Consider the following 57,671-nt stretch of genomic DNA (forward strand, 5'->3'; position numbering starts at 1 on the left):
GGGGGGCTGGTGGGGTGGGGGGAAGGTTTTTTTTCTTTTGGGGGTGGTGGGGGGGGGGGGGGGGGGGGGGCCCCCCCCCCCCCCCCCACCCCGCGGCGGCTCTCCTCAGTCGACGGACGGGCTCGACGCCGCGGCCCTGGGCGGACCCGGCTCCGCCCGCATGGCCGGCTGCCGGGGCAGCGTGCCCACGGGCCGCCGCTCCTTGAGCGGTACGGGCACGGGCAGCCCGCCCGTCTCGCCCAGGAAGACCCGGCGCACCACCCGCTCGGCGGCGTACCCGTCGTCGTACGGACAGAACCGGGCCCGGAAGGCCGCCCGCAGCTGTGCGGACCGGGAGCCCCGCCAGTGGTCCGAGGTGAAGATGTCGAGCAGGTCGTCCTGGCTGCGGGCGACGGCTCCCGGCGGGAACGTCCGGAGGTCGAAGTACGTCCCCCGGGCCGCCTCGTACGCCTGGCTGTCGTCCAGGTGGATGACGAGCGGGCGGTCCAGATTGGCGTAGTCGAACATCAGCGACGAGTAGTCCGTGATCAGTGCGTCCGAGGCGAGACACAGCGTCTCCAGCGACGGATGGTCGCTGACGTCGATGATCCGGGGATGCGGCCTCCGGCCGGCCGGGGCCATCGGGGCGCTGTACAGGTAGTGGGAGCGGGCCAGGACGACGTAACGCGGTCCGAGGACCTGCACGAGCCGTTCCAGGTCGAGGGTGTGGCGCTGGGAGCGCCGGTAGTCGCGGTGCGTCGGCGCGTACAGGATGGCGGTGCAGTCCTCCGGGATGGAGAGCGTCTCGCGCAGCCTGGCCACCTCCTGCGCGCTCGTCCGGTGGAAGACGTCGTTGCGCGGATAGCCGTACTCCAGCGTCGTGTAGCCGGACGGGTAGGTCCGCTCCCACACGAGCGTGGAGTGCAGATTGGCGGAGAGGGAGAAGTCCCACTTGTCGATGTTGCGCAGCAGCTGTTCGAAGTCCGTGGACCCGGCCGCCGCCGGGCGGTCCACCAGGTCCGTCCCCATCGTCTTCAACGGCGTCCCGTGGTGGGTCTGCACCAGCACCTGGCCACGCCTCTTCACCAGCCGGCGGTCGAAGTTGACGTTGTTCACCAGGTACTTGGACCGGGCCAGCGCGGTCCAGTAGCGGAACGTCCCCGGGTGCAGCCTGCGGGTACCGGTAGGCACGGTGTGCGCGTCCTCGGGGCGGCAGATCCAGGAGGTCCGCAGGCCCGGGACCAACTCGCGGGCCTTCGCCTCGATCGCCGCCGGATTGCAGGCGTAGCCCCGGTTCCAGTAGGCGGCGAACACCGCGTCGTGCGGACGGACCGGCAGCCGCAGCTGGACGCGGTAGTGCAGCTGGAGGAGGGCCCCGCGCACCAGATGGCGCAGGGCCGCGACGCGGAGCCGCAGCACGCCGCGCAGCTGCTGTGCCGCCCACAGCAGACGGTACGTGCGGTGGGCGCCCAGCCGGAACAGCCCGTGGCGCAGCCGGGCGCGGCGCGGGACGCGGGCGCCGGGCGTGCGGTAGCGGACGCAGTGGGCGCGGGCACGGCGGAAGAACTCGGCGCGGGTGCCGTGCGGCAGCCGTCCGTGCGAGGTGAACAGCGTCGAGAAGTGGTCGAGCATCCGCCGGAATATCACCGGCCGCCAGACGGCGAGTCCGGGGCGGGCGTCGATGAACGCGAAGACCCGGTCGTACTGGTCGAAGACGTCGAAGTGCCGGCGGCTGGTGGTGGAGAGGATGTTGCCCCGGCGCCGCTGGCGGTAGCCGACGCACACGGCGTCGAGGACCGCGATCGACCCGGCGGCCATCAGCACCGGGTAGGTCCAGGGCGTGTCCTCGTAATAGCCCGGCGGGAAGGTGAAGCCCTCCGCCTCCACGAACTCGCGGCGGTACGCCTTGTTCCAGACGACCATGAGGATCTTGAGCAGCTCGGGACGGTCGGCGAGCCGGAAGGAGGCGGGGCCGGTCTCGGCGAGGTACGGGGCGAGCTGGTTGCGGACGGTTTCGCCGGACCAGTGGACACGGGTGTAGTCGTAGACGAGGACGTCGGGGCCGCCGGTCGCCGCGATCCGGTCGGCGATGAGCTGGAGCGCGTCCGGCAGGAGGGTGTCGTCCCCGTCGAGGAAGATCAGGTAGTCCCCGCTCGCCCTGGCGATACCGGCGTTGCGCGCGGGGCCGAGGCCGGTGTTCTTCGGCAGGTGGACGACGCTGAACCGGTGGTCGCGGCCGGCGTACTCGTCGGCGATGGCACCGCAGGCGTCCGGTGAGCCGTCGTCGACCACGATGATTTCGAAGTCCTTGAAGGACTGGCCCGACACCGAGTCCAGGCACTCGTGCAGAAACGCCTGGACCCGGTACGCGGGCACGATGACACTGAACCGGGGCACAACACATCCATGGGTCGGTCGCGGGCGGCAGGTGGCCCGCAAACGGCCGAAGGAGTGACATGGTTACGCCAGACGTGGCATTCGGGGGACATACGGGGTGGAGCGGCCCGGTTATGGGTAACGGGGCCGCTCCGTGTTGACGCGTCCGACGGGTGCCGGCGGATGGCTACTTGACGGCGCCCGCCATCACACCGGACACGAACTGCCGCTGGAACGCGAAGAAGACCGCCAGCGGAATCACCATCGAGACGAAGGCGCCGGGCGCCAGCACATCGATGTTGTTGCCGAACTGGCGCACCTGCTGCTGGAGCGCCACGGTGATCGGCGGGGACTCGGAGTCGGCGAAGATCAGCGCCACGAGCATGTCGTTCCACACCCAGAGGAACTGGAAGATGCCGAGCGAGGCGATCGCCGGTCCGCCCAGCGGCATCACCACCCGGGTGAAGAGCCTGATCTCGCCCGCCCCGTCGAGCCGGGCGGCCTCCAGCAGTTCGCGCGGGATCTCCGCGAAGAAGTTCCGCAGCAGGAAGATCGCGAACGGCAGCCCGAAGGCCGTGTGGAACATGATCACGCCGAAGGTCGTCTCGAAGATCCCGATGGCGCCGAAGAGCTCGGAGACCGGGATCAGGGCGACCTGTACGGGCACGACCAGCAGCCCGACGACGATCAGGAACCACCAGTCGCGGCCGGGGAACTCCATCCAGGCGAAGGCGTATCCGGCGAGCGAACCGATGACCACGACCAGGAACGTGGTCGGGACGGTGATCATCACCGTACTGAAGAGCGAGTCGGTGATGACTGAATTGTCCAGCAGGCGCTGGTAGTTGTCGAAGGTCAGCTCGGAGGGAGCGGTGAAGATCTTCCACCAGCCGGTCGCCGCGATGTCGTCGGCGCCCCGCAGCGAGGAGAGCAGCAGCCCGATCGTCGGCATCAGCCAGAACAGGCCCACCAGGATCAGGAAGACCCGCATCACCCCGCCACCGGCCCGGGCGGCGATCCGCCCGGCGAGGGACTGCTTGGCCTTCACTGTCGGCACTGTGGTCACCGGCGCCCCTCCTTCCGTATCCGGCGGATGTTGAACAGCATCACCGGGATCACCAGCAGCAGCAGGAGTACGGCGATGGCGCTGCCGATCCCCAGATCGGCGTCCGTGCCGAACGAGGACCGGTACAGCTGGAGCGCCAGTACGTTCGCGTCGTCCTGGGAGGACCCCGGCGCGATGATGAACACCAGGTCGAAGATCTTCAGGACGTTGATCATCAGCGTGACCAGCACCACCGCGAGGACCGGTGCGAGCAGCGGCACCGTGATCCGGCGGAACACCTGCCACTCGTTGGCCCCGTCCACCCGGGCCGCTTCGAGGAGTTCACGCGGCAGACCGGCCAGGCCCGCCGCGATCAGCACCATCGCGAAGCCCGCCCACATCCAGACGTAACTGCCGATGATCCCGGGCGTCACCAGCGACGGCCCGAGCCAGTCGACACCGTTGTACGGCTCCGAGAAGTTGGACGCGGGCAGCCGGACCTGGGCGCCGTCGGCCGAGGCGGGCAGGGTGAACGTACCGTCCGCGCCCGCCGTGGCCGACGCGATCACCTTGCCGTCCTTGACCGCCTCGACCTTGATGCCCTTGAGGCCGAGCTCCTTGGGGTCGACGACATTGGGTGTGCCGCCGCCGCCCTTGGTGAAGTCCAGCCAGGCGGTACCGGTGATCTTCCCGTCCCCGCCGCCGGCCGCCTTCGCCGGTGCGGCGTCGCCCGGCATCTTCGCCGGGGCCACGCCCACCAGCGGGATCAGGACCGGCTCACCGGCCTTCACCGGCTGCTTCGTGACGAACGAACCGCCACCGCCCGCCTTCAGCGGGTGCGCGGGCAGCGGATGCGCCTTGGGGAAGCCCGCCGACTCGGCGAACGTGTCGTGCACACCCACCCATACGGCGTTGGCGACACCCCGCTCCGGGGCCTGGTCGTACACCAGACGGAAGATGATGCCCGCGGCGAGCATCGAGATCGCCATCGGCATGAAGACGATCAGCTTGAACGCCGTGCCCCAGCGGATGCGTTCGGTCAGCACCGCGAAGATCAGCCCGAGGGCGGTGGAGATCGTCGGCGCGAACACGACCCAGACCGCGTTGTTCTTGACCGCGGTACGGATGGTGGCGTCGGTGAACAGCGCCTTGTAGTTGTCGATCCCGGCGAAACCCGTACCCGCCTGGTCGAAGAAGGAACGGTAGACGGAGTAGACGATGGGATAGACCACGAGCGCGCCGAGAAGCACCAGCGCGGGCAGCAGGAACACCGCCGCGATGAGCTTCCTGGTGCCGGTCACGCTCCTGGCCGGACGCTGACGTGGACTCTGATCGGCGGGGGGCACCGTGGCGGTGCCCCCCTCGGCCGCTTCTCTCATCCCGTCAGCTCTTGAACGCCTTGGCCGCGTCGGACTCCAGCTTGGCTTGAGTCCCCGCGATGTCCTTCGGGTTCTTCAGGAAGTCCTGGAGCGTCTTCCACTCGCCCTTCCCGGGGGTGCCGCCGAACGACTGCGGCGCCTGGTCGGACATGTCGAAGCGGACGTCGTCACCGGCCGCGATCAGTGCCTCGGCCATCGTGCGCTGCACGTCGTTCGGATACGCGGCGGCGTCCAGGCCCTTGTTCGGCGAGATGAACCCGCCCGCCTCGGCCCAGATCTTCGCCGCGTCGGTGGAGGCCAGCCAGGTCAGCAGCGCCTGCGCGCCCTTGCTGTCCTTCAGCGCCACCGCCGCGTCGCCGCCCGTCACCACGGGGGAGTCGGCGCCGACCGCGGGGAACGGGAACACCTTGGCGTCCTTCCCGATCTCGGCCTTCGTCTGTGCGATGTTGATGGAGACGAAGTCGCCCTCGAAGACCATGGCGCCCTTGGGCTGGTCGCCGCCGGTGAACGTCTGGGTGACGGACGCCGGGAACTCCGTCTGGAGCGCGCCGTCGGCGCCGCCCGCGATCAGAGTGGGCTTGCCGAAGAGCTGGGCGAGCGTGGTGAGCGCGTCCTTCACGGACGGGTCCGTCCACTTGATCTCGTGCTGCGCCAGCTGGTCGTACTTCTCCGGGCCCGCCTGGGAGAGGTAGATGTTCTCGAACCAGTCGGTGAGGGTCCAGCCGTCCGCGCCGCCGACCGAGACCGGGGTGACACCCGAGGCGGAGATCGTCTCGGCCGTGGCCAGGAAGTCCTTCCAGGTCTTCGGCTCACTCGCGCCCGCGTTTTCGAACGCCTGGGCGTTGTACCAGATCAGGGACTTGTTCGCGGCCTTGAAGTACACCCCGTACTGGGTGCCGTCCACCGCTCCGAGGTCCTGCCAGACCTTCGCGTAGTTCTTGCTCAGCTGGGCCTTCGCCTCGGCGCCCACCGGCTTGGCCCACTTCTTCGCCACGGCCTGCTGGATCGCTCCGACCTGCGGGATCATCGCGACGTCCGGCGGCTGGCCCCCCGCCACCTTCGTACCGAGGAAGTTGACGATCGGGTCCTGCGCCGGGACGAAGGTGACCGCCGCGCCCGTGCGCTTCTCGAACTCGTCCAGCACCTTGGTGAAGTTGGCCTGCTCGGGCCCGGTCCAGACCGCGGCGACCGAGATCTTCTCGCCGTCCAGTTTCGGCAGTACGACGCTCGACGGGCTCTGGCTGTCCTGGGCGGAGCCCTTGCCCGGCTTGTCCTTGCCGCCGCTGTCGCCACCGCAGCCGGTGAGGGCCAGTGCCCCGACCGCGGTGCATACCAGTGCGGCCCTACCCATGCGAAGGGTTGTGCGCATCCCTGCCCCGTCTCTCCTGCGCGCATGTGCGCGGAGCCGTGCCGCCGGCCGCTGGGGCCGCGCTGCCGCTCCGCGTACATGTCGTGCGTTCATTGCGTACACGTCGTCCGTGCGCACAGTCCTACGCCCGGGGCACGGACGCCGCAATACCGCCATCGGCCCCAACCAGCTGATCGTTGTGGGCTCGTGACGTCACATCAGTGCGACGAGTGGCTGATTCCGATCATGGAGTCAGGAGGGGAAGGGGAGGAGCGGGGGCAGTCGTTCCGCGTTCACCGAACGGGCTGCCCGCTCCAGGGCGCTGGCCAGGAGCGCCAGGTCCGTCGGCCCGTTGCCGAGCTCGCGCACGGGGCGGCGGGTGGGCGGATCGCCCATCCGCTCCCATTCCAGCGGCACGACGGTGGGGCGCAGCGTCGCCGTACGGGGAATGCGGCCGGTGACCCGGCCCCCCTGGAACGGTGTGACCCGCCCGTCGGGATGCCCCAGCCGCCCCCGCCCCGGCGCGGGTTCGTCCGGGGAGGGCGGTACGGCCGGTGCGTCGAGGATGATCCGCAGCCGGGCCCCCCGGGCCAGCTCGGTGTCCTCGGTGCGGTCCGGGCGTGCGGAGGTCGCGACCAGGTGCACGCCGAGCCGTCCGCCGTCCCTGGCCACGGCCTCCAGGGCGCGTACGACGGAACCGGCGGCGGGGCGGCCGGGGCTGCCGAGCGCCGGGGCGACCAGGGCGTCGAAGTCGTCGGCCAGGACGACGAGCCGGGGCAGCGGGGAGGGGCCGGGGTCCGCGGTCCGCGCGGCGGGTCTCAGCCGCAGGGTGCCGGTGGCCGGTGAGTCCAGGTCGCCACGTTGTTCGGTGGCGCTCGGCGGACGCCCGCCCACGACCCGCCCCGCCTCGTGCCGCGCGTGCCACTCGGAGAAGTCCAGCGGCCCGAGCAGCTCGGCCCGGCGCTTGAGCTCACCGCCGAGGGCCTGGGCGAACTCGCGCATCCTCACGGGGTCGGAGGCCACCAGGTGCGTGAAGACGTGCGGCAGTTCCGTGCAGGGCCGCAGTCCCTCGCCGCGCTCGCTCCCGGCCCCGTCGATGAGCAGGATGCCGAGCCGGTCGGGCCGGGCCGCGGCGGCGAGCGAGGCGGCCACGGCCCGCAGCAGCTCCGTACGTCCGCTGCCGGCGGGCCCCTCGATCAGCAGATGCGGCCCTTCGTCGGCCAGATCGACACTGAGGGCCCCCCGGGGCCCGGCCCCGAGCACGACGACGGGCCGCCCGGCGTACACGGCCGACCCACCCGCTCCCCGCCCCCCGGACTCACCGCTCGCCCCTTCGCCGCGCCGCTGCGGCTGCACGGCGGCGCGGGAGCCGGGGTACGGGGTGCGGCCGGAGCCGGTGCTGTCGGTACGGGGGTACGGGGTGCGTCCGGAGCCGGTGTTGCTCGTCCCCGGGTACGGCGTGCGGCCCGAGCCGGTGGTGTCGCTGCCCGGGTACGGCGTACGTCCGGAGCCGTGGGTGGTGCCTGCGGGATACGGGGTGCGACCGGAGCCGGAGTTCTCGGTACGGGGGTACGGGGTGCGGCCCGAGCCGGCGGTGTTCGTCCCCGGGTACGGAGTCCGCCCCGAGCCGGAGGTGTCCATGTCCGGGGGCGTGCGCTGGGGGCCCACGCGGGCGCCCGTGCTGACGGTGCGGCCCGAGCCCGGGGTGTCCAGTTCCGACGCCGAAGGGCCGGGGGAGGCCGCGGGGCGCGGTGTCGCACCCGGCTGCTCCTCCGCCGTGGAGGCCCAGCGCGCCATCAGCGACGCCGGGGTGGCCCTCGCCAGCCCCAGCTCGTCCAGCAGCCGGGCGGACGGCGGCAGCGCCGCGGCCATCGGGCGGCCGGGCAGCGCCACCGAACCCTCCTCGCGCAGCGGGGCCAGCGCACGGCCGAACCGCTCGGCCCAGGCCACCGAGACCGCGTCCACGGCCGCCACCGTGCCGTGGCCCGCCGTCTGGCCGCCCGCCGTACGCAGCAGGCGCAACGCGGTCGCCACGTCGCCGCTCAGCATCGCGACGGCCCCGCACTCGCGGAAGGCGATCGAGGCGCGGCACGCGGCGTCGTACGTCGCCGTGACCGGCGATGTCGGCGACGAGGCCGGAGTCTCGGCGAGGCAGATCAGATGGATACCGGCGGCCGCCCCCGCACCGGCCAGCCGGGCCGTGGTCTCGCGCAGCGCCGAGGAACCGGGGTCACCGTCGACGATCACCACGGTGTACGGCCCCGTGTGGCGCCGGGCGGCCTCGGCGACCGTGGACCGGTCGACGCTCGCCCAGCCGGGACCGAGCGGCCCCTCGTCCAGCCGGCGCACCAGCTCCGCCGTACGGGCCGTGGCCTGCTCCCGGTCGTACGCGAGGAGCAGCCTGCAGTCCTGCCCGTGCATCGGCCGCAGATGCGGCAGCCACCCGAGCCATGCCCACTCGCGCCGGCGCTCGTCCGTGCTGCGCGAGCGGTCGGTGCTGATCAGCACGATCTCCAGGTCGAACGGGGAGTGCAGCGCGGCGAGCTGTGCCACCGTCGACCGGGCCAGTCCGGCCAGCCGGGCCCTCGGCCCCGCGAGGCCGAGCGAACCGGCCTCCCGCAGGCCCACGGTCACAGGAACGGCGGGCAGCTCGGCCCGCTCGGTCGTCCCCAGCCGTACGACCAGCGCCTCGGGGTGCTCGGTGCCGCGCTCCCACAGGCGCGGACCGGGACCGAGAGCGGTCAGCAGCACCGCCGCCGGGTCGGGCCAGGTGCCCGCCGGGGCGGTGGCACGGGGAGGCGGCGAGGACGCCGAGGACGGTGCGAAGGAAGAAGGGGTGGCGCGGGCGTCGTCCGCCTGCCCCGCAGCGTCGTGGGCGGTCTCGCCTCTGCCGCCCGCGAGTCGTCTCGCCCAGGCGCCTATGCCGCCACGGCGGGGCGCCTCGCCCGCGACATGACGGGTGCCGTGGCCATGGGTGACGGAGGAGTGCGCCCCGCCGGGCGCGTACCGGTGGTCGTCGTGCCCGGCCGGCCCCGGGCCGCCCTGGGCGGGGACATCGCCGTACGCGTGCGACGGGCCGTCCCCGTGCCCGTACGCCGTCTCGTACTCCGCTTCCCCGTGCTCCCCCCGGTCCGGGGCATGGGTGACCGACGCCCGGTTCACCCGCAGGTGGCCCTCGCCGTCCGGGGCCGTCGGCAGGACGGGCGTGCGGGTGCCCGAGGTGAGCCGGAGCGTCGATTCGCCGAGCCGCAGCAGCGCGCCCGGGTTGAGCCGGACCGGCCGGTCGTGGACCTCCGTACCGTCCAGGGAGGTGCCGTTGGTGGAGCCCAGGTCGGTCACCGAGACCCGGCCGTCCTCGGAGACGGTCACCGCGCAGTGCAGCCGGGACACGTCCGGGTCGTCGAGCGGGACGTCCGCGTCGGCCGAGCGGCCGATCCGGATCTGCCCGCCGTGCAGCAGATGCACCCCGCCCGCGTCGGGCCCGGCGATCACGTGCAGGTGCGCGGGGACGGCGTCGTCCGCCGTCTCCTCCTCACCGGGCACCTGGAGCGAGAGCACCGCGCCGTCCACCAGCGGGGGCTCGCCCAGGGCGATGCGCTGCGCGTCGAGCCGCTCGCGCCCGGCGAACAGCACCACCGCACCGCCGCCCATGGAGCCGTCGGGCGCGGAGACGGCCGAGGCCAGGCCGGAGGCGACGGCGGCGAGTGCCGTGCCCGCGGGCGCGGTGACGAGCACATCGCAGGCGCGTGCCGGGGTCGGGGTCTGGCCGCTGCGCGGCGCGAGGACGGTCAGCCGGATCTGCATCGCCGTCAGCGGTCCCTTCTGCGCGGGCGCCCGGCAGGGGAGATGACCTGTGATTCCCCCCACCCGGCACGGACGCGTCGTCCGGTACAGGTCGTCACGTACCGCGAGGCTCCCGACCCCACAGTTCCGTGCTGGAGGCATCCTCGCACCTGACACTGACAACACGCCCGGGGGCCAGCACTAAGTGATCTTGAATCGTCGGCTGTGGACGTAAAAGTGCCTGCTTGGGTCGTGCTCGAAGCCCCCCGCCGGGCGCCTGCCGCACGACGGGAATCCGTCCTGCGCACCTGTTCGACAACCAATCGACCGTGTGCTGCGTCTTCACCCCCACACACTCCAGGACACACAGGACACGGCGGAAACACGACCGCAAGACGACCGGCCGACGGCCCGTTCAGCGGCATTAGAGTGGGCCGGAACATCCGGGCAGGCCCGGCGGACGGCAAGCACCACGATCAGCAGGGAGCGCATGACGTGCGGCCTGTAGGCAGCAAGTACCTCCTGGAGGAGCCGCTCGGACGCGGCGCCACCGGCACCGTCTGGCGAGCCCGCCAGCGGGAGACCGCGGGCGCCGAGGCGGCCGTCGCGGGCCAGCCCGGCGAGACCGTTGCGATCAAGGTCCTCAAGGAGGAGCTCGCCAACGACGCGGACGTCGTGATGCGGTTCCTGCGCGAGCGCTCCGTGCTGCTCCGGCTCACCCACGAGAACATCGTGCGCACCCGGGACCTGGTCGTCGAGGGGGATCTCCTCGCCCTCGTCATGGACCTGATCGACGGCCCGGACCTGCACCGCTATCTCCGCGAGAACGGCCCGCTCACCCCGGTCGCCGCCGCGCTCCTCACGGCGCAGATCGCGGACGCGCTCGCCGCCAGCCACGCCGACGGCGTCGTCCACCGCGACCTCAAGCCCGCCAACGTGCTGCTGGACGAGCGCGACGGCCGGATGCACCCGATGCTCACCGACTTCGGCATCGCGCGGCTCGCCGACTCCCCGGGCCTGACCCGGACCCACGAGTTCGTCGGTACGCCCGCCTACGTGGCACCGGAGTCCGCCGAGGGCCGGCCGCAGACCTCGGCCGTCGACATCTACGGCGCGGGCATCCTGCTGTACGAGCTGGTCACCGGCCGTCCGCCGTTCGCCGGCGGCACCGCGCTCGAAGTCCTGCACCGGCACCTCAGCGAGGAGCCGCGCCGCCCCACCACGGTCCCGGAGCCGCTGTGGACGGTCATAGAGCGCTGCCTGCGCAAGGACCCCGACCAGCGTCCCAGCGCCGAGAACCTGGCCCGCGCACTGCGTACGGTCGCCGCGGGCATCGGCGTGCACGCCAACTCCGCCCAGATCGCGGCGGCCGACGGCGTGGGCGCCCTGCTCGCCCCCGACCCGGCACCCGCCGCGGTGCCGGAGACCGCGGGCGCGGCCGACCCCACCCAGGTGCTGCCGAGCAACGCGGGCTCGTACAACCCGAACGCGTACGACCCCGCCGCCGCGACCAGCGTCATGCGGCAGGAACCCGGACCGAACCAGGGGTTCGGCCAGGGCGCGGGCGGGGCCGACCCGACCTCCGTCATGCCGCCCGTACCGCCCCGCCCCGACGGCCCTCCGGAGCCCGACGGCCCGCACCCGTGGCAGTCGCAGCTCCAGGCGGCGCGCGACCGCAACGAGCAGACGCAGGTCCAGTACCTCGACCCGAACCAGGACCCCCTGCGCCGTCGGCCGCAGCGCCAGCAGCCGCCGCAGCACCAGCAGCGTCAGCAGGCGCCCCAGCACCAGCAGCGTCAGCAGTACCCACCGCAGCAGCAGCCCCAGCGCTACCATCAGCCGCAGCAGCAGCATCAGCCGCAGCAGCGTCAGCAGTACGCGCCCCCGCAGCAGCCGCCGCCCCAGCCGCCGGCCCCCCGCCAGCCGAGGCAGCGCAGCTCCAACCCGATGCGCATCCCGGGACTCGGCTGCCTGAAGGGCTGCCTGTTCACCGTGGTGCTGCTGATCGTCGCGAGCTGGCTGATCTGGGAACTCACGCCGCTCCAGGACTGGGTGGCCCAGGGCAAGGGCTACTGGGAGGCGATCGGCGACGCGATCACCACCGTGAAGGACTGGGTCTCCGAGCTGGGCAACGCCGCCGACAGCGCCGAGAACGCGGGCAACTGACGCCGAAGACCGGTGATTCTGTAGCTATGTCGACTTCTACGGGCCAATTTCGCCCGTAGAAGTCGAGGTTGGCGCCATCCAGGGCACGCAGCACCCGAATCGCCGCGTAACTTTGTCGACCGGGGGTCCAACGCCAGCCGCTGAGGGAGCAGTCTTGGCACGGAATATCGGCAGCCGGTACACCGCCCACCAGATCCTGGGGCGCGGCAGCGCCGGCACGGTGTGGCTCGGCGAGGGGCCTGAAGGCCCCGTCGCCATCAAGCTGCTGCGTGAGGACCTCGCGTCCGACCAGGAGCTCGTGGGCCGCTTCGTGCAGGAGCGCACCGCCCTGCTCGGACTCGACCACCCGCACGTCGTCGCGGTCCGCGACCTCGTGGTGGACGGCACCGACCTGGCGCTCGTCATGGACCTCGTACGCGGCACCGACCTGCGCACCCGGCTCGACCGCGAGCGCAGGCTCGCCCCCGAGGCCGCGGCCGCGATCATCGCGGACGTCGCCGACGGCCTGGCCGCCGCGCACGCCGCCGGAGTGGTCCACCGCGACGTCAAGCCGGAGAACATCCTGCTCGACATGGAGGGCCCCCTCGGCCCCGGCGGCTCGCACCCGGCCCTGCTCACCGACTTCGGCGTCGCCAAGCTGATCGACACCCCGCGCCGCACCAAGGCCACCAAGATCATCGGTACGCCGGACTATCTGGCCCCCGAGATCGTCGAGGGCCTCCCGCCGCGCGCCGCCGTCGACATATACGCCCTCGCGACGGTGCTGTACGAGCTCCTCGCGGGGTTCACGCCCTTCGGCGGTGGACACCCCGGTGCCGTCCTGCGCCGCCACGTCACGGAGACGGTCGTCCCGCTCCCCGGCATCCCCGAGGAGCTCTGGCAGCTCCTCGTCCAGTGCCTGGCCAAGGCGCCGGCCTCCCGGCTGCGCGCCTCCGAGCTCGCGGCCAGGCTGCGCGAGCTGCTCCCGCTGCTGGCGGGCATCCCGCCGCTGGACGTGGACGAGCCGGACACCGAACCGGAACCGCAGACCTACGACGAACAGCAGTACACCCCGGCCGAGGAGCCCCGCCGCCGCGGCGCCGTCCCGCTCGTCCCCGGCTCCTCCCCGGACTCCAACCGCGACACCCACACGAGCATGCGCGTCCCGGCCCCCGACGAACTGGCCGGAGGCCCGCTCGGCACGGCACGAGCCCCCCGCGCCCCGGGCCGCCCACGCCCCGGCTCGGCCCGCAACAAGTCCGCCGCGGTCCGTAAGCGACGCCTCACCCTCGGCGTGGCGGCGTTCGTCCTCGCCGCGGCGGTGGGCGTCGGAAGCTGGCTGGCCACCGGCGGCGACAACGCGGGCGCCACCCCCCAGGACACCAGGAACTCGGCGCCTTCGTCGCCCTAGGCCGTGTCCTGGACGGGCACGAACCGGGGCCGGCTTCCGGGTGAGGGACAGCTTCACTCGTCCAGCCGTTACGCTGGACCCGTGGCAGTCGTCGATATTTCCGAAGAGCTGAAGTCCCTCTCCTCCACCATGGGGTCGATCGAGGCCGTCCTGGACCTGGATGCGTTGAGGGCGGACATTGCCGCGCTCGAGGAGCAGGCTGCGGCGCCGTCCCTGTGGGACGACCCGGAGGCGGCACAGAAGATCACGAGCAAGCTTTCGCACCTCCAGGCCGAGGTCCGCAAGACCGAGGCCCTGCGTGGCCGTATCGACGATCTCGGCATCATGTTCGAGCTCGCCGAGGACGAGGGCGACGCGGACGCGCTCGGCGAGGCCGAGGCCGAGCTGGAGTCCGTGCGGAAGGCGCTGGACGAGATGGAGGTCCGTACCCTTCTCTCCGGCGAGTACGACTCGCGTGAGGCGCTGGTCACCATCCGTGCCGAGGCGGGCGGCGTCGACGCCGCCGACTTCGCCGAGAAGCTCCAGCGCATGTACATCCGCTGGGCCGAGCGGCACGGCTACAAGACCGAGGTCTACGAGACGGCGTACGCCGAAGAGGCCGGCATCAAGTCGACCACCTTCGCTGTCGAGGTGCCGTACGCCTACGGCACGCTCTCCGTCGAGCAGGGCACGCACCGGCTCGTCCGCATCTCGCCCTTCGACAACCAGGGCCGCCGCCAGACGTCCTTCGCGGGCGTCGAGGTGCTGCCGGTGGTCGAGCAGACCGACCACATCGAGATCGATGAGTCCGAGCTGCGCGTCGACGTGTACCGCTCCTCGGGCCCCGGCGGCCAGGGCGTCAACACCACGGACTCCGCGGTGCGCCTGACCCACCTGGCCACCGGCATCGTCGTCTCCTGCCAGAACGAGCGCTCGCAGATCCAGAACAAGGCGTCCGCGATGAACGTCCTCCAGGCGAAGCTCCTTGAGCGCCGCCGCCAGGAGGAGCAGGCCAAGATGAACGCGCTCAAGGGCGACGGCGGCAACTCCTGGGGCAACCAGATGCGTTCGTACGTCCTGCACCCGTACCAGATGGTCAAGGACCTGCGTACGGAGTTCGAGATGGGCAACCCCGAAGCGGTCTTCAACGGCGAGATCGACGGCTTCATCGAGGCCGGTATCCGCTGGCGCAAGCAGCGCGAGAAGTAGTCCCACGCGCCTCGCGGTTGAGCCCGGGCCGGCCACCACCGCCCGGGCTCTTCCGCGCTCCGGCGCAAGGGGAGTTGAGGGGGCTGCGTGGTGAATGCGTCACAGTCGTGGTTCCGAATGCCTGTCAAGAACCCCCATACCGGTGCGCATTACACGAAACGGCCTTGACGTAATCCTTAACTCTGGACAGGGTGCTTAAGCAGCATGCGTATGTCCGGGACGGGTGCGAACGGGGGCGGGCGGGATGGCCACGGCACGAAGTGGCCCTGCCGAGAGCGCAACCCCGCAGGGCCGCGGCCCCGCATATGGCTGCTCCATAATCAGAACGGCTACTGGGGGTAGCAGCAGATGACCAAGAAGACGCGAGTCCGCGTCGCGCGGATAGCCGCGGGTGCGGTAATCGCCGCGGGCGCCTCGCTCACCGCTGCCGGTGCGGCACAGGCCGTCGGCATCGGTGTCGACGTCGCCGGTCTCAGTGTGAAGGCGGAGGCCGACGAGAGCGGCCTGAACGTCGGCCTGGGTGTCGACGGCGAAGACGCCGGTGGCACGGACCCGGCAGGCGGTACGGACCCGGCCGGTGGCACCGACCCGGCAGGTGGCACGGACCCGGCCGGCGGTACGGACCCCGTCGGCGGTACCGACCCGGCGGGCGGCACGGACCCGGTCGGTGGCACCGACCCCGTGGGCGGCACCGACCCCGTCGGTGGCACGGACCCGGTCGGCGGTACGGACCCGGTCGGTGGCACCGACCCCGTGGGCGGCACCGACCCGGTGGGCGGCACTGACCCCGTCGGTGGCACCGACCCCGTGGGCGGTACGGACCCGGTCGGTGGCACCGACCCGGTCGGCGGTACGGACCCCGTGGGCGGTACGGACCCGGTCGGCGGTACGGACCCCGTGGGTGGCACCGACCCGGTCGGCGGCTCCGAGGACGGCGGCTCGGAATCCGGCGGTTCCGAGGACGGCGGCAACAACGGCAACGGCGGACAGGGCCAGCAGGCCGGCGGCACCGGGAACTCCGGTTCCGCCACCGACGGCGGCGCGGGCACCTGCACCGTGGACCTCGACGGCGCCGAGTGTGTCGACAACACCGACACCGACAGCGTCGGCAACCAGCCGGTCGAGCAGGGCAAGGGCAAGGACGAGCTCGCCGAGACCGGTGCGGCCGAGACCACGTTCCTGCTGGTCGGCGCCGCGACGATGATCGCCGGCGGCATCGGCTTCCGGATTCTTCCGCGCCTGGTGAACGGCCGCACGGTCGCCTAAGGGCGATCAGCGGCAGGTACGTACAGAGGGACCCGGCCCGCGCGAGCGGACCGGGTCCCTCTGCATGTCACAGGGCCCCTGGGAGGCGCGCCCGGCGGTCTACCGCGTCAGCAGCGCCAGCGCCGCGACCAGCAGCACCATCAGCGCGATCAGCATCGCGGGATTCAGCCCGGCGAAGGGCCCCTGCTCCCGCTCCTGCTCCATCTGCTGTCGCACCGCACGGCAGACGCGGCAGCGTCCCTCGTTCACGGGCGCCGCGCAGTTCGCGCACACCAGTCGGTCATAGGTCATGCGCTTTCCTCCTCCCGCGCGGCGGAGCCGCATACACGTTCTCTCCGCACAACGCTCCGGGAAACGCGACCGTTCCCCCTACCACTGTGCCAGCTCGCGCCGATTTCGGCGCGGGCCGCCCGGCACCGTACCGCCGGACCCCTTCCCGGACCGCCCGCCCGGCGCCGGATTTGCCCGTTCCGGGTGTCACAAATCACCCATTGCCGGAGCCCGCCTGCACGCGTAAGCCCGGTTCGCGTATGGTCACGCTCACCTACTCCCGGCCGACCGTGGTGCATCCGTGATCCGATTCGACAACGTCTCCAAGACCTACCCGAAGCAGAGCCGTCCCGCGCTCCGGGACGTCTCACTCGACATCGAGAAGGGCGAGTTCGTCTTCCTGGTGGGCTCCTCCGGCTCCGGCAAGTCCACCTTCATGCGGCTGATCCTGCGTGAAGAGCGCGCCAGCCAGGGCATGGTCCATGTGCTCGGCAAGGACCTCGCGCGGCTGTCCAACTGGAAGGTGCCGCAGATGCGCCGTCAGCTGGGCACGGTCTTCCAGGACTTCCGGCTTCTGCCCAACAAGACCGTCGCCGAGAACGTCGCCTTCGCGCAGGAGGTCATCGGCAAGCCGCGCGGCGAGATCCGCAAGGCGGTGCCGCAGGTTCTCGACCTCGTCGGTCTGGGCGGCAAGGAGGACCGGATGCCCGGCGAGCTCTCCGGTGGTGAGCAGCAGCGCGTGGCGATCGCGCGGGCGTTCGTGAACCGTCCCATGCTGCTGATCGCCGACGAGCCGACCGGCAACCTCGACCCGCAGACCTCCGTGGGCATCATGAAGCTGCTGGACCGGATCAACCGGACCGGCACCACCGTGATCATGGCGACCCACGACCAGAACATCGTCGACCAGATGCGCAAACGCGTCATCGAGCTCGAGCAGGGCCGTCTCGTACGTGACCAGGCGCGCGGCGTCTACGGCTACCAGCACTGAGCATCGAGTACTGAAAGGACGCCATGCGCGCCCAGTTCGTCCTGTCGGAGATCGGCGTCGGTCTTCGTCGCAACCTCACGATGACCTTCGCCGTGGTGGTCTCTGTCGCCCTCTCGCTCGCCCTGTTCGGCGGCGCGCTGCTGATTCGCGACCAGGTCAGCTCGATGAAGACCTACTGGTACGACAAGGTCAACGTCTCGATCTTCCTCTGCAACAAGAGTGACGCCAAGGACGTACCCAAGTGCGCCAAGGGTGCGGTCACCACGGAGCAGAAGAAGGAGATCAAGGCCGATCTCGAAAAGATGGACGCCGTCGAGAAGGTCAGCTTCGAGACGGTCGACGAGGCGTACAAGCACTACCAGGAGCAGTTCGGCGACTCCCCGATGGCCGGCAACATCACGCCGGACCAGATGCAGGAGTCGTTCCGCGTCAAGCTCGACGACCCGAAGAAGTACAAGGTCGTCGCCACGGCCTTCGCGGGACGTGACGGGGTGCAGTCCGTCCAGGACCAGAGATCCATCCTGGACAACCTCTTCGAGCTGATGAACGGCATGAACACGGTGGCGCTCTTCGTCATGGCGCTGATGCTGGTCATCGCCCTGATGCTGATCGTCAACACCGTCCGCGTCTCGGCCTTCAGCCGCAGACGGGAGACGGGCATCATGCGGCTCGTCGGTGCCTCCGGCTTCTACATCCAGATGCCGTTCATCATGGAGGCCGCCTTCGCCGGACTGATCGGTGGCCTGCTCGCCTGCGCCATGCTGATAGGGGGCCGGTACTTCCTGATCGACGGCGGACTCGCTCTCCAGGACAAGCTGAACCTGATCGAGTTCATCGGCTGGGACGCGGTTCTCACGAAGCTGCCGCTGGTCCTCGCGATCGGTCTGCTGATGCCGGCGTTCGCGGCGCTCTTCGCGCTCCGCAAGTACCTCAAGGTGTGAGATGCGCCCCGGGTGCCGCACGGTCAACCGGCCGTGCGGCACGGGGGCGTTGTCCTAGACTCGACGCCATGTCGGGCCCTTCGTACCGCTTCGTGCCCCGCGGCCTCTGCCGCGGGGCAGCCCTGACATTGGTCTTCGGATGTGTGCTCGCCACCGCCGCGGCCACCGGGTCGCTGCCGCGCGAGGCCGACCCGGGGAAACGCGGCATACAGGCACGCTCCGTGGTCTCCGCCGTCGATCCCCGGGGCCGTGAAGCGGTCGAGGACGCGGCCGCAGAGGCCGAGGCCGACGGGAAGTCCGTGACGGACGCGGCCCAGGAGGCCGTCAGCCGCAGTGGGGACCGCTGGGGCGCGGTCTACGACGAGCAGGAGTACGAGGACTTCGAGCAGGCCCTCGACGGCTCGTACACCGGGGTCGGCCTCTCCGCCCGGCGCTCGGCCGGCGGGAGCGTCACCGTGTCCCGCGTCGAGCCAGGCGGGCCCGCCGCGCGGGCGGGCATCCGCAAGGGCGATCAGCTGCGCACGGTCGACGGCCACCGGGTCGACGGGCGCCCCGTCGCGGAAGTCGTCGCCCTGCTGCGCGGAGACCGTACGGACGCCGCTGCGGGCACCGCCGTCGCCCTGGGACTCCGGCGCGGCGGGCACGGCTGGACCGAGACCCTGCGTCGGGCCAGGCTCTCCACCGAGGCCGTCAGCGTCCGGCGGCTGGGCGGCGCACCCTCCTCCGCCGTCCTGATCAAGGTCACCGCCTTCACCAAGGGGACGGGCACCGAGATCCGGGACGCCGTGCGCGCGGCTCCCGGGGACGCCGGAATCCTCCTGGACCTCCGTGCCAACGCCGGCGGCCTGGTCACCGAGGCCGTCACCGCCGCCTCCGCCTTCCTGGACGGCGGCCTGGTCGCCACGTATGACGTGCACGGCGAGCAGCGCGCCCTGAACGCCGAGCCGGGCGGCGATACGGACCGCCCCCTCGTCGTCCTCGTCGACGGCGGGACGATGAGCGCGGCCGAACTGCTGACGGGCGCGCTCCAGGACCGGGGCCGCGCCGTCACCGTGGGGACCCGCACCTTCGGCAAGGGCTCCGTGCAGATGCCCAGCAAGCTCCCGGGCGGTTCGGTGGCCGAACTGACCGTCGGGCACTACCGCACACCGACGGGCCGCAGCGTGGACGGACAGGGCATCACCCCGGACCTCGTGGCCGGTACGGCGGCCCAGCAGCGGGCCGAAACAGTATTGAGTGGCCTCGGGGGTGGGTCGTAGTGCGAAAATGACCGCACTATGGCCAAGGAAAAAGACACAGGGCGCAAGATGATCGCGCAGAACAAGAAGGCGCGGCACGACTACACCATCCTCGACACCTACGAGTGCGGCCTCGTGCTGATGGGCACCGAGGTCAAGTCGCTGCGGATGGGCCGGGCCTCCCTGGTGGACGGCTTCGTCCAGATCGACGGCAACGAGGCGTGGCTGCACAACGTCCACGTCCCGGAGTACGTGCAGGGAACCTGGACCAACCACACGGCCAAGCGGAAGCGCAAGCTGCTGATGCACCGGGCCGAGATCGACAAGCTGGCGTCGAAGTCGCAGGAGACGGGCCACACCATCGTGCCGCTCGCGCTGTACTTCACGGGCGGCCGGGTCAAGGTCGAGATCGCGCTCGCGAAGGGCAAGAAGGAGTACGACAAGCGTCAGACGCTGCGCGAGAAGCAGGACACGAGGGAGACGAACCGTGCGATCTCGGCGGTCCGGCGACGTCAGCGGAGCGCCTGAGCCGGAATAGGCTGGCACCGTCGCGCGTTGTTCACGTACGATGGCAACTGCACCCCACGGGGTGTGGCACCACCTTGATAAAAACACATGGGGATGATCGGTTTCGACAGCGGATGTCGAAGCAGGGGAAGCGAGTCGAGGAAGCGGCAATGATCTCGTAAACCATATGTCGCAAACAATAATCGCCAATTCCAAGCGCGATTCCTCCGCCTTCGCCCTCGCTGCCTAATTAGCAGCTAAGCGAAGACTCTGCGGAGTGTCAGCCCGGGGGTGATCCCGACCCGGATCCTGGCATCACTAAGGGATCTAAACTTCTAGACCCGGTCACGGGGCCTAGAAGGAAATCAAACAGTGGCTGGGCCTGTCGGAGGCTTGTTCGTGTGACCTCCGGGGCCGAGAAAAGCGCAGCGAACTGCACTCGGAGAAGCCCTGGTTCCGCACCGTTGGACGCGGGTTCGATTCCCGCCATCTCCACAATTCCCATGTACACGAGGACCCCGTTGCCAGCAGGCGACGGGGTCCTCGTGTTTTCCGGCCCTCCCCGGTCAGGAACGCCGGATGCCGACTGCCGCGACGGCCAGGGCCAGACCTGCCGCGCCCATCGGCAACGCATAGCCGGTCACCGTTCCGGCGTGCTCCACCATCCAGCCGCCTGCCGCCGATCCGGCGGCTATGCCGCCGAGCAGCGCGGTGACCGCGAGTGTCATGCCCTCGTTCAGCTGCCCCTCGGGAGTGAGGCGCTGCACCAGCGTCATCCCGGTGACCATGGTCGGCGCGGTCGCGGCGCCCGCCAGCAGGAGGCAGCCCGCGAGCACGAGCCGCGAGTCGGTCGAGGCGGCGGCGAGCAGGGGGAGGGACATCAGCGCCGTCATCCCCGCCAGACAGAGCAGCAGCCGGCGCCGGACGTCCGCGACGGGGCGCAGTGACCCGTACAGGAGTCCCGCGGCGCAGGAACCGGCTGCCTGGAGGGCGAGGATCGCGCCTCCGGCGTGGGCGATCGACACCACCTCCATGGCGCCGAACACCGCGCCCGTGGCGAGGAAGGCGGCGAGCAGGGCGGGCATTCCAGTGGCACGGAACGGGGACGCGGTGTGGGTACGGGGCGCCACCGGGGGCTCGGTCTCCCGCTGGGCGGCGAAGATCAGGACGCCGGTCATCATGAGGATCGCGCCGGCCAGGGTGCCTGCCTCGGGGAACAGGGCCCCGCACAGGGTCGCGGCCAGGACCGGGCCGAGCATGTAGCAGAGCTCGTCGGCGGCCTGTTCGAAGCTGTTGGCGGTGTGCAGGGCGGCGGGATCGCCCCGGTGGATGTACGCCCAGCGCGCGCGGGACATGCCGCCGGTGTTGGGTGTGGTGGCCGTCGCGGCGTAGGCGGCGAAGAGCGTCCAGACCGGGGCGTCGTAGTGGACGCAGAGCAGCAGCGCGAGCGAGCCGAGCGCGGCGACGGCGGTGGCCGGTACGGCGACCCTCGCCTGGCCGTACCGGTCGACGAGCCGCGCCGTCCAGGGGGCGACCACGGCCATCGCGGCGAGCCCGGTCGCGGTGACCGCGCCCGCCAGGGCGTACGAGTCGTGCGCTCCGGCGATCATGATGACCGCGCTGACGCTGAACATTCCCATGGGCAGCCTGGCCAGCAGATTGCCCGCGGTGAACGCGCGGACGCCGGGGGTGGCGAGCAGCTGACGGTACGGGTTGACGCGTGCCGCGGGGGCTGCGGGCGTGGTGGGGCGGCCGTGCGCGGGCGGGTGGCTCGGGGCGCCGGTGGCGGTGTCGGGCGGCATGCGCCAAGCGTCGTGGCGCCCGTCCACGCGGTCCAACACCTACTCCGTACCGATTAACGCGTATGTGTTGTAAATTCTGCGCGTGGCACCTTCCGACATCGATCCCCGGCTCCTGCGTGCCTTCCTCGCGGTGGCGGGCGAGCTGCACTTCACCCGCGCCGCGGCCCGGCTCTACGTGGCCCAGCAGGCGCTGAGCAGGGACATCCGCCGACTGGAGCGGGAGCTCGGTGCGGAGCTGTTCGTGCGCACCACCCGCCAGGTCTCCCTGACCGCGGACGGCGAGCGGCTCCTCCCGTACGCCCGGCGGGCGCTGGACGCCCATGACGCTCTGGCCGCCGCCTTCGGCGATCCGGCCGACCGGCCGCTGCTCGTGGACCTCAACACCGACGGCATGACCGCCGCCCGGGTGCTGGCCCGCGCGCGGGAGCTCGCCCCGGCGTGCGAGCTGATGGCCCGCTTCGAGAGCGGGCTGACATGGGCGGCCGGAGAGGTACTCGCCGGGCGGCTCGATGTCTCCTTCGGGCGGGCCGCCGGGCTCGACCCCGCGGTGCGGGCCCGGCTCTCCGTGCAGCCCGTGCGGTACGAGCCGATGGCCGTGCTGCTGCCCCTTGATCACCGACTCGCCGGACACGAGGTCGTCGAACCGGGCCAGTTGGCCGGCGAGACCGTCTACGCGGGCGCGGGCAACGAGCGCACCCAGGAGTGGACGGACCTCGCCCGGCTGCTCTTCGACGCCTGGTCCATCGTGCTCGCTCCGCCCGTCCCGCTCGCCGTCGGCGTGGCCGAATTCCAGCGGGTCATGGCCAAGTCGGGGCACCCCGTGCTCGCGGTCGTCGACTTTCCGCCGCTTCCCGGAACCGTGGTGCGGCCGCTGGTCCGCCCCGTACCGCTGTCGCCGCTCCTGATGGTCTGGCGCAATGGACTGATTCACCCCGGTCTGTCCGCCCTTCGCGCTGCGGCTGCCCAACTGGCGGCGGAGGAAGGGTGGATGAAGCGTCCATCTGGATCTTGGCTTCCGGAAATCGACGCGTCACTGATGCGCGAACGTCACTGAACAAGTCCCGGGTACCGGAGCTTGAGAGTCCGGGGCGTGCGCTACATTCATGGTCCGGGTGCACTGGGACAGGCGCGCGTGGACAGGGCTGGGGCCCCTTCCGACCGCGCGAAACCGGTCATTCCGCTTGCTCCCGGTTCATTGAGTGGGGGATGTGCGTACACCTGTGGAAAATTGGCGTGAAGGTACCCGAACCGGGCATACGCATGAGCCGAACGAGGTCACCCTCCAACTCGACGGCCTCGGACGGCAGCTGTCCGAACTGGCCATCGAACCGGGCTCCCCGGAAAGCTCCGACGGCCCCGTCTTCGTCGACGAGAGCGGCCGTCGCAGCAAGTCGCTCCGGCGCGTGGGCTGGCTGCTCGCCGCGATCTGCGCCGGCTACGCGGTGACGCTGGTCGTGGCCGTCCTCGGCGGCAGTTCCACCGCGCCCTGGCTGCCCATATCCGGACAGCATGAGAAGTCGGCCGAGGTGGAGGTGCAGCCCGCCCCGACCGAACCCGCGGCCCCGGAGACCGTCTCCGGCACCGGCGCTCCCGACGCCGCTCCCGAGGACCAGGAAGTCCCCGGCAGCGCCCCGCAGTCGGCCAACGGCGCCGACCCCGTCCCGGCCGGGCCCGCCACGGCCACCCGGGTCGCGCTGCCCGCCGTGACCCCCCGGGGCGACGAGGCCTCGCGGTCCTCCGCTCCGGCCGGCCCGGCCACCGAATCGCCCGTCCCCGGCTCCGCGTCGCCCGTCGAGCCCTCGGAAAGCCCGGACCCGCCCGTCGAGACAACCGTTCCGCCGGTGGATGAACAAGAAGGCGCCCAGTAGATGACACCCCCCGCCCGGCGGGGCAGGCACCACCGGAAGAAGCGGGCGAAGCGCAGACTCCCCATGCGCTATCTGCTCCCGTCACTGCTTCTCGTCGCCCTGCTCGCCATGCTCATGCTGCGTGGCTACGTACACAGCGAGATCCTCGCGGACCACCGGATCCAGCCCCCGGCCCCCACCACCCATGTGCCGAAGAAGGTCCTGGAGGGCGGCCCGGTCATCGACGCCCGGTCGGCCACCGAGCCCGCCAAGACGCTGCGCATACCCGATCGCAAGATCGTTCTCACCTTCGACGACGGCCCGGACCCGGTCTGGACGCCGCGGGTCCTGGACGCGCTGAAGAAGTACGACGCGCACGGCGTCTTCTTCGTCACCGGCACCATGGCCTCGCGCTACCCGGACCTCGTCCAGCGCATGGTCGACGAGGGCCACGAGGTCGGGCTGCACACCTTCAACCACCCCGACCTCTCCTACCAGTCGCCCAAGCGCATCGACTGGGAACTCTCCCAGAACCAGCTGGTGCTGGCGGGCGCGGCCGGTATCCGTACGTCCCTGTTCCGGCCGCCGTACTCCTCGTTCTCCGACGCGATGGACAACAAGTCCTGGCCGGTCACCCAGTACATCGGCAGCCGCGGCTACCTCACCGTCGTGAACAACACCGACAGCGAGGACTGGAAGCGCCCCGGTGTCCGCGCGATCATCGAGCGGGCCACGCCCAAGGGCGGGCAGGGCGCCATCATCCTGATGCACGACTCCGGCGGCGACCGGTCCCAGACCGTGGCCGCCCTGGACACCTTCCTGCCGAAGATGGAGCAGCGGGGGTACGAGTTCACCAACCTCACCGCGGCCCTCGGCGCCTCCAGCGCGCACACCCCGGCGACCGGGTTCGCGCTGCTCAAGGGCAAGGCGTTCGTTTCCGCGGTCAGCGTCTCGGAGCGGATCACCGATGCCCTCGTGGTCGGTCTCGCCGCCATCGGCGTGCTGGTCATCGCCCGCTTCGGCCTGATGCTGCTGCTCTCGTTCCTGCACGCGCGACGGGTCCGCAAGCGAGACTTCAGCTGGGGCCCGCCGCTCGCCAGACCGGTTTCGGTGCTCGTTCCCGCGTACAACGAACGCGAGTGCATCGCCGCGACCGTGCGGTCGCTGGTGGCCAGCGACTATCCGGTCGAGATCATCGTCATCGACGACGGTTCCACGGACGGCACGGCCGACATCGTCCAGGCGCTGCGGCTTCCGAACGTCCGGGTCGTCCGCCAGCGCAACGCGGGCAAACCCGCCGCGCTCAACAACGGCATCGCGCACGCCCGTTACGACATCGTCGTGATGATGGACGGCGACACGGTCTTCGAACCCTCCACGGTCCGCGAGCTCGTCCAGCCGTTCGCCGACCCGCGGGTCGGGGCGGTCGCCGGCAACGCCAAGGTCGGCAACCGCGACTCGCTCATCGGCGCCTGGCAGCACATCGAGTACGTGATGGGCTTCAACCTGGACCGCAGGATGTACGACCTGCTGGGCTGCATGCCCACCATCCCCGGCGCGGTCGGAGCCTTCCGCCGCGACGCGCTGGACCGGGTCGGCGGCATGAGCGAGGACACGCTCGCCGAGGACACCGACGTCACCATGGCCCTGCACAGGGACGGCTGGCGCGTCGTGTACGCGGAGAACGCGCGCGCCTGGACCGAGGCACCGGAGTCCGTGCAGCAGCTGTGGTCGCAGCGCTACCGGTGGTCGTACGGCACCATGCAGGCGATCTGGAAGCACCGCCGTGCCGTCATCGAGCGGGGCCCCTCGGGCCGGTTCGGACGGGTCGGGCTTCCGTTCGTCTCGCTCTTCATGGTCGTCGCCCCGCTGCTGGCGCCCCTCATCGATGTCTTCCTGCTGTACGGACTGGTCTTCGGCCCGACGGGGAAGACGGTCGCCGCCTGGTTCGGCGTCCTGGTGGTGCAGGCGGTCTGCGCCGCGTACGCCTTCCGGCTCGACCGGGAACGCATGGTCCACCTGATCTCCCTGCCGCTCCAGCAGATCCTGTACCGCCAGCTCATGTACGTCGTACTGCTCCAGTCGTGGATCACCGCTCTCACCGGCGGCCGGCTGCGCTGGCAGAAGCTGCGCCGTACGGGAGTGGTGGGGACGCCCGGCGCCCCGCAGAGCGGGCGCACGGCCGCCGGACGGGACCGGAGGCCCGTGGCATGACCTATCCGAACCAGCCGTATCCGCAGGCACACCCGGACCAGCCGTTCCCGCAGGCGCGTCAGCCACTGCCGTTCCAGCCCGTGCCTCAGCCCCTGCCGTATCAGCAGCCCCCGCAGCCCCTGCCCTCCCAGCAGCCCTCGCACGACTCCCCGGCCCAGGCCCCGTCCCCTCAGCCCGCCAGGGACGAAGCGGCGAAGAAGCCCGGACGCGACCGCTATCTCGACCTGCTGCGTGCCGTCGCCCTCGTCCGTGTCGTCTTCTTCCATCTCTTCGGCTGGGCCTGGCTGACGGTGATCTTCCCGTCCATGGGCGTCATGTTCGCCCTGGCCGGTTCGCTGATGGCGCGCTCGCTGGCCCGGCCCGCCCTGACCGTCGTCCGTGACCGGATCCGCCGGCTGCTGCCGCCGATGTGGGCGTTCTCGATCGTCGTCGTGCCGGCCATGTTCGCGCTGAGCTGGCGGCCCGTACGGGAGGAGGGGCTGTGGTGGTTCGTCAAGCTCGGCTGTTACCTCCTGCCGGTCGGCTCCCCGCCGTTCCCCGAGGAGAGCGGATCACCCGGCGGGTACTTCGAGGTGTCCTGGGCCGACCAGGGTGTGGGCCCGCTCTGGTACATCAGGGCCTACCTCTGGTTCGTCATCGCCTCGCCGCTGCTGCTGAAGGCGTTCCGCAGACTGCCGTGGGTGACGCTGCTCGCCCCGATCGGCCTCACCGCCCTGCTCGGCACGGATCTGGTGACGATCCCCGGGGCCACGGGCGAGGCCGTCCTCGACTTCACCGTGTTCGGCTCCTGCTGGGTGCTGGGCTTCGCCCACCACGACGGGCTGCTGAAGCAGGTCCCGCGCTATCTGGTGGTGTCCTCGGCCGCGATCGTCATGGGCTTCGGCCTGTGGTGGGCCTCCGGCCACCTCACCGACGAGGGCTGGAACCTCGACGAGATCCCGCTCGCCCAGTCCACCTGGTCCTTCGGCTTCTGCGCGATCCTCCTCGTCTACGCCCCGTCCTGGCGGCAGCTCCCGGGCAGGCTCGCCGGCTGGGACAGCCTGATCACCCTCGCCAACAACCGGGCCGTGACGATCTACCTCTGGCACAACCTGCTGCTGATGGCGAGCGCGCAGCTCGTCGACCAGCTGTGGAACGTCCCCTGGGTCGGCGACCACCTCGGCTCGTACCTGGAGAGCTCGTACACCGTGCTCACCCTGATCGCGGTCTGGCCCCTCCTGGGCGTCGCGATCCTCGGGGTGGGCTGGGTCGAGGACGTGGCGGCCAGACGCAGACCGCGCCTGTGGCCGAACGGCACCGGGAAGGCCCCGGAGAAGCCGCCGCAGGACCGCACGGGCGGTCACGCCCGCGCCCGCTGACCGCTCCGTCCCTCACCGGGCCGTCCCCGGCCCGGTGAGAGCAAGGTTGCCTACCGGTCACCTCACAGCACCACGCCGAAACGCGCGCTCCATACGGTCGGGACACAAGCACCCGACACCCTGTGGAGGCGCGTGATGGCCGGCCGTTGGATCGAACAGTGGGAGCCGGAGGACGAGACCTTCTGGCGCGAGTCGGGCGAGCGCATCGCCCGGCGCAATCTCTGGTTCTCCGTGCTCTCGGAGCACATCGGATTCTCCATCTGGACCCTGTGGTCGGTGATGGTCCTGTTCATGGGGCCGGAGTACGGGGTCGACCCGGCCGGGAAGTTCTTCCTGATCTCCACGGCCACCCTGGTCGGAGCGCTCGTCCGTGTGCCGTACACCTTCGCCGTGGCCCGCTTCGGCGGACGCAACTGGACCGTGTTCAGCGCGCTGACGCTGCTCGTGCCGACCGTCGCCGCGTTCGTGGTGATGGAACCGGGGACCTCGTACGGCACGTTCGTGGCCGTCGCCGCGCTCGCCGGGATCGGCGGCGGCAACTTCGCCTCCTCCATGACGAACATCAACGCCTTCTTCCCGCTCCGCAAGAAGGGCTGGGCGCTCGGGCTCAACGCGGGCGGCGGCAACATCGGCGTGCCCGTCGTCCAGCTCGTCGGACTGCTGGTGATCGGCACCGCGGGGGCCACGTACCCGCGGATCGTGCTCGGCGTGTACGTACCGCTGATCGTCCTCGCCGCACTGTGCGCCGCGTTCCGCATGGACAACCTGCGCCCCGTGCAGAACGACACCGGGGCCGCCAGGGAAGCGGTCCGCGACCCGCACACCTGGATCATGGCGGTGCTCTACATCGGCACGTTCGGCTCGTTCATCGGCTACAGCTTCGCGTTCGGCCTCGTCCTGCAGACCCAGTTCGGACGGACCCCGCTCCAGGCCGCCTCGCTCACCTTCATCGGACCGCTGCTCGGCTCCCTGATCCGGCCCGCCGGCGGCTGGCTCGCCGACCGGTACGGCGGCGCCCGCATCACCCTGTGGAACTTCGCGGGGATGGCCGCGGCGACCGGAGTCGTCGTCTACGCCTCCGGGACCGAGTCCCTCGGCGTCTTCCTCGTCGGCTTCATCGCCCTGTTCGTCCTGACCGGCCTCGGCAACGGATCGACGTACAAGATGATCCCCGGGATCTTCCACGCCAAGGCCGTCAGCAAGGGCATGCGGGGCGAGGAGGCGGCCGCGTACGGGCGGCGTCTGTCCGGGGCGGCCATGGGGCTCATCGGGGCGGTCGGCGCACTCGGCGGACTTGCGATCAACCTGGCGTTCCGGCAGTCCTTCCAGACGGCGGGCAGCGGGACGGCCGCCTTCTGGTCCTTCCTCGCCTTCTACGCGGTCTGCTTCACCGTGACCTGGGCGGTATACCTTCGCCGGACCGCCGCGGTGGCCGCGAAGCCGCAGCTCAGCTACGCCGAGGTGTGAGGAACACCGCGCCTCGCACAGGGGGACGTAACGGGTGTGAAATACAAGTGAACCGAGGCTGTCACGCAGTGTTGGCAGTCTCGGCCCTCCGCACCACCGAGCAGTAGCGGGACACGAGAGCCGGGTATCACGCCATGCACGACGACGCACAGCACGGGCCCCTCGCGGGCTTCACGGTCGGGGTGACCGCCGCCCGTCGCGCCGAGGAACTCGGCACACTCCTCCAGCGCAGGGGCGCCGTGGTGCTGCACGCGCCCGCCCTGCGCATCGTGCCCCTCGCGGACGACAGCGAACTCCTCGCCGCCACCAAGGAACTCATCGACGACGCACCCGATGTCGTGATCGCCACCACGGCGATCGGCTTCCGCGGCTGGGTGGAGGCCGCCGACGGCTGGGGCATCGGGGAGGCGCTCCTGGACATGCTGCGCGGCGTCGAACTGCTGGCGCGCGGCCCCAAGGTCAAGGGCTCCATCCGGGCCGCCGGGCTCACCGAGGCCTGGTCACCGGCCTCGGAGTCGATGGCCGAGGTCCTGGACCGGCTGCTCGCCGAGGGCGTCGAGGGCCGCCGGGTCGCGCTGCAACTGCACGGCGAACCGCTGCCCGGCTTCGTGGAGTCGCTGCGGGCGGCGGGCGCCGAAGTCGTCGGCGTACCCGTCTACCGGTGGATGCCCCCCGAGGACATCGCCCCGCTCGACCGCATGCTCGATCTCACCGTCTCCCGGGGCCTGGACGCGCTCACCTTCACCAGCGCGCCCGCCGCGGCCTCGTACCTGAACCGGGCCGAGGTCCGCGGACTGCTCCCCGAAATCCTGTCCGCACTCCGGGACGACGTCATGACGGTCTGCGTCGGCCCGGTGACCGCCCTTCCGCTCCAGGCCAGGGGCATCGACACACTCCAGCCGGAGCGCTTCCGGCTCGGTCCGCTCGTCCAGCTGCTCTGCGCCCAACTCCCCGCCACGGCCCGCCCGCTGCCGGTCGCGGGCCACCGGATCGAGATCCGCGGGCACGCCGTGCTCGTCGACGGCGCCCTGCGCCCGGTACCGCCCGCGGGCATGGCCCTGCTCAACGCCCTTTCCCGCAGGCCCGGCTGGGTGGTGGCGCGGGCCGAACTGCTGCGCGCGCTGCCCGGCAGCGGCAGCGACGAGCACGCCGTGGAGACGGCGATGGCCCGGCTGCGCAGCGCGCTCGGCGTGCCCCGGCTGATCCAGACGGTCGTCAAGCGCGGCTACCGGCTGGCGCTGGACCCGGTGGCCGACACGAAGTACGTGGAGTGAGCCCGCTGTCCCGGGCCGGGACCGCACCTGGCCCGGGATAGCGTGCTCGGATGATCCATGACAGCCACCCCCTCGCCGACGGTCTGACGCTGCGCCCCGCCGCCCTCTCCGACGCCGGCTCCCTCGCCGTCTCACTGACCCGCAGCCGCGCGTACATGCGGCCCTGGGAGCCCGCGCGGACCGAGGCCTTCTACACCCCGCAGGGCCAGACGGAACGCCTCACCGGACTGCTCGCCGACCGGGACGCGGGACGCGCGATGCCCTGGGTGGTGGCCGACGCCGAGGACCAGGCGGTCGGCGCGTTCACGCTCGCCTCCATCGAGCGCGGACCGTTCCGCAGCGGCCGGCTCGGTTACTGGGTCGACGTCGACCAGGCGGGCCGGGGGATCGCGACCGCCGCCGTCGGCCGGATCTGCGAGATCGCGCGCGACGGCTTCGGGCTGCACCGGGTCGAGGCCGGCACCGTCGTGGCCAACGCCGCCTCGCAGCGGGTGCTCGCCAAGTGCGGCTTCGAGCAGTTCGGGACGGCCCCGCGCTATCTCCACATCGACGGCGAGTGGCGTGACCACCGGCTGTTCCAGCGGATTCTGCACGACGGCCCGCCGCGCTGACCCGCGGGACCGCGGTCAGCCGACGGCGGACCTGACATGGCGGTGACCGTCCAGCGGGTAAGCGGGCGGAAGCGCCGGGAGGATACCGGCCAGCGCGAAACCGCACTTCTCCGCGACCCGGCAGGACGCCTCGTTGTCCACCTGGTGCACCAGCTCCAGGTGGGCGAGCCCGTCCCCGGCGAACGCCGCGAAGGCCCAGTCACAGAGCGCCGTGAGGGCTCTGGACGCGACCCCGCGCCCCCGCGCGGACGCCGTCGTCCAGTAGCCCACCTCGCCCGTGTCCCACGCCGGGCCGGGGCGCCTCAGCGAGAGATGGCCGACCAGTTCGCCGCCGCGCGCCGTGTCGGTCACGGCCAGACCGAGTCGGCTGCCGGCCGCCCAGCCCTCCCGCTGCTCGGTGATCCACCCGGCCGCCTCGTCGGCGCTCGTCATCCGCGTGGTCAGCCAGTGCCGCATCGCCGGGTCGGCGTACGCGCCGAGGAGGGCGGGAGCGTCGTCCTGCCGCCAGGGGCGCAGGAGCAACGAGCCCGCGGTGAGCGTGACTTCGTCCATCCGGACACGGTACGGAACGCGCTCGCGGCGCCGGGACGGTACCCACCCGGCAGGAGGGGTTCCGGGCCGGGCCGGTGACGGGCACTCTGAAGGTGACTCCCATCGGTGACCCCGAGGCGGTGACAGGCACATGGCTGCGGGCACGGGTGCGTACGACCGGTGGTTCGGCTCCGGCCGCGCCTGCCTCGACCTGGTGGCGACGGGGACCGGGCCCTCCGGCGCGTACGAACAGCTCACCGGGCCAGGACCGCTGACCGAGTGGCTGGTGGCCGCGGCCCTGGTGCCGTACGGGACCGTGCTCGTCACCGCCGACGGCCTCTGGGTGACCCGCTTCCGGCAGCTGCGGGAGGACATCGGCCGGCTGCTCACCGCCGAACTGGGCGGCGCCCGGGAGGACGCGGCCCTGGACCGCGTCAACGCACTGGCCGCCGGGGCGCCGCCCGGACCGCGCGCGGTCCGCGCCGAGGACGGCGCACTCGTCCGGCGCCTGAACGCCCCGCCGGCCTGCGGGGAACTGCTCGCCGCCGTGGCCCGGGACTGCGTGGACCTGCTCACGGACCCGGAGGCCAGGGCCGCCCTGCGCCGCTGCGAGGGCGACACCTGCCGGCGGCTCTACCTCGACACCTCACGGGGGCGCCGGCGCCGCTGGTGCTCCAGCGAAGTCTGCGGAAACCGCGCACGGGTGGCCCGCCACCGGCGCAGAGCGGCAGCCCCCGCGGACGGCCGCTGAAAAAAATCGCGCGCCGGGCTGAATGATCCGGCTCCCGGCTCCGTACCGATGGCCGAAGAGCTCGACAGGGTCTCGACCGGGAGGTTCGGGTGCGCAAGGATGCGGCCGTGGCCGATGACCGTCCGCACAGGGCTCGACATCGCAGTGAACCGCCCCGCACGGCCTCCGACGTCCCCGACGAGGAGCTGATGCGGGCGCTCTACCGCGAACACGCAGGGCCGCTGCTCGCCTATGTGCTCCGCCTCGTGGCGGGGGACAGGCAGCGTGCCGAGGACGTGGTGCAGGAGACGCTCATCCGTGCCTGGAAGAACGCCGGTCAGCTCAACCGGGCGACCGGCTCCGTACGCCCCTGGCTGGTGACGGTCGCCCGACGCATCGTCATCGACGCCCACCGCAGCCGGCAGGCCCGGCCGCGCGAGGTCGATCCGTCGCCGCTGGAGGTCATTCCCGCGGAGGACGAGATCGACAAGGCGTTGTGGCTGATGACGCTCTCGGACGCGCTGGACGATTTGACCCCCGCGCACCGGGAAGCATTGGTCGAGACCTATTTCAGGGGACGTACGGTCAACGAGGCCGCCGAGGTGCTCGGCATACCCAGCGGGACGGTGCGCTCGCGGGTCTTCTACGCCCTGCGTTCCATGAAGCTCGTACTCGAAGAGAGGGGGATCACGGCATGAGCGACCACGAGTGGCAGCCGTTCGGGTCCCGGCCCTCCGGCCCCCGTGGCCCCTCGGGGCCCGCAGGGCCGCCCTCCGGCCCCTTCGAGCACCCGGTGGAGGGTCCGGGGCACGACGCCGCCGGCGCCTACGTCCTGGGCATCCTGGACGAGGCGGAGGCGAGCGCCTTCGAGGCGCACCTCGCGCACTGCGCGCTGTGCGCCGCCCATCTCGACGAGTTCGCCGGCCTCGAACCCATGCTCGCGATGCTCGCCGAAGCCCCCGCCGCCCACCCGGGCGCCCGCCCCGTCCCGCACGTCCCGGAGCCGCCCGCCCCCGCGGTGCTCGGCCGGCTGGTCGACGAGGTCGCGCGGAAGCGGGACCTGCGCCGCCGCCGCGGCAGGTATCTGATGGCGGCGGCGGCCGCCGTGATCATCGCGGGCCCTGTGATCGCCGTCACGGTCACCGGAGGCGAGGACGGCGGACGGTCCGTGGCGGCGGGGGACCCGCACCCCACCAGCCCGGCCGAGGACGCCTTCTTCCACCACATGGAGGAGAAGGCCGCGGCGACCGACCCCGCCACCGGGGTCGACGCCACCGTCGGCATGGAGGCCAAGGCCTGGGGGACCCACGCGGTCCTGCGGCTCAACAACGTCAAGGGCCCCGAGAAATGCAGCCTGATCGCCGTCTCCAAGACCGGCGAGGAGGAGGTCGTCACCTCCTGGTCCGTACCGAAATGGGGGTACGGGATCAAGAACTCCCCGCACCCGTCCGCGAAGTACCCGCTGTACGTGCACGGCGGCGCGGCGATGGACCGCGACGACATCGACCACTTCGAGGTGCGCACCTTCGACGGCGAGCGGCTGGTGGAGATCGACGCGTGAGCACGTGAGCGCACCTTCCGACGCGCAATCGCAATGCTGGTGGCAGGTGCGGAGCGGGCCCCCCTTCGCGTACGGTTGACGGCTGCCCAGTGCACGTCAGAAGGGGGCCCCGGTGGCCGCGCAGGATGCCGCTGTCGATTCGTTGCGGGACCGGGAAATCGGTGTCGAGCAAGAACATCTGGACCGGGTTTACCACCGCCTCGAAGAGAAGATCGACGAGGCGGAATTTCTCATGCACGACGCCGTGAAGAGGGGCCAGGTCGGTACACCGGGGGCGCTCGCCGAGCGCGACGCCCAGGTCTTCCGCGCCGGGGTGCACCTCAATCGGCTGAACAACGAGTTCGAGGACTTCCTCTTCGGGCGGATCGATCTGCTGCTCGGCAAGGACGGTGAGCGCGGCCCGGACGGCGCGTTCACCTCCGTCGAGCCCGCCGACGACGCCGTACGCCCGGACAACAACGCGGACATCGCGGAGACGCTCCACATCGGCCGCATCGGCGTCCTCGACTCCGACTACGCGCCGCTGGTGATCGACTGGCGGGCCCCGGCGGCCGCGCCGTTCTACCGGTCGACGCCGAAGGAACCGGGCCGGGTGGTACGCCGGCGGGTCATCCGGTCCAAGGGCCGCAAGGTCCTCGGGGTCGAGGACGACCTGATGCGCCCGGAACTCACCGCGCACCTGGGCGGCGACACGCTGCCCGTCATCGGCGACGGTGCGCTGATGGCGGCCCTCGGCCAGGCCCGCAGCCACACGATGCGGGACATCGTCTCGTCCATCCAGGCCGAGCAGGACATGGTGATCAGGGCCCCCGCCGCCTCCGTCACGGAGGTGTCGGGCGGCCCCGGCACCGGCAAGACCGCGGTGGCCCTGCACCGGGCCGCGTACCTCCTCTACCAGGACCGGCGCCGGTACGCGGGCGGCATCCTGGTCGTCTCGCCGACCCCGCTCCTCGTCGCCTACACCGAGGGTGTCCTGCCCTCGCTCGGCGAGGAGGGCCAGGTCGCGATCCGCGCCGTCGGCTCGCTGTCCGACGAGGCGGCGGGCATCGAGGGCGCCACCACCTACGACGAACCGGCCGTCGCCCGTATCAAGGGCTCCTCCCGCATGCTCCACGTGCTGCGCAAGGCGGCACGCGGGGCGCTTGAGCAGCCCAGGACGCAGGGGGAGAGGTCGCGGGACGGCCAGTTGTCGTTCGGGGACGAGGACCAGGAACCGGCGCAGCCCGCCGGCACCCCCACGCGGCTCCGGGTGGTCGCCTTCGGCGCCCGCGTCGAGCTGAACGCCGACGAGCTCCAGCGCATCCGGAACAACGTGCTCAGCGGCACGGCACCCGTCAACCTGCTGCGCCCGCGGGCCCGCAAGCTGCTGCTGGACGCCCTGTGGAGCAAGTCGTCGGGCCGGGGCCGCTACACCGACCCCGAGCTCGTCGCCGAACTGCGTTCCTCGTTCGACGAGGATGTCTCCACCGAGACAGCGTTCCTCACCTTCCTCAACGACTGGTGGCCCGAGCTCACCCCCCGCGGGGTGCTCGCCACGATGGCCGACGAGAAGCGGCTCGGCCGGTGGGCCCGCCGCATCCTCAACCAGGGGGAGGTGCGACGGCTGGCCCGTTCCCTCAAGCGGCTCGACAGCGAGGGCCGTGGCCCGCTCTCCGTCCACGACGTGGCGATCCTCGACGAGCTGCAGACGCTGCTCGGCGTCCCGCACCGGCCCCGGCGGAAGCGCGAGTTCGACCCGCTGGACCAGCTCACCGGTCTTGAGGAGCTGATGCCGCAGCGCGAGGAGACCCAGTGGGAGCGGGCCGAGCGGCTGGCGGCGGAGCGTACCGAGTACGCCCACGTCATCGTCGACGAGGCTCAGGACCTGACGCCCATGCAGTGGCGGATGGTCGGCCGCCGGGGCCGGCACGCCACCTGGACGATCGTCGGCGACCCCGCGCAGTCCTCCTGGTCCGACCCGGACGAGGCGGCGGCGGCCCGCGACGAGGCGCTCGGCAGCCGTCCCCGCCGCCGTTTCACACTCACCGTCAACTACCGCAACCCGGCGGAGATCGCGGAACTCGCCGCGAAGGTGCTCGCCCTCGCGATGCCGGGCATGGAGTCCCCGGCGGCGGTCCGCTCGACCGGCGTGGAGCCCCGCTTCGAGCCTGTGGGCGACCGGGACCTGGCCACCACGGTCCGCGAGGAGGCGCGCAGGCTGCTCTCCGAGGTGGACGGCACGGTCGGTGTGGTGGTCGCCATGAACCGCCGCGCCCAGGCCCGCGAGTGGCTCGCGGAGCTCGGGGAACGCGTGGTGGCGCTCGGCAGCCTGGAGGCGAAGGGCCTGGAGTACGACGCCACGGTCGTCGTCTCTCCGGCGGAGATCGCGGACGAGTCACCGGCCGGGCTCCGGGTGCTGTACGTGGCGCTGACCCGTGCCACGCAGCAGCTCACGGTGGTGTCCGGGGAGCGTGACATGCCCGACGCGAACGGGGTCCCGGACCTGCTGAGGGACTGACGGGGGGAGGGGCCGGGCGGCCGATCCCAGATCGGGCGGACACGCGGGAATCACTTTCCGGGGGTCTTTGTTAGCCTGGTGTTGGCACCGGCTCGATCCAAGCCCCCGGGCCCAACCTTCGTCGCTTCGAGCGACCACTTGCCGCGAGGCGAGCATGGCGGGTCGGTGCCACTTAAATGAAGAAGACAGGCCCGCGTCACCTCACGGTGGCGTGGGCCTGTTTTCGTTGCGGGACAGGTTGCCGACCGGCTGGGGGTTCCGCCGAACGGTCAACTTCTCGTATGGTGGAAACTACTTTCCGAACTGTGGCAGTCATTACCGGCTACCGGCCGGTAGGTGCGACGATCGGAAAGCGTGACCGCGGCGAGTGCCGCGGTACACGCGGCAATGAAGCTAAGGAAAGCGAAGGACTCGGCCATGGCAACGGCGCCCAGCGTCTCGTACTCGATGACGGTCAGGCTGGAGGTGCCCGCGAGCGGCACAGCGGTCTCCCAGCTCACCACGGCCGTGGAGTCCTCCGGCGGTTCGGTCACCGGCCTCGACGTGACCGCTTCCGGCCACGAGAAGCTGCGGATCGACGTCACCATCGCGGCCTCCTCCACCTCGCACGCGGACGAGATCGTCGAAGGTCTGCGCGACATCGAGGGTGTGGTGCTCGGCAAGGTCTCCGACCGTACGTTCCTGATGCACCTCGGCGGCAAGATCGAGATGGCGTCCAAGCACCCCATCCGCAACCGTGACGACCTCTCGATGATCTACACCCCGGGTGTCGCCCGCGTGTGCATGGCGATCGCCGAGAACCCCGAGGACGCCCGCCGCCTCACCATCAAGCGCAACTCCGTCGCAGTCGTGACGGACGGCTCCGCGGTGCTCGGTCTCGGCAACATCGGCCCGATGGCCGCGCTGCCGGTGATGGAGGGCAAGGCGGCCCTGTTCAAGCGCTTCGCCGGCATCGACGCCTGGCCGATCTGCCTGGACACGCAGGACACCGACGCGATCGTGGAGATCGTCAAGGCGATCGCCCCCGGCTTCGCCGGCATCAACCTGGAAGACATCTCCGCACCCCGCTGCTTCGAGATCGAGGCACGGCTGCGCGAGGCCCTGGACATCCCGGTCTTCCACGACGACCAGCACGGCACCGCCATCGTCGTCCTGGCCTCCCTGACCAACGCCCTGCGCGTGGTGAGCAAGAAGATCGGTGACGTACGCGTCGTCATGTCCGGCGCGGGAGCGGCCGGCACGGCCATCCTGAAGCTGCTCATCGCCGCGGGCGTCAAGCACGCCGTCGTCGCCGACATCCACGGTGTGGTGCACGCGGGCCGCCAGGACCTGGTCTCCGCCGACCCCGATTCGCCGCTGCGCTGGATCGCGGACAACACCAACCCGGAGGGCGTCACCGGCACCCTCAAGGAGGCTGTCGCGGGCGCGGACGTCTTCATCGGGGTCTCCGCCCCCAACGTCCTGAACGGCGACGACGTCGCCGCCATGGCGGACGGCGCGATCGTGTTCGCGCTCGCGAACCCGGACCCCGAGGTGGACCCGGCAATCGCCCGCCAGACGGCAGCAGTTGTCGCCACCGGCCGCTCGGACTTCCCCAACCAGATCAACAACGTGCTGGTCTTCCCGGGTGTCTTCCGCGGTCTGCTGGACGCTCAGTCCCGCACCGTCAACACGGAGATGATGCTCGCCGCGGCGGGCGCCCTCGCGGACGTCGTCGCGGAGGACGAGCTGAACGCGAACTACATCATCCCCTCGGTCTTCAACGACAAGGTCGCGGGAGCCGTCGCCGGAGCGGTCCGCGCCGCCGCGAAGGCCGCGGGAACCGCCGCCGAGAGCACCTCCGACCTCTCCTGAGGCACGCCCTCCGCGACGGCCGGCCCCGGCTTCCGCGGAGGGTGCCCTACCTCACCCGCGCGCCCGTACGGCGCGTCGCGGGTCGCGGCGTCCCAAACGCCCCTTTAGGGTGGCGGGCAGCGGGCCCCGCTGGGCCCGGCATCCGCTGCGGACCGCTTCAGGAAGTCGACGGAACGTCACTACGGGCACGCCGTGGCGCTTTTCGTGTGACTCCGGAGGGTTCCGGATTGGCTTTCCCGCCGCTGGTGGGGGCAGGATGCGTATTCGGGCGAGAGGGTCTGACATCAGACCCGGGTCCGGGGACTGTCAGAGGGCCCTGGCAGCATCGGCTTCGATCTCACGCCTCACAGGCAAGAAGAACACGGGAGTACAAACATGAACCGCAGTGAGCTGGTGGCCGCTCTGGCCGACCGCGCCGAGGTGACTCGCAAGGACGCCGACGCCGTGCTGGCCGCGCTCGCCGAGACCGTCGGAGAGATCGTCGCCAAGGGCGACGAGAAGGTCACCATCCCCGGCTTCCTGACCTTCGAGCGCACCCACCGTGCCGCTCGCACCGCTCGGAACCCGCAGACCGGCGACCCGATCAACATCCCCGCCGGTTACAGCGTGAAGGTCTCCGCGGGCTCGAAGCTCAAGGAAGCCGCCAAGGGCAAGTAAGTCCCTGAGCAGCAAACGAAGAGCGGCCACCCTGTGCGGGGTGGCCGCTCTTCGGCGTATACGGCCCTGGAGGGCCCCGCAGACGGCGAACGGCGGCGACCCCCTCCCAGGGGGCCACCGCCGTCCGCTGTGTGCCGCTGCGGGCCGCTAGACGAGCGCGCCGCCCGGCAGTTCGACCTTGGCGCCGAGCTTCTCGAGCTTCTCCATGAAGTTCTCGTAGCCGCGGTTGATCAGATCGATGCCGTGCACCCGGGAGGTGCCCTGCGCCGCCAGAGCGGCGATCAGGTACGAGAAACCGCCGCGCAGGTCGGGGATGACCAGATCGGCGCCCTGGAGCTTCGTGGGTCCCGACACGACCGCCGAGTGCAGGAAGTTGCGCTGTCCGAAGCGGCAGTCGGAGCCGCCCAGGCATTCGCGGTAGAGCTGGATGTGGGCGCCCATCTGGTTGAGCGCCGAGGTGAAGCCGAGCCGCGACTCGTACACCGTCTCGTGGACGATGGACAGGCCGCTGGCCTGCGTCAGCGCCACCACCAGGGGCTGCTGCCAGTCGGTCTGGAAACCGGGGTGCACGTCCGTCTCCAGGGCGATGGCGTTCAGCGCGCCGCCCGGGTGCCAGAAGCGGATGCCCTCGTCGTCGATCTCGAAGGCCCCGCCGACCCGGCGGAAGGTGTTCAGGAAGGTCATCATCGAGCGCTGCTGGGCGCCGCGCACGTAGATGTTGCCTTCGGTCGCCAGCGCCGCGGACGCCCAGGAGGCGGCCTCCAGGCGGTCCGGGATCGCCCGGTGCGTGTAACCGTCGAGCCGGTCGACACCCGTGATCCGGATCGTCCGGTCGGTGTCCATGGAGATGATCGCGCCCATCTTCTGCAGTACGCAGATGAGGTCCTCGATCTCCGGCTCCACGGCCGCGTTGGACAGTTCGGTGACACCCTCGGCGAGCACGGCCGTCAGCAGCACCTGCTCGGTGGAGCCCACCGAGGGGTACGGCAGCCGGATCTTCGTGCCGCGCAGTCGCTGCGGGGCCTCCAGGTACTGGCCGTCGGCCCGCTTCTCGATCGTCGCGCCGAACTGGCGCAGCACCTCGAAGTGGAAGTCGATGGGCCGGCCGCCGATGTCGCAGCCGCCGAGCCCCGGGATGAAGGCGTGGCCCAGGCGGTGCAGCAGCGGGCCGCAGAAGAGGATCGGGATGCGCGACGAGCCCGCGTGGGCATCGATGTCGGCGACGTTCGCGCTCTCGACGTGGGAGGGGTCGAGGATCAGTTCGCCCGGCTCCTCACCGGGGCGGACGGTCACGCCGTGCAGCTGCAGCAATCCCCGGACCACCCGTACGTCACGGATGTCGGGCACGTTGCGGAGCCGGCTGGGCCCGCTGCCGAGCAGCGCGGCGACCATCGCCTTGGGCACCAGGTTCTTGGCGCCTCGGACGCGGATCTCGCCCTCGAGCGGGGTTCCGCCGTGGACAAGCAGGACATCGTCTGTGCCGGTCATGAATCTCGCGTTCCGGAGTGATCGGGCGGGGGGCCATCGAAAAGGGTAATGGCCTCCTACCCCCCTTCCGTAAGGCAAACGGGCGTGTACGAACGTCATGAATCCGCCACAACACGCTCCGCCCAACACTCCTGGCGGAGGGTTACCGTCCGGAACGGGGCCGAAAAGTGCGCTCCCTGTGCGTCCGTGCGCCCCTGAGCTGCGCTCCCACCGTTCCGCCACCGGCCGGTCCACTTGGTGTCCGCGAAGGCCGAAGATGCGGGATCATTTCTGCCATGACCGAGGTGTCCTCGCTCACAGGGCGGCTGCTCGTGGCCGCACCCGCCCTGGCGGACCCGAATTTCGACCGCGCGGTGGTGCTGCTCCTCGACCACGACGAGGAGGGCTCGCTCGGCGTGATCCTGAACCGCCCGACCCCGGTCGGTGTCGGCGACATCCTCGCGCCCTGGGCCGGACTCGCCGGTGAACCGGACGTGGTCTTCCAGGGCGGCCCCGTCTCCCTCGACTCGGCGCTCGGTGTGGCGGTGATCCCCGGCGACGACGGCCCCCTCGGCTGGCGCCGGGTGCACGGGGCGATCGGGCTGGTGGACCTGGAGACCCCGCCGGAGCTGCTGGCCGCGGCTCTCGGCTCGCTGCGGATCTTCGCCGGGTACGCGGGCTGGGGCCCGGGACAGCTGGAGGCGGAGCTCGGCGACGGCGCCTGGTACGTGGTGGAGTCCGAGCCGGGCGACGTGTCGTCGCCCCGCCCGGAGAACCTCTGGCGGGCGGTCCTGCGCCGCCAGCGCAGCGAGCTCGCGATGATCGCGACGTACCCCGACGACCCTTCGCTCAACTGACGCCCGGTCCTTCGCCGAACCGGCGCGCGGCCCCCTGCCGGCCCGGCGGCGCGTCCGGGCGCACCTGAGGGCTCCGGCAGGGCGCGGGCTTCAGTACCCTTGGCGGTTATGAGCACTCTTGAGCCCGAACCCGGGGCAGGTACGGGGACCCTCGTTGAGCCGGCACCACAGGTGTCGCACGGCGACGGCGACCACGAGCGCTACGCCCATTACGTCCAGAAGGACAAGATCATGGCGAGTGCCCTGGAGGGCACCCCCGTGGTGGCGCTGTGCGGCAAGGTCTGGGTACCGGGGCGCGACCCCAAGAAGTATCCGGTCTGCCCCATGTGCAAGGAGATCTACGAGTCCATGGGCGCCGGCGGCGACAAGGACAAGGGCGGCAAGGACAAGAAGTAGTCCGCACCGGTCCGCGGCCGCGGAGAGACCGATGGCAGGGCCCCCGGGGGCGCGCAGCACAGCGCGCCCCCGGGGGCCCTTCGCGTTGCACGGGCTGCACCCGCTGGTCACAGAGTGGTAGAGACCACTTGTCGGCGCCCTGATGCCCCCCTACTCTCCTGCCAGTTGTGCAGAACGAAACGCGCGTTGCGCATGATGCAACGACTGACCGGTAGGGGCCCCGATGAATCTTTCTGCCCGAATTGCCGCCCCGGCTGCGGCGCTCGTACTGGCGGGCCTCACCGCCACCGCCTGCGCACCGCAGACCTCCGACACCAGTGCCAAGGGCGACGAGAAGTCCGGCACGCTCCGCGTCTGGCTCTTCCAGGAGGTCGGCAACAAGCCCAAGGAGCAGGTCGTCGACGCGGCCGTCGCCGACTTCGAGAAGCGCCACAAGGGCGCGAAGGCCGAAATCGAGTACATCCCCGTCGACACCCGCGCCCAGCGGATCAAGGCCGCCTTCAACGACCCGAAGAGCGCCCCGGACCTCATCGAGTACGGCAACACCGACACGGCCGGATACGTGAAGGACGGTGGACTCGCCGACGTGAGCCAGGAGTTCGCGGCCTGGGACGAGGCCAAGGACACCGATCCCATCGCCAGGCAGTCGGTGACGGTCGGCGGCAAGGTGTACGGGGCGCCGCTCTTCGTCGGCGTACGGGCGCTGTACTACCGGACCGACGTCTTCGAGGACCTGGGGATCGAGGTCCCCAAGTCCCAGGCCGAGCTGATCTCCACCGCGAAGAAGGTCCACAAGGCGAAGCCGGACCTGTACGGCCTCGCGGTCGGCGGCGCGTACACCTACGGCGCGATGCCGTTCATCTGGGCCAACGGCGGCGAACTGGCCAACGAGACCGGTGGGACGTACACGGCGGCGATCAACAGCGACAAGGCCCGCAAGGGCATCGAGGCCTACACCTCGCTCTTCGGCGACGCCAACTGTCCGGCCGCCAAGTGCGCCTCCATGGGCGGCAACGCGACCATCACCTCCTTCGCCTCGGGCAAGGCGGCCATGGCCATCGGCGGCGACTTCAGCCACACCGCGGTCGAGGCGGGCGCGGTGAAGGGCAAGTACGCGGTCGTGCCGCTGCCCGGCGTGGCGCAGGGTTCGATCGCCCCGGCGTTCGCGGGCGGCAACAACATCGGCGTACTCAAGAGCAGTTCGCACCGCACCCTGGCCGTGGACCTGATGAAGTCGCTGGCCGGCAAGCAGACCCAGGCCAAGCTCTTCGACGCGATGGGCTTCCTGCCGACCTACACCGACGTACGGGACAACGCCGCGAAGAAGGAGCCCTTCGTCGCGCCGTTCGTCCAGACCCTCGGTGCCGGCGCCAAGTTCGTCCCGGCCTCGCCGGGCTGGGGCCAGATCGACGCCTCGCTCGTCCTGCCGACGATGTTCCAGGAGATCGTCAGCGGACGTAAGGACGTCGCACAGGCCTCGGACGACGCCGCGAAGAAGATGGACGCGGCCTTCGCCGCCGCGGGCTGACGATGACCGCGAACAGTACGGCGTACAAGGCCCCCGCACCCACCGGGACGGCCGGGGCGGGCGGCGCACAGCCGCGCCCGCCCCGGCGCCGCCGCTCCGTCTCCCCCGCGCGCCGGTCCGGCTGGACCCCCTGGCTCTACCTCCTGCCGGCGCTCGTCCTCCTGGGCGCGCTCCTCGTCTACCCGATCTACCAACTGGGCCTGATCTCCTTCCTGGAGTACACGCAGGCCCAGGTCAGCGGCGGTGAGCCGACCACCTTCCAGGGGTTCGGCAACTACGCGGCCCTCTTCGGCGACAGCCAGTTCTGGCAGGTGCTCCTGGCGACCGTGGTCTTCGCCGCGGCCTGCGTGCTCGCCACCCTGTTCGTCGGCTGCGCGCTGGCCGTCCTGCTCACGCGGATACGCGCCCTGCCCCGGCTCGCCCTCATGATGGCCGCGCTCGGCGCGTGGGCGACCCCCGCGATCACCGGATCGACCGTCTGGGTCTTCCTCTTCGACCCGGACTTCGGACCGGTCAACCGGGTCCTGGGACTCGGCGACTTCTCGTGGACGTACGGGCGCTACAGCGCCTTCGCCCTGGTGCTCCTCGAAGTGCTCTGGTGCTCGTTCCCGTTCGTGATGGTGACCGTCTACGCGGGCATCCGGGCGATCCCCACCGAGGTGCTGGAGGCGGCCTCGCTGGACGGCGCCTCGCAGTGGCGGATCTGGCGGTCGGTCATGGCGCCGATGCTCCGGCCGATCCTGATCGTCGTCACCATCCAGTCGATCATCTGGGACTTCAAGGTGTTCACCCAGATCTACGTCATGACCAACGGCGGCGGCATCGCCGGCCAGAACCTGGTGCTCAACGTGTACGCGTACCAGAAGGCGTTCGCGTCCTCGCAGTACAGCCTCGGCTCGGCGATCGGTGTCGTGATGCTGGTGATCCTGCTGGCCGTGACGCTGGTCTATCTGCGCCTGGTACGGCGCCAGGGGGAGGAACTGTGAGCACGCTCAGCACCCGATCGCGCGTCCGCCGGCCCGGCCGGCTGGCCGCCGAGGCCGCGGCCCTGCTCATCGCCGCCGCGGTCGCCTTCCCGCTCTACTGGATGGTGCTCTCGGCCTTCAAGCCGGCGGGCGAGATCCAGTCCACCGAAGCCCGCCCCTGGACGCTGTCGCCGTCCCTGGACTCCTTCCGCCGGGTCTTCGAACAGCAGGACTTCGGCCGCTACTTCCTCAACAGCCTGCTCGTCGCGGGCACGGTCGTCATCGCGTCCGCGCTGATCGCCTTCCTGGCGGCCACGGCGGTGACCCGGTTCCGCTTCAGGTTCCGCACGACTCTGCTGATCATGTTCCTGGTCGCACAGATGGTGCCGGTCGAGGCCCTGGCCATCCCGCTGTTCTTCCTGATGCGGGACTTCGGCCAGCTGAACACGCTGGGCTCGCTGATCCTGCCGCACCTGGCCTTCTCGCTGCCGTTCGCGATCTGGATGCTCCGGGGCTTCGTGAAGGCGGTCCCGGAGGCCCTGGAGGAGGCCGCCTTCATCGACGGGGCGAGCCGCACCCGCTTTCTGTGGCAGATCCTCTTCCCGCTGGTCTTCCCGGGCCTCGTGGCGACGAGCGTCTTCTCGTTCATCTCGACCTGGAACGACTTCCTGTTCGCCAAGTCCTTCCTCATCAGCGACACCTCCCAGTCGACGCTGCCCATGGCGCTGCTGGTCTTCTTCAAACCCGACGAGAACGACTGGGGAGGGATCATGGCAGCCTCGACGGTGATGACCGTTCCCGTGCTGGTCTTCTTCGTACTCGTACAGCGACGCCTGGTCTCGGGACTCGGCGGAGCGGTTAAGGACTGACGTGGACAATCTCATTCCCGCGCCCGTGCGCACCGGCGACCAGGGCCACGGCGGGTTCCTCCTGGACCGGTCCACCACCATCACGGCGCAGCCAGGCACCGAGACCACCGAGCGCTGGCTGCGCTCCACCCTCGGAGCCGCGTTCGGCCTGCCGCTCGCGCCGGGGGACGAGGACGCAGGGCGAGGCATCCAGCTGCGTATCGACCCGGCGCTGGAGCCCGAGGGCTACCAGCTGCGCACCACGTCCCTCCAGGGTGTCGTGATCACCGGCGGCGGCCCGGCAGGCGTGTTCTGGGGCGCGCAGACCCTCCGTCAGCTCCTGGGCCCCGAAGCCTTCCGCCGTGCGCCCATCGGCCCCGGCGGTGCCGCCGGCCTCCCCTTCACGGACATCGAGGACAGCCCACGCTTCGCGTGGCGCGGTCTCATGCTCGACGTCGCCCGGCACTTCCTGCCCAAGGACGACGTCCTGCGCTACCTGGACCTCCTCGCCGCCCACAAGCTGAACGTCTTCCACTTCCACCTGACCGACGACCAGGGCTGGCGCGTCGAGATCAAGCGCCACCCCCGGCTCACCGAGGCCGGCGCCTGGCGGGATCGCACCAAATACGGCCACCGGGCCTCCGATCTGTGGGACGAGACCCCGCACGGCGGCTACTACACCCAGGACGACATCCGCGAGATCGTCGCGTACGCCGCCGCCCGGCACATCAGGGTCGTCCCGGAGATCGACATCCCGGGCCACTCGCAGGCGGCCATCAGCGCGTACCCCGAGCTGGGCAACACCGACGTCGTCGACACGAGCACCCTCTCCGTCTGGGACAACTGGGGCGTCAACCCGAACGTACTAGCCCCCACCGACACCACCCTGCGCTTCTTCGAGGGCGTCTTCGAGGAGATCCTCGACCTCTTCCCGGCCGACACCTCGCCGTTCATCCACGTCGGCGGCGACGAGTGCCCCAAGGGCCAGTGGAAGGAGTCCGCCACGGCCCAGGCCCGGATCGCCGAACTCGGCCTCGCCGACGAGGACGAGCTCCAGTCCTGGTTCATCCGCCACTTCGACACCTGGCTCACCGCGCGCGGACGCCGCCTCATCGGCTGGGACGAGATTTTGGAGGGCGGTCTCGCCGACGGCGCCGCCGTGTCCTCGTGGCGCGGTTACGCGGGCGGCATCGCCGCCGCCGAGGCCGGCCACGACGTCGTGATGTGCCCCGAGCAGCAGGTGTATCTGGACCACCGTCAGGACGGCGGCCCCGACGAGCCGATGCCCATCGGCTACGTACGCACGCTGGAGGACGTCTACCGCTTCGAGCCCGTACCGCCGGGCCTCTCCGAAGCCGCGGCCCGTCACATCCTGGGCACCCAGGCCAATGTGTGGACCGAGGTCATGCAGAACCGGGCCCGCGTGGACTACCAGGTCTTCCCCCGGCTCGCCGCCTTCGCCGAGGTCGCCTGGTCCCGGCTCCCGGCCCCCGCCGCCCGGGACTTCGCCGGATTCGAGAACCGGATGACCACGCACTACGCGCGGCTCGACGCCCTCGGCGTCGACTACCGGCCGCCGGGCGGCCCGTTGCCCGGACAGCGGCGCCCCGGTGTCCTCGGGCGCCCGATCGAGGGAGTGCCGCCGGTCGTGTAGGCACCATCCAAGTCGGGGTGGGGCGGCCCGCGGTCACGGCCACCGGGGCCGCCCCACACGAACGGAATAAGTCATACGAGACGCGCTGAAGAGTGGCAATTCACACTCTGCGCCGAAGAGGTACGAATCAGGATCATCCCCCTGGTCAGGGGCGGAAACCCCCTTCGCGGACCCTCCCGTCGGGCCGGTCGGAAGATGTGCCAGAGTTGCCACGTCCGGGCTGTGAGCACGTACCGTACGGCGGAACAGGCGGGACAGCCGGGAGACCGGAAAGGGGCAGCTGGGTTGACCACTCACGCACCGCAGGCGATGCAGTCGGTGACGTTGCCGGCCTCGCTAGACGAGGCCGTGGCGGCACTCGGCGCCATGCCCGCCGCCGTACCTGTGGCGGGTGGCACGGACCTGATGTCGGCCGTCAACAAGGGGCTGCTGCGCCCCTCGGGCCTCGTCGGCCTCGGACGGATCAGCGAACTGCGCGGCTGGCACTACCAGGACGGTCACGCGCTGCTCGGCGCCGGACTCACCCACGCGCGCATGGGACGGCCCGACTTCGCCGCCCTCATCCCCGCGCTCGCCGCGTCCGCGCGCGCCGCGGGCCCGCCCCAGATCCGCAACGCCGGGACGCTCGGCGGCAACATCGCCACCGCCGCCCCGACCGGTGACGCCCTGCCGGTGCTGGCCGCACTGGAGGCCGAGCTGGTCGTCGCGGGCCCCGGCGGCACCCGCCGCGAGATCCCGGTCTCGCACCTGCTGGCCGGCCGCGAGATGCTGTCGCCCGCCGAGCTGATCGGCTTCGTGCGCGTACCGCTGCTGCACGCCCCGCAGGTCTTCCTGAAAGCCACCGGCCGCACCGGACCCGGCCGTGCGACCGCCTCCGTGGCGATCGTCCTGGACCCGGCCCGGCGTGGGGTGCGCTGCGCGGTCGGCGCCGTCGCGCCGATGCCGCTGCGGCCCCTGGAGGCCGAACGCTGGATCGCCTCGCTGATCGACTGGGACGGCGCACGCGGACTGGCCCCCGACGCGCTGGCCGCCTTCGGCGAGTACGTCGCCGCGGCCTGCATCCCGGACCAGGCACCGCAGGCCGACGGGGGAGAGGCACCGCCCCTGCCCCCGGCCGTTCACCATCTGCGCCGCACCGTCGCCGCGCTGGCCCGACGCGCGCTCGGGAGGGCACTGTCGTGAGCAACGAGGACCCCATCGAGCAGCAGGGGCAGCACGACCCCTACGGACAGCAGTACGGCGGCTGGCAGCCGACCCCGCAGAGCGGCGAGTACGACGCCGAGGCGACCGCCTTCGTCCACCTGCCCCCGGAGGACCTGGCCAACGACCCGCTGGCCGCCCCCGGCCACGGATACGTACCGCCGATGATCCTGCCGCTGACCCCGGCCGCCGGGCTGGACCCGGCGGCGACGGGCAACTGGGTCGTGCGGACGCCGGACCCGCAGACGCCGGACGGGGCGACGGGCGGCGAGCCCCACGCGCCCTCCGCCGTGCACTGGCCGGACCCGAACCAGCAGCAGGAGCACCAGGAGTACCCGGTCACGTCCTCCACGACGGCCCAGTGGGACTTCACCGAGGTGACGACCGCCGCGGCCGAGCCGACCGCCGGCCACGGGGCGACCGGTCACACCGGCCAGTGGACGATCCCGGTCGCCGACGGCGACCTGCCGGAGGAGTCCGGCGAGTTCGCCGCCTCCGCCCTGGCAGCGCAGTGGTACGCGAACTCGTCCCCGTCGGCCACGCTGCCGGGCGGCGCGCCCGCACCGTGGGCGACGCAGCAGCCGGAGGAGGCCGGGGCGGCGCTCCCGGCTGCCGACGAAGCGCCCGAGGAGGCGGCGGAGTTCCCGGAGGCGGAGGCCCCCTCGGCCGAGGAGCCGCCCGAGGCGCCCGACTCCACCGGACTCGCACCCACCCACGCGACCGAGGGCACCGAGCCCACAGAGCTCGCCGCCGCCCACGGCACCCACGACCCAACGGCTGCCGCCCACGACGTCGCCACCCACGAAGTCGCCACCCACGAAGTCGCCACCCACGACGTCACCGACCCGCCGGCGGACCTGGCCGGCTCCACCCCCGACCAGGACCCGGCAGCCGCTTCCGCCCCTCCCGCCCCCGTCACGGGCGCCCGGAGCGAGCACCCCTCCGCCTCGTACGTCCTGCACGTGAACGGCGCCGACCGCCCCGTCAGCGACGCCTGGATCGGTGAATCCCTCCTCTACGTGCTGCGGGAGCGCCTCGGCCTCGCCGGTGCCAAGGACGGCTGCTCGCAGGGCGAGTGCGGTGCCTGCAACGTCCAGGTCGACGGTCGTCTCGTCGCCTCCTGCCTGGTCCCCGCGGCCACGGCCGCAGGGAGCGAAGTCCGTACGGTCGAGGGCCTCGCGACCGACGGAGAGCCGTCCGACGTCCAGCGCGCCCTGGCCGCGTGCGGGGCCGTCCAGTGCGGCTTCTGCATCCCCGGTATGGCCATGACCATCCACGACCTCCTGGAGGGCAACCACGCCCCCTCCGAGCTGGAGACGCGTCAGGCCCTGTGCGGCAACCTCTGCCGCTGCTCCGGCTACCGCGGGGTGCTCGACGCGGTGAGCGAGGTCATCGCGGGCCGCGAGGCGAACGGCGAGGCGGCAGCGTCCGAACCGGCCGACGAAGCACGCATCCCGCACCAGGCGTCCCCGGGCGCCGGTAGTGTCCAGCCTCATCCGCACGAGGGAGGCGACCTGTGAGCGACGCACGCAGGCACGCCGGAATCCCGAGCGCGACCCCACCGGCCGACCACAGCTGCTGCCGCAGCGGGGCGAATGACAAGGAGGCGGCGTGAGCAGCGACGCAGCCACCGCGGCCAACGCGACCAGCGCCACCCGCACCACGTTTCCGGACCTCATGGGCCCCGGGCCCGGCTCCGACCAGGAGCCGCCGGCGCTCGGCCTGGGCGCTTCGCTCCCGCCGGCCGACACCCGCGCCAAGACCGAGGGCACCTTCCCCTACGCGGCCGACCTCTGGGCCGAGGGCCTGCTGTGGGCGGCCGTACTCCGCTCCCCGCACCCGCACGCCCGCATCCTGTCCATCGACACCTCGGCAGCGGCCGAGATGCCGGGCGTACGCGCGGTCGTCACCCATGAGGACATCCCGGGCGACGGCGCCTACGGCCGCCGGGTCGTCGACCGGCCCGTCTTCGCCTCCGAGCTGGTGCGCCACCACGGTGAGCCCATCGCCGCCGTCGCCGCGGACCACCCGGACACGGCCCGCCTGGCCGCCGTGGCCATCGCCGTCGAGTACGAGGTCCTGGAACCGGTCACGGACCCGGAGAAGGCGTTCGCCGCCGAGCCCCTGCACCCCGACGGCAACCTGATCCGGCACATCCCGCTGCGCTACGGCGATCCGGACGTCGAGGGCGAGGTCGTCGTCGAGGGCCTGTACCGCATCGGCCGTCAGGACCCCGCCCCGATCGGCGCCGAGGCCGGTCTCGCCGTGCCCCGGCCCGACGGCGGCGTGGAGATCTACACGGCCTCCACCGATCCGCACACCGACCGCGACCTGGCCGCCGCCTGCTTCGGTCTGGAGGCGGACCGGGTGAAGGTCGTCGTCACCGGTGTCCCCGGCGCGACCGGCGACCGCGAGGACCCCGGCTTCCAGATCCCACTGGGCCTGCTCGCCCTGCGCACCGGCTGCCCGGTCAAACTGGCCGCCACCCGCGAGGAGTCCTTCCTCGGCCACGCCCACCGCCACCCGACCCTGCTCCGCTACCGCCACCACGCGGACGCCGAGGGCCGGCTCGTCAAGGTCGAGGCCCAGATCCTGCTGGACGCGGGCGCGTACGCCGACTCCTCGTCCGAGTCCCTGGCCGCCGCGGTCGCCTTCGCCTGCGGCCCGTATGTCGTACCGCACGCCTTCATCGAGGGCTGGGCCGTCCGTACGAACAACCCGCCCTCCGGCCATGTGCGCGGCGAGGGCGCGATGCAGGTCTGCGCGGCCTACGAGGGCCAGATGGACAAGCTGGCGGCCAAGCTGGGCATCGACCCGGCTGAGCTCCGCCTCCGTAACGTCCTGTCCACCGGCGACATCCTCCCCACCAGCCAGACCGTGACCTGCCCGGCACCGGTCGCGGAACTGCTCAGGGCGGTACGGGACTTCCCGCTCCCCGCCCTGCCGATGGACACCTCGGAGGACGACTGGCTGCTGCCCGGCGGCCCCGAGGGCGCGGGCGAGCCCGGCGCCGTGCGGCGCGGGGTCGGGTACGCGCTCGGCATGGTCCACATGCTCGGCGCCGAGGGCACGGACGAGGTCTCCACGGCCACGGTCCGGGTCCACGACGGCATCGCCACGGTCATCTGCGCAGCGGTCGAAACAGGCCAGGGCTTCTCGACCCTGGCCCGGCAGATCGTGCAGGAGACCCTGGGCATCGAAGAGGTCCACGTGGCCGCGGTCGACACCGACCAGCCGCCCGCGGGACCGGCGACGCACGGCCGGCACACCTGGGTGTCCGGGGGAGCGGTGGAGCGTGCCGCCAAGATGGTGCGTACCCAGCTCCTCCAGCCGCTGGCCCACAAGTTCGGCATGTCCACGGAACTCCTCCAGATCGCCGACGGCAAGATCACCTCGTACGACGGGGTGCTGTCCACGACGGTCACGGAGGCCATGGACGGCAAGGAACTCTGGGCCACCGCCCAGTGCCGCCCCCACCCGACGGAACCCCTGGACGAGTCGGGCCAGGGCGACGCGTTCGTCGGCCTCGCCTTCTGCGCGATCCGCGCGGTGGTGGACGTCGACATCGAGCTCGGTTCGATCCGGGTCGTCGAGATGGCGGTCGCCCAGGACGTGGGCCGGGTCCTGAACCCCGCCCAGCTGGCCGTCCGCATAGAGGCGGGCGTCACCCAGGGAATCGGCGCCGCCCTCACGGAGAACCTCCGCACGGCCCGTGGCCTGATCCGGCACCCCGACCTCACCGGGTACGCGCTTCCGACGTCTCTGGACGCACCGGATATTCGCATCGTCAAACTCGTCGAGGAACGCGACGTGGTGGCCCCCTTCGGCGCCAAGGCCGCCTCCGCGGTGCCCGTGGTGACGTCCCCGGCGGCCGTCGCCTCGGCGGTCCGCTCGGCGACCGGCCGCCCGGTCAACCGCCTTCCGATCCGCCCGCAGGCGGCGGTCGCAACTCCCAAGGCGTGAGCGTCGCATGACGGTGTGATTCGCGTTGCACGTGCAACCCAGGGGTGCGAGCTGTCACTGATGCTGACTACAGTGATCTCCAAAGCTGTAGCCAGTCGTAAACGGGGGAGGGCACTGTGGCGAGCGACGCAGGGTCAGGGGCGGGACCGGCTCCGGGATGGCCGTTCGGCGGCATCATCAACGCGGTGCAGGACACCGTGGGCGACCTGGTCACGGAGCTCCAGTCGTTCACGAAGTTCCGCGACCGCATCGACGAGCTCATCCGGGACCTGAAGGCATCACCGGCCGACTCGAAGAAGGTGGGCGAGGACCGCATCGCGCGCACCGAGTTCGGCGACCCGGAGTGGGCCGAGGCGTACGGACTGTACGAGTCGTACAAGACGGTCATCACGGAGCTGGAAAGCCTCTCCAAGATGCTCTCGGACTCGATGGAGGGCATGGGCATCGCGGTCCTCGCCTCCCACAAGGGCTACGAGAACCTCGACGAGGACATTCGCGAGCGCATGCGCGCGATCAGCGGCAGCACGAAGGAGCATTACGGCGGCGAGTACGTCCCGGAGCCGCCGGCCGGACAGAGCACCCCGCCGCCGAGCGCGAAGCCGACACCCGAAGCGAGCACGGGTAACTACTGATGACGACGGTCACTGGCGCGGCACGGGCACGGGCAGAGGTAGGGACGGGGGAACGGGATGCCTAAGAAGAGGACATCGTTCGAGGACATGCCGCACGAGCAGATGCTCAGGTGGCTCGATCAGGCCAACAGCGGGGCCGTGCAGGGCGCGGCCGACCGCCTGCTGAGCGCGGCTACGGAGATCACCAAGATCGCGGAGGATCTGAAGATCCGTCCGCAGATGGTGGAATGGAAGGGCGAGGGCGCGAACGCGTTCCGCACCTGGACCGCGGACCTGGCCAACGCGACCTTGCGCCTGGGTGAGTACAGCGAGGGTGCGGCGAAGCGGCTGGCCGAGGCGTCCGATGCGATCGCCCTGGCCCAGGTGGCGATCCCCCGCACACACGCCGGCGCACAGGCGAACCTGGACGCGGCGCTCGCGGCGCGGAACGACCCGGATGCTTCGGCTGTGGCGCGGAAGTCCGCGGAGACGCTGATCGCCGAGAAAGAGGCGAACCGCCAAGAGGCGGCCCGGGAGATGAAGAAGCTCGCGGAGGCGTACGAGCTGTCGAACGACCGGATCACCGGCATGGAGGTGCCGAAGTTTCCGCCGCCGCCTGAGGCGTTTGTGCCGGATAAAGATGAGACAGGCGTCTACGACAGCCAGGACTACGCCCGTACAGGAGGAGCGGCAGGCGGAACCACCGGCGGTGTGGCGGGCGGCGCAACGGCGTACGCGAGAGAACCTGAATCGACAGGTGGCGCGACGGCGATTCCCGGAATGGCACAGCCGCCGTCGTCCCCAGGCACTGGAGTGCTGCGTCCCGTGGACATGGAGATCGACAGCGTAGCCACGCTGCCCGACGCTCCGTCCGTTCCTTCGGCGACTCCGCCGAGCATGCCGGGCGGAGGAAAGACCGATGGCGGCTTGCCGCCGGTGATCGGCGGCGCCCCGCCCGTCGTCGCACGCGGCCCGGGTCTGCCGCCTACGACGAGTGGCGGAGGAAAGGCGACAGGCACTTCGCGCCTGCCCATGCCTCCCTCGACCAGCACGACCTCCGGGCCCATCGGCCGACCCTCGGGGCAGCAGGGAATCGTCGGTGGACGCCCGGTCCCCCAGTCGTCGGGCAAGCCGATGGTCGGGCTTCCCCGTGGCACCGTGGTCGGTGGCGAAGGGACCCATGGCGGCCGTGCGCCCATGGGGCACGGTCCGGGCATGGGCGGCCCCACCGGCGGCCAGAACGGCATGCTCGGTGGTCGACGTCTGGCGGGTGAGACCGGCGGAATCGTGGGCGGTCGCCCGCAGCAGCAAGGCACCTCCAGCGGTCGTCCGTTCACTCCGGGAGGCAGCGGACTGGTCAGGGGCGGCGGCTCGGCCCAAGGTGCTCGCGGTGCCGGTCCGGTGGGGCGTGGAGGAGCTTTCACTCCTCAGCGCCCGGGTGACTCACGCCGTGAGGCGCGGGGTGAGAGGCCGGACTACCTCACGGAGGACGAGGAGACCTGGCAGCAGAACGGTCGGCGCATCGTGCCGCCGGTCGTCGACTGAGTACTAGGAACTGGCAGAGGAATCGCATGCGGATCAGCAGGAGCACCAACCGGGGAGTCACTCGCCCCGGAACCATGGCCTCGGTCGTTGTGGGGCTGCTGCTGATCGGAGTCGTCCCTGCGCATGCGGATACCGTGCGCGCCGACCAATGGCACCTCGACATCATGCAGGCCGAGCAGATGTGGGAGACGAGTACCGGTGAGAACGTCACCGTGGCAGTCATCGACTCCGGCGTTGATGACACCAACCCGGATCTGCTCGGCCAAGTGCTCAAGGGGAAGGACCTGGCGCTGGATTCTCCCGGTGACGAACATGTCGACTATGACGGTCACGGAACGGGAATGGCCGGGCTGATCGCCGGCACGGGTCAGTCGGGCGGAGGCGACGGTGCTTTCGGGCTTGCACCAGGAGCGAAGATTCTTCCCATTCGTATGAGGGACAACGTCGGCAAGGTCAACGGGGCAACCGGAAACAAGAACTTCAACGATGACCTGACGACAGCCATTCGCTATGCAGCGGACAGCGGCGCGAAGGTCATCAATATCTCCCTGGCGGACGACGAAGGCTCGCAGCGGCTCAGCGATGCGGTGAAGTACGCCCTTCAGAAGGGTTCGCTGATCTTCGCGGGCGCGGGTAATTCCGCCGAGGAGGGGAATCCGGTGCTGTATCCGGCAGCCACTCCGGGCGTGGTCGGTTTGGCGTCCGTCGACCGGGATGGCAAGCGAGCCGAGTACTCGGAGTACGGGCCGCAGGTCGATCTCGCCGCACCGGGTGTCGACATGGTCCAGGCATGCGGTGGGAAGACAGGTTTGTGCAAGACCACCGGCACGAGCGACGCGTCCGCCATCGCCTCCGCCTCCGCGGCCCTGATCTGGTCCAAGCACCCCGACTGGACCAACAACCAGGTCCTGCGCGTCCTGCTGAACACGGCAGGCACCCCGAACAACGGTGCCAAGCGCACCGACGCCATCGGACACGGCATCGTCCGCCCCCGCATCGCCCTGAAGACCCCGGGCGACCCCGGCCCCGCCGACGTCTACCCCCTCCCCGACCTCGCCGCAGCCGAGTCCGCCAAGGCCTCCGCCGAGCCGTCGCAGGCCAAGGGCGGTTCCGAGGCGAACGAGACCCCGGCCGCCGCTGCCGCCACCGGAGACGACGGCGGCAACACCGCGCTCTGGATCGGACTCGGTGTCGGAGCGGCCGCCATCATCGGCGGCGCGGTGGCCGTCACGGTCGCCCGGTCCCGCCGCCGTAGCGCGAGCACCTCCGCCGTACCGCCGTACCAGCAGACCCAGCCGCCCCACCCGGCCTACGGTCCGCCCCCGGGAGCTCCGGAAAGCCACTCCCCGTACGGCGGCCCGCCGGCGCAGGGCCCACGTGTCTGAGGCTTTGCGGCGTCGTCACGAGGTCGTGGGACGCGCGGCGCACCACTCCGGCGCGAGCACCGACCAGATCTCCGTGTCCTGCTGTTCGCCCCGGTAGACGTCGTTCTGCCGCTGTACGCCTTCGAGAGTCATCCCGAGCCGCTTGGCGACATTGATGCTGGGTGTGTTCTCGGGGGACACCAGCCACTCCACCCGGTGCATTCCGCGTTCCCGGACCGCCCAGTCGATGATCACGCGAAGCGCGCGGGTGACCAGCCCGCGCCCCGCGGCGTCCGGTTCGAGCCAGCAGCCGGCCTCGCAGGTTCCCGTGGCGACGTCGAAGGCGGGAAGCAGGATGCCACCGACGAGGAGTCCGTCGAGCCGGATGCCGTAGATCCGGCCGGTGTCGGCGGCGGTCTTCTCGGCGTGCTTGCGGAGCCAGTTCCGTGCCGAGTCGAGGTCGGGCACGACGTCGGGGAGCCCCACGTGCCGACCGATGAACGCGCGGCCGCGGTCCATGTGGGCGAGAAACTCCTCCGCCTGCCAGGGCTCCAGCGGTCCCAGCTCCGCTCCCTCCCCCAGGGGTATCGCGAACATTCCCGTCCTCCTCAGCGATCGTGCGCGGCTCCCGGATCTTCGCACGCGACCGGTGTCGCTCCCCGTGGTGCACATCCCGGGGTGGAGTCGCTGAAACTGGCCGGTTAGCGTGTGCGTCATTGAGAGCGGAGGCACCCGCTCCGATGGAATCCGATACGCGAGTACGGGGGAATGCATGACGTTCGACGCAGAGTGGGCGGCACTTCGTGCGGAATCGACGCAACGGGTCGATATGCGACTCAACGGCGTCCCCGCGGAACCTGGTGGTCCGTCCTCTGCCGACCTTGCGGTCAATCAGGACAACCTGGGTGCCATCGGGCACGACGCCTACGATCTGCGTACCAGGGTCTCGAAGGACGGCGATCACGCCAGGCCCTCGACCTTCGAAGCGGCCATCGCCCTGACCAATGGGAACTTCGAGAGCGGCTCGGGCCTTCTGAAGGTCCACGACCGGTGGAACACGCACCTGAAGACGCTCCTCGACGCATGCGGGCAGATTTCGAACCATCTCAATTACACGAAATCGGCTCACCAGAAGGACGACGTCCAGATCGGTGGCGACCTGATCTCGGTGTCCAAGCTCAACGAGTATCTGAAGTAATCCGCGGGGGAACAGGTCATGTTGAAGTACGAGGACATCGTCGACGCACCCGTCGGCAAACTGAAGACGGCCGCGGACGACTGGTCGGAGATGGTCACCAGACTGGACCGCCTGGCCGAAGACGCCCACAACGGAATGAAGACCAAGGCGGACAAGGCCGAGTGGGAGGGCGCCAACGCCGGCGTCACCAAGGCGTTCATCGGCAAGACCGCCAAGGAGTTCAAGGACGCGGCGGCCGAGGCCAAGGGCGTCAAGCTCATCCTGGAGGACGCCCACACCGCCATCAAGAAGGCCAAGGACGAACTGGTGGCCATCCGGGACGTCGAAGGCCCGGCGGCGGGAATCCACGTCGACGCCAAGGGCCAGGTCACGGCTCGTCATCCGCTGGAGAAGGACAACACGGCGCGGCACGACCCGGACTACAGCGAACTCCTGCGCAAGCAGCGGGAATCCCTTGAGGCCTGGCAGAAGAAGATCGACCTGATCGTCGACAACTGCAATGACACGGATGTCGCGTTCAAGAACGCCCTGGAAGCCAACGTCACCGAGGGCCAGGACTTCAGCGCTCCGAAGTACCAGAACCTGGATCAGGAGGAGGCCGCCCGCGCGGCCGACCTGGCTGCCAAGGGCCGCGACATCACGCACACCGAGCTCCAGTCGCTCAACGAGCTGCTCCACGACAACAACAAGTCTCCCGACTTCTCGAAGAACTTCTACGAGAAGCTCGGACCGGAGAAGTCCCTCGCGTTCTTCGGTCAGCTCGCGACGGATACGCACGATTACGGCAAGGTCGACAAGGAACGTCTCAAGGACGTCCAGGAGCTCCAGCGGAACCTCGGCCTGAACCTGGCCACCGCTTCGCACGACAAGGCGTTCTCGGCCGAGTGGGGACCGGAGCTGCGCAAGCTCGGCACCGAGCAGATTCCGCTCTCCAAGTACGACAATTCCGGCGGTGCGTACGGCTATCAGCTGCTCGGCGGCATCATGCGGTACGGGAACTACGACGCGAAGTTCCTCAACCCGATTGCGGAACATGTGGCGCAGCTGCATCAGAAGGACCCGTACATGTTCGCCAACAACAAGCAGATCAACGGCTTCCTGGAACACCCGTTCAACCCGTCGGGTAAGAACGGCGCCGGCTACGACCCGACCACGGCCATGCTGGAGGCGCTCGGGAACAGCCCGGATGCCGCGAAGCACTTCTTCGCCGACGATCCGACCGCGTACAACGAGGACGGGACGGTCAACGCGGGAGCTACGGCGGACCTCGGCAAGAACAAGGACGGCGAGAAGATCACCAGCTATCTCGATTTCTTCGGAAACGAGAAGTGGGAGTCGTTCCCGGACAGCAACTCCACCGACCCGGACAAGCTGGCGCCGACCCTCCAGTACATGCCGGACGCGCTGGGGCACGCCCTGGAGGCGGCGACCCTCGGCTACCCGGCCGGTCACCCGGACGCGGGCGTGGTGCGGGACGCGGACAACGCGGCGGTCATGCAGTCGGTCATGGAGAAGTACGGCGCGGACGCGGGGCTGCTCAAGCAGCAGGAAGCGATGGCGGACAGCCTCGGCACCATGGGTGCCGGGTACGTCGATGACATCAACTGGGCTCTGGACAAGGGAAACCCGGACAGCGTCTTCGCCCCCGGGAAGAATCCGGACGGGCACATCGACTTCGTGGACGACGAGGAGGGCCGGCGGACGGCGCGCGGGTTCCTCAGCGTCCTGGGGCAGCACCCGGACGCGTACGCCACCATGTCCAAGGCGGAGCAGGTGTACTCCTCCAGCGTGCTGGAGGCCCAGGT

At 71.0% G+C, this 57,671-nt stretch carries 45 protein-coding genes and 1 other RNA gene (1 of these 46 cut by a window edge); 36 read left to right on the top strand and 10 right to left on the bottom strand.

Translation table 11 applies throughout. The features are described from left to right. Nucleotides 1–105 precede the first annotated feature (105 nt). The 5 genes from AC07FA_RS00160 to AC07FA_RS00180 all read right to left on the bottom strand — a co-directional run bounded on the left by AC07FA_RS00160 (nucleotide 106) and on the right by AC07FA_RS00180 (nucleotide 9,931). Nucleotides 106–2,376 carry a bifunctional glycosyltransferase/CDP-glycerol:glycerophosphate glycerophosphotransferase gene (locus tag AC07FA_RS00160; protein WP_479072415.1) on the bottom strand — a complete coding sequence of 757 codons (2,271 nt, stop codon included), beginning with the start codon at nucleotides 2,374–2,376 and terminating at the stop codon, nucleotides 106–108. A gap of 166 nt (nucleotides 2,377–2,542) precedes the next feature. Further along, entirely contained in the window at nucleotides 2,543–3,421 is an 879-nt protein-coding gene (locus AC07FA_RS00165; RefSeq protein WP_479072416.1) for a carbohydrate ABC transporter permease, read from the bottom strand. Further along, nucleotides 3,418–4,779, bottom strand: coding sequence for a carbohydrate ABC transporter permease (locus AC07FA_RS00170; RefSeq protein WP_479072417.1), 1,362 nt, complete (start codon nucleotides 4,777–4,779; stop codon nucleotides 3,418–3,420). The genes AC07FA_RS00165 and AC07FA_RS00170 overlap by 4 nt, the downstream gene beginning before the upstream one ends. Nucleotides 4,780–4,783: 4 nt before the next feature. Then, nucleotides 4,784–6,148, bottom strand: coding sequence for an ABC transporter substrate-binding protein (locus AC07FA_RS00175; protein ID WP_479072418.1), 1,365 nt, complete (start codon nucleotides 6,146–6,148; stop codon nucleotides 4,784–4,786). A 231-nt stretch (nucleotides 6,149–6,379) separates the two neighbouring features. After that, on the bottom strand, nucleotides 6,380–9,931 hold the full coding sequence (locus tag AC07FA_RS00180; protein WP_479072419.1) for an FHA domain-containing protein: 3,552 nt from the start codon (nucleotides 9,929–9,931) through the stop codon (nucleotides 6,380–6,382). 474 nt (nucleotides 9,932–10,405) lie between these two features. On the opposite strand from AC07FA_RS00180, the gene AC07FA_RS00185 reads away from it, so the two are divergent. The 4 genes from AC07FA_RS00185 (at nucleotide 10,406) to AC07FA_RS00200 (ending at nucleotide 15,920) form a co-directional block, all read left to right on the top strand. Then, entirely contained in the window at nucleotides 10,406–12,076 is a 1,671-nt protein-coding gene (locus AC07FA_RS00185; RefSeq protein WP_479072420.1) for a serine/threonine-protein kinase, read from the top strand. A 154-nt stretch (nucleotides 12,077–12,230) separates the two neighbouring features. After that, the gene (locus AC07FA_RS00190) at nucleotides 12,231–13,466 is read left to right on the top strand and encodes a serine/threonine-protein kinase (protein ID WP_479072421.1); all 1,236 of its coding nucleotides are present in this window, start codon (nucleotides 12,231–12,233) and stop codon (nucleotides 13,464–13,466) included. An 81-nt stretch (nucleotides 13,467–13,547) separates the two neighbouring features. Continuing rightward, a complete protein-coding gene (gene prfB / locus AC07FA_RS00195) occupies nucleotides 13,548–14,654 on the top strand; it encodes a peptide chain release factor 2 (RefSeq protein WP_479072422.1) in 1,107 nt (368 codons plus the stop codon). A gap of 348 nt (nucleotides 14,655–15,002) precedes the next feature. Further along, on the top strand, nucleotides 15,003–15,920 hold the full coding sequence (locus AC07FA_RS00200; RefSeq protein ID WP_479072423.1) for an LPXTG cell wall anchor domain-containing protein: 918 nt from the start codon (nucleotides 15,003–15,005) through the stop codon (nucleotides 15,918–15,920). 99 nt (nucleotides 15,921–16,019) lie between these two features. Here the strand turns inward: AC07FA_RS00200 and AC07FA_RS00205 are convergent, their stop codons facing one another. After that, on the bottom strand, nucleotides 16,020–16,211 hold the full coding sequence (locus tag AC07FA_RS00205; RefSeq protein WP_479072424.1) for a hypothetical protein: 192 nt from the start codon (nucleotides 16,209–16,211) through the stop codon (nucleotides 16,020–16,022). Nucleotides 16,212–16,491: 280 nt separating this feature from the next. Between AC07FA_RS00205 and ftsE the strand changes: the two genes are divergently transcribed. The 5 genes from ftsE to ssrA all read left to right on the top strand — a co-directional run bounded on the left by ftsE (nucleotide 16,492) and on the right by ssrA (nucleotide 20,365). Next, nucleotides 16,492–17,181, top strand: coding sequence for a cell division ATP-binding protein FtsE (ftsE, locus tag AC07FA_RS00210; protein ID WP_014046319.1), 690 nt, complete (start codon nucleotides 16,492–16,494; stop codon nucleotides 17,179–17,181). 23 nt (nucleotides 17,182–17,204) lie between these two features. After that, on the top strand, nucleotides 17,205–18,122 hold the full coding sequence (gene ftsX, locus AC07FA_RS00215) for a permease-like cell division protein FtsX (protein ID WP_479072425.1): 918 nt from the start codon (nucleotides 17,205–17,207) through the stop codon (nucleotides 18,120–18,122). A gap of 68 nt (nucleotides 18,123–18,190) precedes the next feature. Beyond that, nucleotides 18,191–19,381, top strand: coding sequence for a S41 family peptidase (locus AC07FA_RS00220; protein WP_479072426.1), 1,191 nt, complete (start codon nucleotides 18,191–18,193; stop codon nucleotides 19,379–19,381). A gap of 18 nt (nucleotides 19,382–19,399) precedes the next feature. Beyond that, nucleotides 19,400–19,888 (top strand): SsrA-binding protein SmpB, encoded by a 489-nt coding sequence (gene smpB / locus AC07FA_RS00225; protein WP_479072427.1) that lies wholly within the window; start codon nucleotides 19,400–19,402, stop codon nucleotides 19,886–19,888. Nucleotides 19,889–19,977: 89 nt separating this feature from the next. Next, nucleotides 19,978–20,365, top strand: a transfer-messenger RNA (tmRNA) gene (ssrA, locus tag AC07FA_RS00230). A 68-nt stretch (nucleotides 20,366–20,433) separates the two neighbouring features. Here ssrA and AC07FA_RS00235 read toward each other — a convergent pair. Further along, nucleotides 20,434–21,669 (bottom strand): MFS transporter, encoded by a 1,236-nt coding sequence (locus AC07FA_RS00235; protein WP_479072428.1) that lies wholly within the window; start codon nucleotides 21,667–21,669, stop codon nucleotides 20,434–20,436. A gap of 82 nt (nucleotides 21,670–21,751) precedes the next feature. Here AC07FA_RS00235 and AC07FA_RS00240 point away from each other — a divergent pair, with 82 nt between their 5' ends. From AC07FA_RS00240 to AC07FA_RS00270, 7 genes are all read left to right on the top strand, one after another. Then, the gene (locus AC07FA_RS00240) at nucleotides 21,752–22,723 is read left to right on the top strand and encodes a LysR family transcriptional regulator (RefSeq protein WP_479072429.1); all 972 of its coding nucleotides are present in this window, start codon (nucleotides 21,752–21,754) and stop codon (nucleotides 22,721–22,723) included. Nucleotides 22,724–22,877: 154 nt separating this feature from the next. After that, complete coding sequence (locus AC07FA_RS00245; RefSeq protein ID WP_479072430.1) at nucleotides 22,878–23,537, top strand: hypothetical protein; 660 nt, start codon at nucleotides 22,878–22,880, stop codon at nucleotides 23,535–23,537. A 63-nt stretch (nucleotides 23,538–23,600) separates the two neighbouring features. Further along, nucleotides 23,601–25,730, top strand: a complete 2,130-nt coding sequence (locus tag AC07FA_RS00250) for a bifunctional polysaccharide deacetylase/glycosyltransferase family 2 protein (RefSeq protein ID WP_479073400.1) — start codon at nucleotides 23,601–23,603, stop codon at nucleotides 25,728–25,730. Beyond that, nucleotides 25,727–27,088: an acyltransferase family protein gene (locus tag AC07FA_RS00255; protein ID WP_479072431.1), complete on the top strand. Its 1,362-nt coding sequence runs from the start codon at nucleotides 25,727–25,729 to the stop codon at nucleotides 27,086–27,088. The genes AC07FA_RS00250 and AC07FA_RS00255 overlap by 4 nt, the downstream gene beginning before the upstream one ends. Before the next feature lie 135 nt (nucleotides 27,089–27,223). After that, nucleotides 27,224–28,555 (top strand): nitrate/nitrite transporter, encoded by a 1,332-nt coding sequence (locus AC07FA_RS00260; protein ID WP_479072432.1) that lies wholly within the window; start codon nucleotides 27,224–27,226, stop codon nucleotides 28,553–28,555. 134 nt (nucleotides 28,556–28,689) lie between these two features. Continuing rightward, nucleotides 28,690–29,829: a uroporphyrinogen-III synthase gene (locus AC07FA_RS00265; RefSeq protein WP_479072433.1), complete on the top strand. Its 1,140-nt coding sequence runs from the start codon at nucleotides 28,690–28,692 to the stop codon at nucleotides 29,827–29,829. 50 nt (nucleotides 29,830–29,879) lie between these two features. Beyond that, complete coding sequence (locus AC07FA_RS00270; protein ID WP_479072434.1) at nucleotides 29,880–30,440, top strand: GNAT family N-acetyltransferase; 561 nt, start codon at nucleotides 29,880–29,882, stop codon at nucleotides 30,438–30,440. A gap of 15 nt (nucleotides 30,441–30,455) precedes the next feature. Here AC07FA_RS00270 and AC07FA_RS00275 read toward each other — a convergent pair whose 3' ends face one another. Continuing rightward, nucleotides 30,456–30,992, bottom strand: coding sequence for a GNAT family N-acetyltransferase (locus AC07FA_RS00275; RefSeq protein WP_479072435.1), 537 nt, complete (start codon nucleotides 30,990–30,992; stop codon nucleotides 30,456–30,458). 130 nt (nucleotides 30,993–31,122) lie between these two features. Between AC07FA_RS00275 and AC07FA_RS00280 the strand changes: the two genes are divergently transcribed. The 6 genes from AC07FA_RS00280 (at nucleotide 31,123) to AC07FA_RS00305 (ending at nucleotide 38,270) form a co-directional block, all read left to right on the top strand. Then, nucleotides 31,123–31,722: a CGNR zinc finger domain-containing protein gene (locus tag AC07FA_RS00280; RefSeq protein ID WP_479072436.1), complete on the top strand. Its 600-nt coding sequence runs from the start codon at nucleotides 31,123–31,125 to the stop codon at nucleotides 31,720–31,722. 89 nt (nucleotides 31,723–31,811) lie between these two features. Continuing rightward, complete coding sequence (locus AC07FA_RS00285) at nucleotides 31,812–32,399, top strand: sigma-70 family RNA polymerase sigma factor (RefSeq protein ID WP_479072437.1); 588 nt, start codon at nucleotides 31,812–31,814, stop codon at nucleotides 32,397–32,399. After that, complete coding sequence (locus AC07FA_RS00290; RefSeq protein WP_479072438.1) at nucleotides 32,396–33,262, top strand: zf-HC2 domain-containing protein; 867 nt, start codon at nucleotides 32,396–32,398, stop codon at nucleotides 33,260–33,262. The genes AC07FA_RS00285 and AC07FA_RS00290 overlap by 4 nt, the downstream gene beginning before the upstream one ends. 112 nt (nucleotides 33,263–33,374) lie before the next feature. Continuing rightward, nucleotides 33,375–35,759: a HelD family protein gene (locus AC07FA_RS00295; protein WP_479072439.1), complete on the top strand. Its 2,385-nt coding sequence runs from the start codon at nucleotides 33,375–33,377 to the stop codon at nucleotides 35,757–35,759. A gap of 417 nt (nucleotides 35,760–36,176) precedes the next feature. Then, nucleotides 36,177–37,613, top strand: coding sequence for an NAD-dependent malic enzyme (locus AC07FA_RS00300; RefSeq protein ID WP_479072440.1), 1,437 nt, complete (start codon nucleotides 36,177–36,179; stop codon nucleotides 37,611–37,613). 375 nt (nucleotides 37,614–37,988) lie between these two features. Then, nucleotides 37,989–38,270 carry an HU family DNA-binding protein gene (locus tag AC07FA_RS00305; RefSeq protein WP_003968811.1) on the top strand — a complete coding sequence of 94 codons (282 nt, stop codon included), beginning with the start codon at nucleotides 37,989–37,991 and terminating at the stop codon, nucleotides 38,268–38,270. Between the two features lie 147 nt (nucleotides 38,271–38,417). Here the strand turns inward: AC07FA_RS00305 and murA are convergent, their stop codons facing one another. After that, nucleotides 38,418–39,758 (bottom strand): UDP-N-acetylglucosamine 1-carboxyvinyltransferase, encoded by a 1,341-nt coding sequence (gene murA / locus AC07FA_RS00310; protein ID WP_328910446.1) that lies wholly within the window; start codon nucleotides 39,756–39,758, stop codon nucleotides 38,418–38,420. 275 nt (nucleotides 39,759–40,033) lie between these two features. Between murA and AC07FA_RS00315 the strand changes: the two genes are divergently transcribed. The 12 genes from AC07FA_RS00315 (at nucleotide 40,034) to mycP (ending at nucleotide 54,689) form a co-directional block, all read left to right on the top strand. Next, entirely contained in the window at nucleotides 40,034–40,594 is a 561-nt protein-coding gene (locus tag AC07FA_RS00315; protein ID WP_479072441.1) for a YqgE/AlgH family protein, read from the top strand. Between the two features lie 108 nt (nucleotides 40,595–40,702). Continuing rightward, nucleotides 40,703–40,990 carry a DUF3039 domain-containing protein gene (locus tag AC07FA_RS00320; RefSeq protein WP_479072442.1) on the top strand — a complete coding sequence of 96 codons (288 nt, stop codon included), beginning with the start codon at nucleotides 40,703–40,705 and terminating at the stop codon, nucleotides 40,988–40,990. Nucleotides 40,991–41,213: 223 nt separating this feature from the next. Beyond that, nucleotides 41,214–42,518, top strand: coding sequence for an extracellular solute-binding protein (locus AC07FA_RS00325; protein ID WP_479072443.1), 1,305 nt, complete (start codon nucleotides 41,214–41,216; stop codon nucleotides 42,516–42,518). A 2-nt stretch (nucleotides 42,519–42,520) separates the two neighbouring features. Continuing rightward, nucleotides 42,521–43,504 (top strand): carbohydrate ABC transporter permease, encoded by a 984-nt coding sequence (locus AC07FA_RS00330; RefSeq protein WP_479072444.1) that lies wholly within the window; start codon nucleotides 42,521–42,523, stop codon nucleotides 43,502–43,504. Continuing rightward, nucleotides 43,501–44,352 (top strand): carbohydrate ABC transporter permease, encoded by an 852-nt coding sequence (locus AC07FA_RS00335; RefSeq protein ID WP_479072445.1) that lies wholly within the window; start codon nucleotides 43,501–43,503, stop codon nucleotides 44,350–44,352. Before AC07FA_RS00330 ends, AC07FA_RS00335 begins: the two co-directional genes overlap by 4 nt. A gap of 1 nt (nucleotide 44,353) precedes the next feature. Continuing rightward, entirely contained in the window at nucleotides 44,354–45,985 is a 1,632-nt protein-coding gene (locus AC07FA_RS00340; RefSeq protein ID WP_479072446.1) for a beta-N-acetylhexosaminidase, read from the top strand. 285 nt (nucleotides 45,986–46,270) lie between these two features. After that, entirely contained in the window at nucleotides 46,271–47,167 is an 897-nt protein-coding gene (locus AC07FA_RS00345) for an FAD binding domain-containing protein (protein WP_479072447.1), read from the top strand. Then, a complete protein-coding gene (locus AC07FA_RS00350; protein ID WP_479072448.1) occupies nucleotides 47,164–48,705 on the top strand; it encodes a (2Fe-2S)-binding protein in 1,542 nt (513 codons plus the stop codon). Before AC07FA_RS00345 ends, AC07FA_RS00350 begins: the two co-directional genes overlap by 4 nt. Before the next feature lie 91 nt (nucleotides 48,706–48,796). Continuing rightward, entirely contained in the window at nucleotides 48,797–51,148 is a 2,352-nt protein-coding gene (locus AC07FA_RS00355; protein ID WP_479072449.1) for a xanthine dehydrogenase family protein molybdopterin-binding subunit, read from the top strand. Nucleotides 51,149–51,264: 116 nt separating this feature from the next. Beyond that, a complete protein-coding gene (locus tag AC07FA_RS00360) occupies nucleotides 51,265–51,780 on the top strand; it encodes a hypothetical protein (protein ID WP_479072450.1) in 516 nt (171 codons plus the stop codon). 57 nt (nucleotides 51,781–51,837) lie between these two features. Beyond that, on the top strand, nucleotides 51,838–53,304 hold the full coding sequence (locus AC07FA_RS00365) for a WXG100 family type VII secretion target (RefSeq protein WP_479072451.1): 1,467 nt from the start codon (nucleotides 51,838–51,840) through the stop codon (nucleotides 53,302–53,304). 26 nt (nucleotides 53,305–53,330) lie between these two features. Further along, nucleotides 53,331–54,689 carry a type VII secretion-associated serine protease mycosin gene (gene mycP, locus AC07FA_RS00370; protein ID WP_479072452.1) on the top strand — a complete coding sequence of 453 codons (1,359 nt, stop codon included), beginning with the start codon at nucleotides 53,331–53,333 and terminating at the stop codon, nucleotides 54,687–54,689. A 15-nt stretch (nucleotides 54,690–54,704) separates the two neighbouring features. On the opposite strand, the gene AC07FA_RS00375 is transcribed toward mycP, so the two are convergent. After that, nucleotides 54,705–55,265: a GNAT family N-acetyltransferase gene (locus AC07FA_RS00375; protein ID WP_479072453.1), complete on the bottom strand. Its 561-nt coding sequence runs from the start codon at nucleotides 55,263–55,265 to the stop codon at nucleotides 54,705–54,707. Nucleotides 55,266–55,440: 175 nt separating this feature from the next. On the opposite strand from AC07FA_RS00375, the gene AC07FA_RS00380 reads away from it, so the two are divergent. Together AC07FA_RS00380 and AC07FA_RS00385 are read left to right on the top strand one after the other, a co-directional pair. Next, on the top strand, nucleotides 55,441–55,866 hold the full coding sequence (locus AC07FA_RS00380; RefSeq protein WP_479072454.1) for a hypothetical protein: 426 nt from the start codon (nucleotides 55,441–55,443) through the stop codon (nucleotides 55,864–55,866). Nucleotides 55,867–55,884: 18 nt separating this feature from the next. Beyond that, a protein-coding gene (locus AC07FA_RS00385; protein ID WP_479072455.1) for a hypothetical protein crosses the window boundary here: on the top strand, nucleotides 55,885–57,671 show its 5' portion. Its footprint extends 556 nt past the window's final position; the window shows 1,787 of its 2,343 coding nt (coding positions 1–1,787); it begins with the start codon at nucleotides 55,885–55,887; its stop codon lies off the right edge, out of view.

This window comes from Streptomyces sp. NPDC045968 (assembly GCF_056430475.1).

Coding starts and splice junctions, on each gene's coding strand:
- AC07FA_RS00265 (WP_479072433.1), top strand. CDS start 28,690: ATGCACGACGACGCACAGCACGGGCCCCTCGCGGGCTTCACGGTCGGG.
- AC07FA_RS00320 (WP_479072442.1), top strand. CDS start 40,703: ATGAGCACTCTTGAGCCCGAACCCGGGGCAGGTACGGGGACCCTCGTT.
- AC07FA_RS00235 (WP_479072428.1), bottom strand. CDS start 21,669: ATGCCGCCCGACACCGCCACCGGCGCCCCGAGCCACCCGCCCGCGCAC.
- AC07FA_RS00300 (WP_479072440.1), top strand. CDS start 36,177: ATGGCAACGGCGCCCAGCGTCTCGTACTCGATGACGGTCAGGCTGGAG.
- AC07FA_RS00315 (WP_479072441.1), top strand. CDS start 40,034: ATGACCGAGGTGTCCTCGCTCACAGGGCGGCTGCTCGTGGCCGCACCC.
- AC07FA_RS00325 (WP_479072443.1), top strand. CDS start 41,214: ATGAATCTTTCTGCCCGAATTGCCGCCCCGGCTGCGGCGCTCGTACTG.
- AC07FA_RS00205 (WP_479072424.1), bottom strand. CDS start 16,211: ATGACCTATGACCGACTGGTGTGCGCGAACTGCGCGGCGCCCGTGAAC.
- AC07FA_RS00220 (WP_479072426.1), top strand. CDS start 18,191: ATGTCGGGCCCTTCGTACCGCTTCGTGCCCCGCGGCCTCTGCCGCGGG.
- AC07FA_RS00250 (WP_479073400.1), top strand. CDS start 23,601: ATGCGCTATCTGCTCCCGTCACTGCTTCTCGTCGCCCTGCTCGCCATG.
- AC07FA_RS00255 (WP_479072431.1), top strand. CDS start 25,727: ATGACCTATCCGAACCAGCCGTATCCGCAGGCACACCCGGACCAGCCG.
- AC07FA_RS00305 (WP_003968811.1), top strand. CDS start 37,989: ATGAACCGCAGTGAGCTGGTGGCCGCTCTGGCCGACCGCGCCGAGGTG.
- AC07FA_RS00275 (WP_479072435.1), bottom strand. CDS start 30,992: ATGGACGAAGTCACGCTCACCGCGGGCTCGTTGCTCCTGCGCCCCTGG.
- AC07FA_RS00200 (WP_479072423.1), top strand. CDS start 15,003: ATGACCAAGAAGACGCGAGTCCGCGTCGCGCGGATAGCCGCGGGTGCG.
- AC07FA_RS00270 (WP_479072434.1), top strand. CDS start 29,880: ATGATCCATGACAGCCACCCCCTCGCCGACGGTCTGACGCTGCGCCCC.
- AC07FA_RS00280 (WP_479072436.1), top strand. CDS start 31,123: ATGGCTGCGGGCACGGGTGCGTACGACCGGTGGTTCGGCTCCGGCCGC.
- AC07FA_RS00375 (WP_479072453.1), bottom strand. CDS start 55,265: ATGTTCGCGATACCCCTGGGGGAGGGAGCGGAGCTGGGACCGCTGGAG.
- AC07FA_RS00330 (WP_479072444.1), top strand. CDS start 42,521: ATGACCGCGAACAGTACGGCGTACAAGGCCCCCGCACCCACCGGGACG.
- mycP (WP_479072452.1), top strand. CDS start 53,331: ATGCGGATCAGCAGGAGCACCAACCGGGGAGTCACTCGCCCCGGAACC.
- AC07FA_RS00175 (WP_479072418.1), bottom strand. CDS start 6,148: ATGCGCACAACCCTTCGCATGGGTAGGGCCGCACTGGTATGCACCGCG.
- AC07FA_RS00365 (WP_479072451.1), top strand. CDS start 51,838: ATGCCTAAGAAGAGGACATCGTTCGAGGACATGCCGCACGAGCAGATG.
- AC07FA_RS00170 (WP_479072417.1), bottom strand. CDS start 4,779: ATGAGAGAAGCGGCCGAGGGGGGCACCGCCACGGTGCCCCCCGCCGAT.
- AC07FA_RS00180 (WP_479072419.1), bottom strand. CDS start 9,931: ATGCAGATCCGGCTGACCGTCCTCGCGCCGCGCAGCGGCCAGACCCCG.
- smpB (WP_479072427.1), top strand. CDS start 19,400: ATGGCCAAGGAAAAAGACACAGGGCGCAAGATGATCGCGCAGAACAAG.
- AC07FA_RS00290 (WP_479072438.1), top strand. CDS start 32,396: ATGAGCGACCACGAGTGGCAGCCGTTCGGGTCCCGGCCCTCCGGCCCC.
- AC07FA_RS00380 (WP_479072454.1), top strand. CDS start 55,441: ATGACGTTCGACGCAGAGTGGGCGGCACTTCGTGCGGAATCGACGCAA.
- murA (WP_328910446.1), bottom strand. CDS start 39,758: ATGACCGGCACAGACGATGTCCTGCTTGTCCACGGCGGAACCCCGCTC.
- ftsX (WP_479072425.1), top strand. CDS start 17,205: ATGCGCGCCCAGTTCGTCCTGTCGGAGATCGGCGTCGGTCTTCGTCGC.
- AC07FA_RS00260 (WP_479072432.1), top strand. CDS start 27,224: ATGGCCGGCCGTTGGATCGAACAGTGGGAGCCGGAGGACGAGACCTTC.